Here is a 56664-nt window from a genome sequence, read left to right as displayed (position 1 = left end):
GAGTGTCCGCAAGCCAAGCGGTGCAGTCTCCCAGAAACGCTTCAGCCCGAGCGCCACGAGCGTTCGGTTGATACCGACCAAGGGAACGACGTCGGCAACGGTGCCGAGCGCGACCAAGGGAAGCCAACGGGTCGCAGCTTCGTCCCCGAGCAGCAGTCGGGCGAACTGGTACGCGACACCGACTGCCGACAACGTTCCGAAGACTGGCGGGGCATCCGGCCGCGCGACCGAGACGAATGCCAGCTCAGCCGGCCAGGTTTCGTCATGGACAGCGTGGTGGTCGAGCACGATGACCGGAACCCCCGCTCGAAGGACACTACGCAAGGCATCCCAGTCGCCGGTTCCGCAATCCACCGTGACGAGAAGCGCAGGCCGATGCTCGAGCACGCATGGCACATGATGACGCTGGAAACCATATCCATCGCGAAGGCGATGGGGCACCATCGGGATGACCGTCAGCTCGAGTTCCCGAAAGAGCTGAGCCAGGAGCGTCGTTGCGGTCAAACCATCCACATCGTAGTCGCCGAAGACGACCACCGGCCCTGACCGGCACCGCACTTCTTCGACGAGAGCTCGCGCTCGCTCGCTGTCGGGCAAGCCGCCAGGATCAGGCAAGTCACCGAGGTCAGGCTGGAGAAAGCGCCGTACCTCCTCATGGTTCCGAATACCCCGACGGTAGAGGATAGCGGCCAGCAGCGGATGATCCGCGAGTTCCCGAGCCATTTCTGGAACTCGTTCCGGTTCCCGCCACCGGTACCGTGGCATTCGCCTCTCTCCTCGGTAGGACTATCTGACCATAGCGATCAGCGAACGGCAGGACAACGATCGCCTGCCCGCATCCGAACAAGCAAGCGCAAGATTTACCTCGTCGCGTCCTGCTCGCTCTCCACTGCTGCCGCCGTCACGTAAATTCCGCGTGCCAGTCGTTCCCCGACAAACTGTTCGCGATCACCGATCCGGACCCGCAGCGGCCCCTCGAATGGCAAGCGCTCGAGCACCTCCAGGCGAGTGCCCGGGCGAATACCCAGTTCGGCGAGATAGCGGAGCTGTGCGCGATCGTGATCGGCAACGTGGAGAACTTCCACTTGCTGCCCCGGCAGAACATCGTGCAACCGCTGACAGGGTCGCTCGGGGAGCGAGCCATCGCTGCGCGGGATGGGATGTCCATGTGGATCTTCGGTCGGGAAACCGAGTCGTGCGTCGATCCAGGACTCGAGTTCCTCGGAAAGGCCGTGCTCGAGGCGATCCGCCTCTTCGTGCAGAGCATCCCACGGATACTCCAAAACCTCAGCGAGAAACCGCTCCAGAAGGCGATGGTGACGGATCACTTCGAGCGCAACGCTCCTCCCCCGGTCCGTCAGTCGTACACCCCGATAGGGTTGGTGATCGACGAGGTCGAGCGCAGCCATCCGCTTCAACATGTTGGTGACCGAAGGGCTCTGCACCCGTAAACGCTCGGCGATCGCTTGGGTCGTGACCCGTCCCTCGTCTCGCTCGAGCGCGAAGATGACTTTCAGATAATCCTCCATCGCCTGCGTGATCGGTACTCGCCCTGTCGCTCGCCTCGACTGTCTCACTGGTACACTCCTTGCGACTAACCGACCCCGAGTGGAGGGGGTTCGCTGTTGCGCCAAGTATACGTTGAACACCTGTTCGAAGGGTGAGACAGTGCGAGGAGCTGCACGACAGCTCGGAGCGATCGCTGGATCGGTCGGATGGATCAGCGCGACACTCCTCCTGCTCCTGGCGGCCCGGGAGCCGCGTCAACTTCTCGTGCGTCGAGCGCGGGTCTCCCTACCCCGGCCCCGGCAGCGCGCTGCCGGCCTCCGGCTGGCCTTTCTCACTGACTTCCACGCGGGAGGGCCGGGAACGAGCACGGAACTTGCGCGGACCGCTCTCTACCTCCTGGAGAGCTGGCGTCCCGATCTCGTCTTGCTCGGCGGTGATTACTTCGATCAGGGCAACATGGTGGAAACCACTCTGTTCGATGTCCTGGCACGCTACGAGCACGTGTATGGAGTGCTCGGCAACCATGATTACCGACGCGGAACGGCCAACGCTGAAGGGATCGCTCGTTTCCTGGAAGCACGCAACGTGCACATCTTGCGCAACGAATCGGTCACCATCACCGTCGAACGGCAGCAGGGAGCGACCGGCACGATCGAATTGGTGGGTCTCGACGACCCCTATACCGGCTTCGCTCGCCCGGAGATGCTGAAGAGGCCGCTCCCGCCGCACCCGCGTCTCCTGCTCGCCCATGCTCCCTCGGTCGTCGAGCGATTACCTGTCGGATGCGCTGATCTTGCGCTCTTCGGACATACTCATTGGGGGCAGGTTCGGCTCTCCCCCTCCCAGACGATCGGGTTTCTGGATGCTGCGTGGTATCTCGATCGCTGGCGCCGCAAACCCCATGCACGGCTGCAGCGCGGCTGGTTCTGGGAAAAAGGGATGCTCGTGTACGTGAGTGCTGGTATCGGTCTGACGCAGCTTCCATTTCGGCTCTTCGCTTCACCCGAGATCCTCTGCCTGGAACTCGATCCTGCTGCGCACGATCCGCAACGAGCCTGCGATGACCCTCTGCGGTACGTTCGTTCCTCGACCGTGCGTCAGACCCTCCAGCGGGAGGAGAGACGATGAAACCACCGATCCGCATTCTGGCTCTCGATGCCGGAGCAGGCACGCAGGATATCGTGCTCTACGAGTCCGATCGTGAGCCGGAAAACTGCATCAAACTCGTCTTGCCCTCGCAAACCCAGGTCGTTGCCGCACGCATTCGCCGAATCACCAGTCGCAGGAGTCCGCTGCATTTGGCTGGCTTTCTGATGGGGGGTGGTGCGAGCAGCGACGCTATCCGTGCGCATCTGGCCGCTGGCTTGCCAGTTTCCGCACAGCCGGACGCCGCGCGGACACTCCATAACGACCTGGATCGCGTCCAGCGCATGGGCATCGAGTTGACCGAACTCCCGCCGCTCGGCGCCGAAGTCGTCTGGTTGGCCGATGTCGATGTCCCTGCCCTTACCCAGGCCTTGCGCGCCTTCGAAGTCGAACTACCGGCACTCTGGGCGATCGCCGTGCAGGATCACGGGTACGATCCCTCGACGGACGCCCATGAGCATCGGTACCGGTTCCTGGCGGAGCTTCTCGAGCAGGCGGACGATCTGCGCGCTCTGGCCTTCCGCACACCGCCGGCTTATCTCCTGCGTATGCAAGCTGTTCGGCGGCAAGTTCCCGGCTGCGTGCTCATGGACACCGGCCCGGCTGCCGTTCTCGGCGCGCTGTGCGACCCAGTGGTCTGGCGCGCAGCCTGTTCTGATGGCGCGATCGTCGTGAATGTGGGGAACATGCATACGTTCGGCGTCGCGATACGACGAACGCGCATCTATGGACTCTTCGAGCACCATACCAGCGGGGTGACGCCGGCCATCCTCGCGGATCTCGTCTCCGCGCTGCAGAGCGGACGACTGACGCACTCGGACGTCGTGCGACTGGGTGGTCACGGAGCAGTTCTGACACCCGCCTACGCTGCGGCCGCGCCGTTTCCGTTCGTTGCCATCACTGGTCCCAATCGATCCCTCGTCCGCTCACTGGGTTGGTACGAGGCAGCACCCTTCGGAGACATGATGGTGACCGGCTGTTACGGCTTGATCGAGGCGACGCTCCGGCTGCTCGAGCGTGAGACGGGAGACCGACTACCGTCACTGTTGCCCGAAGAGGGTTAGGCTTCGCGCAAGGGTAATCCGGCGACGAGTCCCAGTAAAGAAGTAACCCCTTCGGGTACGAGCGACAGCGCTTCGAGCTCTGCCAGCGCTTCGCGATGGAACTGTTCGACTGCGTCCTGCAGAGCAGTACGCACCGCGTAGCGTTCCAGTAATGCGATGACCGCAGCCACCTCCTCCGCGCTCAGCTCAGTCCGTCGACGCCAGAGATCCAGTAACCAGGCCCGCTCATCGGTTGCAGCGCGTTCGAGGACGAGAAGGATCGGGAAACTCTTCTTGCGTTGTCGGAGGTCATCGCCGCGGGGCTTCCCGGTAACCGCCGGATCTCCCCAGATCCCGAGGTAGTCATCGCGGATCTGAAAACCGAGTCCCAACGCGCGCCCGAAGCGTTCCAGCCGTGCCGCGACCTCCGCCGGCGCACCAGCTACCAGAGCCCCAGCCCAGGCGGAAAAGGCGATCAGCGCAGCCGTCTTGCGTTCGATCATGGTGAGGTACTCGTTGACCGATACGTCGGGACGTTGTTCGAAACTGAGATCGAGAACCTGCCCCTCGACGATCGAGAGCGCCGTCTCGTTGAAGCGGCGTACGAGTTCCTCACCGCGACCGGGCTCGAGTGCTCGTGCTGCTTCCAGCGCGGCGATCTGGCTCAACACGAAAAGAGCATCACCAGCATTGATCGCTTGAGCATCACCCCACAGGGCCCAAATCGTGGGGCGGTGCCGTCGTACTCGACTGCGATCCTGGATATCATCGTGGATCAAAGTGAAGTTGTGGAGCAGCTCGATCGCTGCCGCGATCCCAACGGCACGAGCAGCATCACCGCAGACAGCAAGAGCGACAGCCAGACAGAGCGCAGGGCGAAACCGCTTGCCGCTGACTCCGCTCGCTGGCTGCAACCGCTCGTCGCGCCAGCCGAGATGATAGGCGAGCACCTCGTACACAGGAAGCGTACCCGGTAGCGCCGGAAATCGCGCACCGTATCGATCCAACAACTCCTGCATCGTCCGTTCCACGTCGCCGATCGCTGCGTTCACGGCCCTGCCTTTCGATCGAACCATTCTTCATCCACTCGACAGTCGACGACTGGACATGCGGAGCAGAGAACGCCCATACTTGTATTGATCGTCGCACAGCGGAGCCGTTCCGGCCAAGTGCGAGCGGCTCCCCTGTGGGACGACCGTGAAGGGAGGTTGACCATGTTCTACTTCGATCCGCTCTACTTCGTGTTTTTGGCGCCAGCGCTTCTGCTCATGCTCTATGCGCAATGGCGCGTACGCTCAGCCATCGGAAAGTACGGTGAGATGCCGAATCGGCTCGGCTTGACCGGTGCGCAAGTCGCCCGCGCCATCCTCGACCGCAACGGTCTCTTCGACGTACCCGTCGAACTCACCCCTGGCGAGCTGACCGATCACTACGATCCGCTGCGGCGTGTCGTTCGCCTCTCCGAGCCCATCTATTACGGTCGATCTGTCGCCGCGCTCGGCGTTGCCGCTCACGAGACGGGACACGCCATCCAGCACAAGGTCGGGTACGTACCACTGCAGTTGCGCACCGCGATCGTTCCGGCGGTGAATATCGGCACGAACATCGGGTGGATCTTGATGATTTTGGGTATCGTCATTGGGATCTCCGGGCTCGCCTGGGTGGGTGTGGTCTTGTTCTCGCTCGGCACGTTGTTCGCCCTGCTGACCTTGCCGGTCGAGTTCGATGCCTCTCGCCGAGCGCTCGCGCTTTTGACCACCATGGGTATCGTCGATCGGACCGAGGAGAGGCAAGCGCGGGAGGTTCTCAACGCCGCTGCGCTGACCTATGTCGCTGGACTCGTCATGGCGGTCGTCAACCTGCTCTATTGGATCAGTCTCGTGAGCGGAATGCGCCGGAGCGAGTGATTCTCCAGCCCGCCAGAGACGAAATCGAGGCGCCCGGAGCGTGAGCGTCCGCCGGGCGCCTCGTCGTCTCGAACGCTCGATGTCGTCGTGATCCGAGACGTGGTAGTCTCCAAGGAACGGTGACCGGTGCTGAGTCGGCGCCGAACGCGAGGGAGGGAGAAGCACGATGACCATCGACCTTCATGAGCGACGAGCGATCCTCCAGGAGATCCAATCGGCCTGGGTCGAGCTGCGGAATGCACTCCGCAACTTGACCGAGCACGAAATCGTCGAGACCGGTTCGTGGGGCGCGTACTCCTTCAAGGACATGATGGCGCACATCGCGACGTGGGAACGTCTGCTCATGCAACGCATCCAGGCATTGGAAGAAGGTCGCGAGCCCCCCACCATCGACGACATCGACGCCTTCAACGAGGAAGATATCCAACGAAACCAGAGTCTCTCGCTGCGCGAAGTGTGGGATCGTTTTCTCGAGACACACGAGAAGCTCGTCGAACTCTTGGAGCGCACACCAGTACTCACTCGTGAGTTGGTTGCAGCCGATACCTACGAGCACTACAGAGAGCACTTGCAGGATATTCTCGAGTACGAAAAGCGGCGCTCCCCCAGCCGGCGACTCAAGAAGGAATGACGCACCTGGATCGATCACAGTGCGCGAGGGCACGAATGCCGCGAGGCCCGGGTGGAAAACCGGTCTCGCGGCATCCCTCTAGCCGCGTTCAGGCGCTTTGCTCGTAGGTGAACTCGATCGGTTCGTCGTTCGCCGTCAAGAGGAGCGGTGGGCGACGTCGGTAGATCACGTCCGCGGTCACGACGCACTTGCGAACCCCCTGGAGCGAGGGAAGCTCGTACATGACATCGAGCAACACCTCCTCCAGCGTCGTCCGCAAGCCACGAGCGCCCGTACCACGTCGCTCGGCGAGGTCGGCCGTCGCATGGAGCGCATCAGGAGTGAAGATCAGCTCCACGTTGTCCATCGCGAAGATCTTCTGATACTGCTTGACGATCGCATTCTTCGGCTCCACCAAGATCCGTACCAAGTCGTCGTGAGTCAAAGGATCGAGCGCCGCGACGACTGGCAGGCGACCGATGAACTCGGGAATCAATCCGAACTTCAAGAGATCATCGGGGATGACCTGGTGTAACACATTCTCCTCGCGTCCATCGTGCCGAGCGCTCTTGCCGAACCCGATCGTCGAGTCCTTACCGATTCGCCGGCGGACGATCTCGTCGAGCCCCTCGAATGCTCCGCCGCAGATGAAGAGGATATTGCGAGTATCGATCTGAATGTATTCCTGATGGGGATGTTTGCGCCCCCCGTGCGGCGGCACGTTGGCGATGGTCCCCTCGAGAATCTTGAGGAGCGCCTGCTGCACCCCCTCTCCGGAAACATCGCGAGTGATCGATGGGCTATCGCTCTTGCGAGCGATCTTGTCGATCTCGTCGATGTAGATGATTCCGGTTTGCGCGCGCTGGATATCGCCTCCAGCCGCCTGGATGAGACGGAGAAGGATATTTTCGACGTCCTCCCCCACGTACCCAGCCTCGGTGAGCGTCGTGGCGTCGGAAATGGAGAACGGGACATCGAGCAATTTGGCCAGCGTTTGGGCCAAGAGCGTCTTTCCGCTTCCAGTCGGGCCGATGAGCAGGATATTGCTCTTCTGCAGCTCAACGTCGCTGGCCTCGCCGAAGAAAATCCGCTTGTAATGGTTGTAGACAGCGACCGACAGGACCTTCTTGGCCCGTTCTTGGCCGACGACATACTGGCTCAGCTGCTCGTACAGCTGCTTGGGAGTCGGGATCTGCGTGGGAGCGGGAGCTGGACGCCGAGGTGTTACCTCTTCTTGGATGATCTCCTGGCAGAGCTGAACACATTCATCGCAGATGTAGACCCCGTTCGGGCCAGCGATGAGTCGTCGTACCTCCTCCTGGCTCTTGCCACAGAAGGAACAGCGATAAAAGACCCGTCCCCCACGCGTCGTCATCCCCTTCGCCCCTTCTCCACCCGTTGGCTCACCTACGCCCGCTGGAGCTTGACCGGCTCCAGCACGTGATCCACGATCCCGTAGTCCTTCGCCTCATACGCGCTCATGAAATAATCTCGCTCGGTATCCCGCTTCACACGCTCGAACGGCTGACCAGTGTGGAACGCCAAGAGCTCGGTCAGCATCGTGGTCAGATTCAAGGTCTCCCGTGCCTGGATCTCGATGTCCGGCACCGAACCGCGGAATCCGGAAGTACCTTGGTGAATCAGAACCCGCGAATGAGGCAGTGCGAAGCGCTTCCCCTTGGTTCCCGCTGCGAGGAGCACCGCCGCCATGCTGGCGCCCAGCCCTACACAGTAGGTCGCAACGTCCGGCTCGATCATCTGCATCGTGTCGTAGATCGCCAAGCCAGCGTACACCAAGCCGCCCGGACTATTGATATAGAGCTTGATATCCGCCTCAGGGTTCTCGTGCGCCAGGAACAGCATTTGGGCGATGACGGCATTCGCCACCTGATCGTCGATCGGCGTTCCGAGAAAGATGATCCGATCGCGGAGCAGGCGCGAGTAGATATCGTACGCACGCTCACCACGACTGGTCGTTTCGATCACCATCGGGATGACGAGTTCGGGTCGGATGTCTCGCTCCATCGTATCGCCTCCTCAGCGTCGTCAGGATGCCTGGTCATCGTCCGCTCGCGATCCGACCTCCGTTGCTGCCAGCGATTCCGCTGGCTCGGCAGCCGGCGTCGTTTCGCGATCCGCTGACTCCACAGCCGCCGCTTCTGCGCCCGCAGCTGGCTCACTCCCCTCGGCTGGTTCGGCTCCAGCCAGAACACGAGCCGCCTCGCCGGTGACAGCACCTCGTCCTTCCGTGACGAGCTCGAGGAGCCGCTCGCTCACCTTGCGCTCGTGCAGTTCGTCAGCGAGATAGCTGCGCACCGAGGGAACATTGTAGAATGCTCGGAACTGCTCGGGACTTCCGCTGGCGAGAGCCAGTCGCTCGATCTCGCTAGCCAGTTCCTCCTCACTGACCGCGATTCCTTCAGCCTCGGCAAAGGCTTCCAGCACCAAATACCGGCGTAGGCGCACTTCGGCCTGGGGGCGCAGATCCTGCCTGAACTCTTCCGGGGTTTTACCCTGAAATCGCAGGTACTCTTCCAGGCTGCTTCCACGCTGCCGCAGTTGTTCACGCAGCCGATCGATGTCCGCCGCGACCTGACGCTCGACCAGTGCTGGCGGAAGCTCGACCGTCGCCACCTCGAGGAGGCGCTGGACTGCCTGTTCCAGTACTTCCGCACGCGCTGCCTGTGCCTTCTCGCGCAAGAGATCACGCCGCACGCGAGCACGCAATTCGCTCGATGTTGCTATCCCGAGCGACTGCGCGAACTCGTCATTCACTTCCGGAAGCTCAGCTTCCTTCAACTCGTGCAAGGTCACGCGGTAATGCAGCGTCTTCCCACGGAGTTCCGGACTGACGCGCTCGTCTTCCTCCGCGAAAGAAATATCGAACTCAGCCGATTCTCCAGGCCGCAGGGAGCGGATAGCCTGATCGATCTCCGCAAAAAGGTTGCTCTCGCCCAAGACGAAAGTCGCCTGGCGAAGCGGCTCCTGGAACGGTTGCTCGCCTTCGTACGCTTCGATATCGACGATCACCTGATCACCGTCGCGAGGTAGGCGCGGCTCGTCCGGCGTCTTCCAGACCGCGCGACTGCGCCGCAGCCCCTCGATCACCTGATCGATTTCCTCTTCGGTCACCTCGACCTCGCGCGGTTCGACGCGGATATCTCGATAGCCGTCGAGATCGACTTGCGGATAGACCTGTACGTCGACGCGGAAGGCGAGCGGTTCGTCCTGATAGACCTCCACCTCTGGTTCGGCGACAGGGGTCAGCCGGTGTTGCTGAAGCGCCTCACGATACAACCGATCCATGAGTTCACGCTGCGCTTCCGCGACGATCAGCTCCCGCCCCACTCGTCGCTCGACGAGCGCCCGAGGTGCGCGCCCAGGCCGAAAACCAGGTACTTGGACCTGCTGGCCGATACGCCGGAACGCTCGTTCGAGTGCAGCGTCGAATTCGTCAGGATCCGCCGCGATATCCAGGCGCACCGTGCTTTGCGGCAGGCGTTCGACGGTGATCTTCACGAACTCCCCTCCCTAATCAGGACACACCACGATCGAATCTCGGCTCATCTCGCTGCACCCAATTCTCGCCCGAATCGAGAGAGAACTGCTCGACGCAGACGTTCCGCGGCCTCCAGCATTGCCGAGGGCCGGCTTGCATCGCTAATCCTACCCCGCCAGCCATTCCGGTCGCTAGGAGCCCTGTGCTAAAGTTATCAGGCGGAGGTACCCGCACCACTAGGTACCCACCAGGTGACGAGCATGACGACCGAGTTGACCCGCCGGCCTCGACGACATCGTCTCCTCACCGCACGCGGATTGCAGCACATTCGTCCACTCCGGCGTGCCCTCGCCTGCGGGACGATCGCCGACTGGCAACTCGTTCCGTGGGGCACCAACGGGACGTTCGTCGTGCTGCTGGAGCAGGAGATCGTTCCCGACCTCCTGGCTATCTATAAGCCTGCCCGCGGCGAGGCGCCACTCTGGGATTTTCCTGCAGGAACGCTCTATCGCCGCGAATATGCCAGCTATCTTTTGAGCCGCCTGCTCGGCTGGTCGTTCGTTCCCCCGACGGTCATCCGCGATGGTCCCTACGGGATCGGGACGGTCCAGCTGTATATCGAAGCGGACGATCAGCCACTGCGCGGCAAATCGGTGCGATCCGAACTTGCACGCATCGCCCTCTTCGACCTTCTCACGAACAATGCCGACCGCAAAGCGAGCCACCTCTTCCGGGGGAAGTTCGACCAGCGGATTTGGGGGATCGACCACGGGCTGACCTTCCATGTCGATCCCAAGCTACGGACCATCCTCTGGGAATTTTGCGGAGAGCCTATCCCGAGCGAGTTGCTCTCCGATCTCGCGCGTCTCCTGCGACACCGCCGAATCGTCCAGCGGCTCCTCCGACCGTTCTTGGCCGAGAACGAACTCGCCGTTTTCTGGAAGCGCTGCGCGACCCTCGTGGAGCACCCGATCTATCCACTGCTCAACCCTCGACGCAACATTCCGTTCGGCTGGTGACGGGGCGAATCGTTTGCTTCCGGACGAACTATGATTCCGGGCTATATTCGGACAACTCGTCGATCGCTGCCCGAATCAGCTCGATCTGTGGAGGATAGCGCGTGCCTTGGAGATCGCGACGTCAGAATCGCTGACCGAGCAGGAGGCGATGGCGCGCGGGATTCCCCGGATCACGTTCCCGCGTTTCCCTCTTGACCGGTCCCAAGATTGGCTGTATGATAAAGATGGAAGCCAAAGAACCCGAAGGGTCGTTCTCGATCAGGCAGCGGGAAGGGTTGCCCAGAGTACTCGCCTTATCACGAAAAGTGCAAGGCTCTGTGGACTGGCGTCGATCAAGGGGTAGCAGGGAAGGGAGCAAGGGTGAAAATCTCAGGATCGCACACCATACGAGCGGCTCGCGATGTCGTCTTTGCGCGACTGACCGATCCACAGTTGATCGCGAGTTGTCTGCCTGGAGTGGAAAATCTCAATCAGGTCGCCCCTGATCAGTACGAAATGGCGATGACGGTCGCCATCGGTCCTGTGAAGGGAACGTTCCAGGGGAAAATACAACTCTCCGATGTCGATCCACCCGCCTCGTACCGCATGGCGGTGGAGGGACAGGGGAAACCCGGCTTTGCTCGCGGCGTGGGCTCGGTCCAGTTACGAGCGGTCGACGACCAAACCACGGAGATCACTTACGAGGGTGATGTGGAACTGGGCGGACCATTCGCCGGCGTCGCCCAACGGATGCTGGGTGGCGTAGCCAAACGCATGATCGAACAGTTCTTCTCGTGTATCGAGCGCCAGATGAGTGCGAGTGCCTGATCGTGTCGGCAGGTCGTTGGTCGGAAGGGAAAGGAGTGGTCGAATGCAGATCACGATGACCGTCAACGGTGTGACGTGCACCCATGACGTCGAGCCTCGCCTGCTGCTCGTACACTACTTGCGGGATGTCCTCAACCTCACCGGAACGCACATCGGCTGCGACACGAGCCAATGCGGCGCTTGTACCGTCCTCATGAACGGCAAGGCGGTCAAGTCTTGCACGATTTTCGCCGTGCAAGCGGATGGTGCGGAGATTACCACGATCGAGGGACTGGCTCGCGATGGCCAACTCCACCCGGTGCAGGAAGGATTTTGGGAAAAGCACGGGCTGCAGTGCGGTTACTGCACGCCGGGGATGATCATGACTGCTGTCGACTTCCTGCAGCGCAACCCCGATCCGACGGAAGAGGAGATCCGTCACGCCATCGAAGGGAACCTGTGTCGCTGCACAGGCTATCAGAATATTGTCCGCGCTATTCAGTACGCGGCCGAGAAGATGCGCAGCGGTAGCTAGGCACGTGCTCGTTCGGCCGGGTCGGACCCGGGCATCTCGCAGCGAAGGAGGGAGCCATGGCTGTCACCAAGATGTTCGGAGCAGCTGTCAAGCGGCGCGAAGATCCGCGACTCATCGCCGGTCGCGGCAATTTCACGGATCACATCCGGCTTCCAGGCACATTGGTCATGGCGATCAAGCGGAGTCCCCACGCGCACGCGCGGATCGTCCGCATCGATACCAGCAAGGCACGGGCGATGCGAGGCGTTGTCGCCGTTTACACCGGTCAGGATCTCGTCGACAAGCTGGCCCCGGTGCCCTGCGCCTGGCTGATCCCTGACAGTGACTTGAAGGTTCCACCCTACCGAGCAGTCGCTGTGGACAAGGTGCGCTACGTCGGTGACGCAGTCGCCGTGGTCGTCGCGACCGATCGCTACGTTGCGCAGGACGCGGTCGAAGCCATCGAGGTGGAGTACGAACCGCTCCCGGCAGTCATCGACCAGGAGAAAGCGCTCGAGCCCGGTGCACCGCAGCTCTACGACGAGGTCCCCAACAACCTTGCCTTCCACTGGAAGCTGCATGCGGGTGACTTCGACGCAGCCTGGAATGCTGCCGAGGTGCGCATCTCGCGCCGGTTGGTCAATCACCGGCTGATCCCGACGGCAATGGAACCGCGCGGTGCGCTCGCGGCCTACAATCCGGGCACGGGTGAACTGACCATATGGTGCACCAGCCAGAACCCGCACGTGCACCGTTTGTTGCTTTCCGGGGTCACTGGTCTACCGGAGACGCAAATCCGCGTCATCGCCACCGATGTGGGCGGCGGTTTCGGTAGCAAGATTCCGATGTACGCTGGCGAGATGATCGCGGCAGCCATCAGCAAGGATCTCGGACAGCCGATCAAGTGGATCGAGACGCGGCAAGAGAATTATGTCGCGACGATTCACGGCCGCGACCACATCCAATACGTCGATATCGCGGCGCGGCGGGACGGCACGATCACTGGTGTCCGCGTGCGCGCTTATGCCAGCATGGGAGCCTATCTCTCGACGGCTGCACCCGGCGTCCCGACTTGGTTGTTCGGCCTCATGCTGCAGGGTCCCTATGCGATTCCGGTCGTGCATTGCGACGTCTACGGCGTCCTCACCAACACCACACCGACAGACGCGTATCGGGGCGCTGGGCGACCCGAAGCGACCTATCTCTTGGAGCGGATGATCGATCTCCTTGCCCGCGAGCTGGGGATGGATCCAGCGGAGATCCGCCGCAAGAACTTCATTCCCAAGGACAAGTTCCCGTACACGACGCCCACCGGTTTACAGTACGATAGCGGTGATTACGAGGCGACACTGAATCGGGCACTGGAACTGGTCGATTATCAGAACCTGCGGCGTGAGCAAGAGGAGCTGCGCAAGCAGGGACGTTACATCGGGATCGGCTTCTCCACCTATGTCGAGGTCTGCGGCCTGGCTCCTTCCCAGGCTGCGGGAGCGATGGGCTTCCAAGGTGGTCTGTGGGAGAGCGCGACCGTACGGGTGCATCCCACCGGCAAGGTGACGGTCTTCACCGGCTCCAACCCGCACGGGCAGGGCGAGGAGACGACCTTTGCTCAGCTGGTCGCTGACGAACTCGGTGTGCCCTTCGAGGACGTAGAGATCGTCCACGGTGACACCGAAATGGTCCCCTTCGGCATGGGGACGTATGGAAGCCGGAGCACCGCGGTAGGTGGCGCAGCGTTGGTCCTCGCGTGCCGCAAGGTCAAGGAAAAGGCACAGCGAATCGCGGCCCATCTCCTCGAAGTCTCGCCCGATGACCTGGTCTTCGAGAACGGTCGCTTCTTCGTCAAGGGTGCTCCGGATCGCGGTATGACCTTCCAAGAGGTGGCCCTGCAAGCCTATCTCGCCTGGAAGCTGCCGCGGGACATCGAACCAGGGCTCGAGGCGACGCACTTCTTCGATCCAGTGAACAATACGTTCCCGTTCGGGTGCCACATTTGCGTCGTGGAGGTCGACCCGGAAACTGGGAAAGTGCACTTCCGTCAGTATGTTGCCGTCGACGATGTCGGCAACGTGATCAACCCGATGATCGTCGATGGGCAGGTTCACGGCGGCATCACGCAGGGACTCGCGCAGGCGGTGTACGAATTCGCCGCCTACGACGAGAATGGCCAGCTCCTCACCGGTTCGCTCATGGACTACGCAGTGCCCAAGGCGAGCATGCTCCCCTCCTTTACGGTCGATCGGACGGTCACCCCCACTCCGGTCAACCCGATGGGAGTCAAGGGAGCAGGCGAAACCGGTACGATCGCCTCGACGCCCGCCGTGGTCAATGCTGTGATCGATGCACTCGCACCGTTCGGCATCGATCATATCGACATGCCGCTGACACCGCAGAGGATCTGGCGAGCGATCCGCGAACGATCGCGCTGAGGGCACATCCGGGGGACGGTACCTCTGGAAGAACGGAAGGGGAGCAGACGATGTATTCGAGCACGTTCACCTATTACCGAGCGGGGTCGGTGCAAGAGGCGCTGAAGCTTCTGCTCGAGAACCCTGACGCAAAGCTCCTCGCTGGGGGGCACAGCTTGATCCCGGCGATGAAGCTCCGCCTCGCCTCGCCGTCCGCGCTCATCGACATTTCGCGCATCAGCGAACTTGCTGGTATCCGGGATGCCGCTGACCGAATCGTCCTCGGTGCCATGACGCGGTACGACGATATTCAACGATCCGATCTCGTTCGCCGAGTGCTGCCCATTCTCCCTGAGGCGATCGACGCGATCGGCGATCTCCAGGTGCGGAACATGGGCACGATCGGCGGATCACTCGCTCACGCCGACCCGGCAGCTGATCTTCCCGCTGTCGTGCTCGCACTCGGTGCGGAGATCAAGGCTGTGGGCCCCAACGGCGATCGTACCATCCCTGCAGACCAGTTCTTCGTCGATCTCTTCACGACTGCCCTGCAACCGAACGAGATCCTCACCGAGATCGCTTGCCCCAAGCCACCAGCGCGCACCGGCATGTCCTACCAGAAGTTCGCCAATCCAGCATCGGGTTATGCCGTCGTCGGGGCAGCAGCGGTCGTGACGCTGGCCGAGGACGGTACGGTCGCCGCGGCACGCGTCGGGGTGACCGGTGCAGGCCCCTATGCAGTTCGGCGCCAGAACGTCGAGCAAGCGCTGGTCGGCAAGCAGCCCACTGCTGAGACCATCGAAGCAGCCAGCCAGTTGGCCAGCGAGGGTATGACGTTCAACAGCGATATCTTCGCCAGCGAGGAGTATCGAGCACATCTCACGCGCGTGTTCGTCAAGCGAGCCCTGACCCGCGCTGTAGAGCGAGCACGCGGCTGACCGACCATTTCTATGTGTCGCAGCACGCCCGGGGTCAACGACCCCGGGCGCATCGCTGTCCATCGATACCGTACTTTGGTATACTATCTGACCGGCACGTCTGATGAGTCGAGGTGAACCGTGACGACGATCGAGCTGCATTCAGTCGAGGCTGTACAGCGCGCACTCGCAGCCTATCGATACGTGTGCGACACCAGCCTGGCGACCGCTATTTTCCTCGCTCTCAAGCTACCCAAGCCGCTCCTCTTGGAGGGCGAAGCAGGGGTCGGCAAGACGGAAGTCGCCAAAGTGCTGTCGCAGGTACTGGATACGGAGTTGATCCGTCTCCAGTGCTACGAAGGGCTGGACGTCAACCACGCGGTTTACGAGTGGAACTACCCACGCCAGATGCTGGCCATCCGCTTGCTGGAAGACCAGCAGGTCGGATGGGATACCGCGATGCACGAAATTTTCAGCGAGGAGTTCCTGATCGAGCGACCGCTCCTCAAGGCGATCCGACATCGCGGGAAAGCTCCCGTTCTCCTCATCGATGAGATCGACCGGGCGGATGAGGAATTCGAAGCGTTCTTGCTCGAATTGCTCTCCGACTTCCAGATCACCATCCCGGAGATCGGAACGATCAAGGCCGAGCATCCGCCATACGTCATCATCACGTCCAACCGCACGCGGGAGCTGCATGACGCGCTCAAGCGACGCTGCCTGTACCACTGGATCGACTACCCGAGCTTGGAGAAGGAGTTCGAGATTCTGCGCGTCAAGCTACCGGGGATCCCGGAGCGGCTGGCGCTCCAGGTCGCTCGCTTCATCCAGGCGCTTCGGCGGGAAGATCTGTACAAGCTGCCCGGCGTTGCCGAGACGCTGGACTGGGCCGCTGCACTGCTCGCACTCAATCAGAGTCAACTCAGCGTCGAGATCGCCTCGGCGACACTCGGCGCGATTCTCAAACACCAGGAGGATCTGCAGCATATCCGCAAGAAGCGGCTGGAAGAATTGGTCATGGCAGCGACGCAAGAATGAGACCGAACCGGCCCCACTCGGGCTTCACCGTGGATGAGTGAGCCATGACGGCAACGATGAACTTCGCACAACGTGCCCTCGCATTCGCTCGCTTGCTCCGGCGTGCTGGCGTCAAGACGACGACCGGTCAGGCGATGGACTTCGTGCGCGCGATCGAACACATCGATATCAGCCGCCGCGAAGAGTTTCGCGAAGCGGCGCGCGCTTGCCTGGTCACGCACAAGGACGACCTGCCGGTGTTCGACCGGCTCTTCGATCTGTACTGGCGAGCCAAGCCGGAATACACCGATGGTCTTCTCCAGCAACCTGATCCGGATGATGTCATCGAACTCACCCCCGAAGAAGGCGAGGAAGCGGAGGAGACCGAGGGAAGCAGCGTCGAGGGTGCACGGGGTCGACGACTGGAAGCGATCGAAGCGATCGAGGAAGCAGAGGAAGGCGAGGGGAGCGAGGCAGAATCGTTGGCGGACGCCTTCAGCTACAGTCCGGCCGAGATCTTGCGCGAAAAGGACTTTGCCGATTTCACCGAGGATGAACTCGCCCAGATCCGACGATTCATGCAGCAATTGACGTGGCAGATCGGCCGTCGGCGCTCGCGCCGCAAGGTCGCCTCCCCGAAAGGGCGCTTCATCGATCCGCGACGGACCATGCGACGGTCGCTCCAGAGCGGCGGCGTCCCGCTCACTCTCGCTCGCCGGCAAACCAAGACCAAGCCGCGCCAACTCGTCGTCATCTGCGATGTGAGCGGCTCGATGGACCGCTACAGCCGGATTCTGCTCCAGTTCATCTACGCTGTCGAAAACGGCATGGCCAAGGTGGAAGCCTTCGTGTTCGGAACACGCCTCACGCGCGTCACACGCCTCCTCAAACATCAGGACATCGATGAAGCGATGCGGCGCGTCGCGCGCGAGGTGCAGGATTGGTCCGGCGGAACGCGGATCGGGCAATCGCTCCAGACTTTCAACCAGGAGTGGGCCCGCCGGGTGCTCCGCAACGGGGCTGTCGTTCTCATCATCAGCGATGGCTGGGATCGCGGTGATCCGCAGCTGCTGGCACAGGAGATGGCTCGTCTCCAACGCAGCTGTTACCGCCTCATCTGGCTCAACCCCTTGTTGGGTTCGCCTCGTTACGAACCGCTGACGCGCGGTATGCAAGCGGCGCTGCCGTACATCGACGATTTCATGCCGATTCATAACTTTGCCAGCTTGGAAGCCTTAGCGAAGCACCTGAGCCAGATCGACGACAAGCGGCCGGTGCGCCGTCAGCATGCTGTGCTGCCCGAAGCACCTGCTGCCTAAGGGTGGGAGGACCGATGCGTGACATACTACCAGACATCGAACGTTGGATCGCCGAAGGTGAAGAGATCGCGCTCGCCACGGTCGTTCGCGCCATCGGCTCGTCACCGCGTCCTGTCGGTGCGAAGATGGCTGTCACGCGATCCGGACGCATGACAGGATCGGTGAGCGGCGGTTGCGTGGAAGGTGCAGTCTTCGAGGTCGCGCTCGAGGTACTCGAGACCGGTCGACCACGGCTCGTCCGTTACGGTATCAGCGACGAGCAGGCTTGGGACGTCGGTCTGAGTTGCGGTGGAATTATCGACGTCTTCGTGGAACCCCTGGTGAAGCAGTCATGAATGCCACTGTTTTCACAGCACTGCGTGAAGCACTCAAAAACGAAGAAGCGGTCGTCAGCGCAACGCTCGTCTCCGGCGAACCGTTGGGAGCGAAGCTGCTCGTGTTCGAGGACGGTCGAACCATTGGCTCGCTCGGTTCGACCGAACTCGACGCGATCGTCAACGAGGATGCGCGTTCGCTCTTCGAAACCGGTGAGCCGATCATCCGCACATATCGCATCAGCGAGGGTCGGGAGATCGAGGTCTTCCTGGAGCCGCATCTGCCCCCGCGCCACCTGATCGTCGTCGGCGCTGTCCACATCGCGGTGCCGCTCGTCGCGATGGCCAAAGAGCTCGGGTATCGCACGACGGTGATCGACGCGCGCGAGTTTTTCGCCACCCGGGAGCGCTTCCCCCACGCTGACCAGCTCATCGTCGCTTGGCCAGATGAAGCGCTGCTCGGCTCGAACATCACGCCGCAGACCGACATCGTCATTCTGGCACACGACGAGAAGTTCGAGGATCCAGCGTTGCAGGTCGCCCTGCAGTCGAGAGCTGGTTATATCGGCGCGATCGGCAGTCGGAAAACGAGCCAGCAACGATTGGAACGACTGCGCCGTGCGGGGTTCAGCCAGGAGCAGCTCGCTCGGATCCATGCGCCGATCGGCATCGATATCGGTGCGAAGACACCCGGCGAGATTGCTGTGAGCATTCTGGCCGAGATCATCGCTGTCCGACGCGGGCGAATCGGTCAACCGCTCCGACCGGCCAAATCCGCTGCTCCGGTCGCGCGCGAAAGCGCCTGATGCTCAGTTCGGATGGTTCGTATGCACCGGATCGCCGCCATCGTTCTCGCCGGCGGCCTTTCGCGAAGGCTGGGATATCCGAAGCAACTCGTCGACCTCTGCGGCAAGCCGGTCCTGCAGTGGGTGCTCGACACGGTCCAGCGCACCAGCTTGGAACCGCGCGTCGTGGTGCTCAATCCGGACATCGCGGGAGCTCGCGCGTTGGATACAGAAGGATTCCGCGTCGTGGTCAATGAACGAGCCAGCGAAGGGCAGAGCACCGCGATCCGAGCCGGGCTCGCTGTCTTACCTGACGACGTCGATGCAGTCGTGTTCTTCTTGGGTGACCAACCGTTTATCGATCAAGAAGTCGTCGCGCTCCTGATCGATCGGTTCCGCTCGACCCAAGCAGCGATCGTGCGACCGCGCTACGCTGATGGGCCGGGGCACCCGATCTTGATCGCCCGCCGGTTGTTCCCCGAACTCGTCTCACTGGAAGGCGATACCGGTGCACGACCAGTGCTCGCTCGGCACCGCGATGCGATCGTTACTTGTGATGTACCGGATCGCTCCATTCCACTCGACCTCGATACACCGGAAGACGTCGAACGAGCGCGCCAGCTTTGCCGCGATCAGCGCCGCGAGCCATGAGCATCAATTTTGCCGACGACATCCGTTATTGCCCGTATTGTCGTCATGAACTCGAAAGCCGGATGGTAGCTGGCCGACTCCGCCCCTATTGCCCGGCATGCGATCGGCCGTTCTTCGCTGACCCCAAACTCGCAGTGGCGGTGATCGTACGGCACGGCGATCGGATCGTGCTCCAAAAGCGCGCGATCGAACCAGGTCTCGGTCTCTGGAGCTTTCCTTCCGGCTTCGTCGAGCGCGGCGAGCCGGTCGAGGAGGCAGCCTGGCGCGAGGTGTTGGAGGAAACGGGTCTGCACGTCGAAGTCGGGCAGCTCGTCGGACTCTACTCACGGCAGGGCCAGCCGGTCGTTCTCGCTGTCTACGAAGGACGCGTCGTCAGCGGTGAACTCAGGACGAGCGACGAAAGCACCGCAGTCGAGTGGTTCCCGCTCGACGCATTGCCTCCGCTTGCCTTTCCGCACGATGCGGAAATCTTGCGCGATTGGCTCCGGCAGCGCTCGCAGTCCTGACTTCTTTCTCCTATCCCGAACGAAACCCTGTCCATTCGTCCGAGGATACCGAGAATCGAGATTGGCGATTCGAGAGGGGGACAGCATGAGCGAATCTCGTTACCTCGGACGCCCGGTCCGCCGCCTCGAAGATGAGCGGTTTCTACGAGGTCGCGCGATCTTTACCGACGACATCGATTTGCCTGGAGCACTCGACCTCGCGCTCGTACGGAGTCCTTATCCACACGCTGAGATAGCGACCGTGGACTGGAGCCGGGCGACACGGGTTCGCGGATTCGTGACGGCGCTGAGCGGTCGCGATCTCGCGGATTGGCTCTCACCCTTCCCTGTTCCTCCGCAATCGGCCGGCGTGCGTCCTCAGCGCCGCTACCCGCTGGCAGTCGATCGCGTCCGTTTTGTTGGAGAGGGTGTGGTCGCCGTTCTCGCGACGGGTCGTCCCGCAGCTGAAGAGGCGGCAGCCGAAGTACTCGTCGAGTACCGGGAACTCCCGGCGGTGGTTGACCCGAAAGAGACCCTCGCCCCCGATGCGCCGCGACTTCATCCCGATTGGCCGGATAACGAGGCATTCCGTTGGGATCTCACGGTCGGCGATGTTGACGCTGCCTGTCGCAGCGCGGACGCGATCATCGAGCTCCAGCTCGTGAACCAGCGCGTCTACGCTGCATTCTTGGAACCCCGAGCGGCGACAGACTGTCGATCCTGCTCATCGCCAGCTGACCGTTTGGGCCTCGACGCAAACGCCCCACACCTTGCGTGCTGGTATCGCCAGCGTACTCGGTATCCCCGAACATTCGATCCGCGTCGTGACACCCGATGTCGGCGGTGCATTCGGTGCCAAAGGTGGGCTCTACCCCGAGTACGTCCTGGTCGCCGCGCTGGCGTGGCGATTCCAGCGGCCGATCAAGTGGACCGAGTCGCGGACCGAGAGTGTCCACGCCACGAATCACGGCCGCGATCAACAGCAATTCGTGCGGGCAGCCTTTCGACACGATGGGACTCTGCTCGCTCTCGATGTTCACCTCCTCAGTAATCTCGGTGCATGGAACGCCTCTCCAACTCGTCCGACCGCGGTTTTGACTGGTCTGGCTATCGCAGGCCCCTATCGGGTTCCCAATCTGCGGCTCTCCCTCCGCTGTGTCGTCACCAATACGACGCCACAAGCAGCGTACCGCGGGGCTGGTCGGCCAGAAGCATCGTACTTGCTGGAACGGCTGATGGACGCGGCAGCAAGTCGCCTCGGGCTCGATCCGGTGGTTATCCGACAACGCAATCTCCTCCACCCAGAGGACTTCCCGTACCGTTCGCCGACCGGCGTGCCGTACGACAGTGGCAACTACCCAGCTGTTTTGGCAGAAGCGCTGCGCCGGTTCGACTACGCTGCTGCTCGAAGAGAACGAGCGCGCCTGCGATCCGCTGGCCGACTGATCGGAATCGGCATCGCTGCTTTCTGTGAACTTTCGGGTCCGGGTTGGGAGTCAGCCACGGTCCGCGCGCACCCCGATGGCACCGTGACGGTTCTTTGCGGCATCGCCCCGAGTGGGCAAGGGCATACCACAATGCTCGCTCAAGTCGTCGGCGAGGTTCTCCAGCTCCCGTTCGAGCGTATCCGTGTGGTCACGGGCGACACGGCTGCCATTCAGCAGGGGATCGGTACCTTCGGTAGCCGCAGCACAGCACTAGGCGGCTCAGCCGCGTACTTGGCCGCTGGGGACGTTTTGGAGAAGGCTCTTCACATCGCTGCGCACCTCCTCGAAGTCGCTCCGGAGGACCTCGAGTACCGCGACGCCCGCTTCTCGGTGCGAGGCAGCCCCGATCGCACAATATCCTGGCAACAGATCGCCCGCCTGGCGTACGTCATGGAGGGTCCCCCGGGCGGAATCGCACCGGGGCTGGAGGCGACACGCTTCTTCGATCCTGGTCGTCGCAACGTCCCTTTTGGCGTGCACCTCGCGATGGTAGAAGTCGATCCAGAGACCGGGCTCGTCACGATTCTTCGCTATCTTGCTGTCGATGACAGTGGACGTCTGTTGAATCCGCTCCTAGCTGAGGGACAAATTCACGGGAGCGTCGCGCAGGGGATCGGACAGGCGTTGTACGAGGGGATCGTCTACTCGGAGAACGGACAGCTCTTGACCCAAAACTTCCTCGAATACGTGGTTCCACGTGCCGCACAGGTGCCCTCCATCGAGACGGCACATCTGGAAACACCGAGTCCGATCAACCCGCTCGGCGTCAAGGGGATCGGTGAAGCAGGCACCACAGCTGCCCCACCAGCCATCGTCAATGCCGTGCTGGAAGGCCTGCGGCCATTGGGTATGCATCACCTCGACATGCCCTTGAGACCGGAAATGGTCTGGCGGGGCATCCAACGCACTGAGCAGCGAGCAGCTGCCCGATGACGAGTCATCATGATTCAGCTGCGTGGGAGGAGCAGCCGACAATACCGGCACGTGACCCGAGCGACTCCCCAAAGATCGCACGGGTCACTCCGCGTGCTCACACGAGGTGTGTCAGTTCAAAAAGAGGCGACGCACCATGCCGAGCCGAAAACTTACGAAACGTTCGGCTCGCTGGCAGCAGCTGACTCAGCGGACCGCTGCCGTTCCGACGCGCGCGCCTCCCCGCGCAGACTGGCCAACTCGTTGCGGAGCACTTCGATTTGGCGCCGCAACGAGAACAGGTAGATGCCGAGAATCAACCAGGTCACGAAGAAACCCGCGAACAAGTACCACACGTTCTCCATCGTTCCGCTTCCTCCCTTTCTCGCTCAGCCGTGCTGTTCGAGCGCCCCGCGGAGCTCCATCACTTCATCACGAGTCGTTTCGATCCGGTATTTCACTGCGAGCAAGAACACGTAGAAGATGCAGAAGGCGACCAATGTGACGATCATCGTCACCAGCATCTCCGGCGGCATGGCCGGTCCCTCGCTCCTCACGACGATCGGTTCAGGATGCAGCGTGCGCCACCAGCGGACCGACATGTGAATGATCGGAATATCCACGAAGCCGACGATCCCCAGAACAGCGGCATACCGTGCTCCACGCTCTGGATCAGCAACATACGCCCGCAACAGGAAGTAACCGAGGTAAATGAACCAGAGGATCAAGGTCGTCGTGAGTCGCGCATCCCATGTCCACCATGTTCCCCAAATGGGGCGCCCCCAGATCGAACCGGTCAACAGCACCAGCGTCGTAAAAATGAAACCGATTTCAGCCGCCGAGCGAGCCAGTCGATCCCAACGGGCTTGCCTCCGTACGAGGTACAGGATGCTGCTGACGAAGATGATGAAGAACGAGATATAAGCCAACCAGGCAGCTGGCAGATGGAGGTAGAACAAGCGTTGCACCTCACCCTGGTCGACGTCACGCGGCGCATACAGGAAGATCAGCACGACCGATAGGGCAACCGACAACACCGAAAGCGCCGCGAGGACCGACAACCACGCAGCGGTCGCTGGTCGCCTGACTGAATTCGTGACCGTCGCCATGCTCACCCTCCTTTCGAGCCGATCCGTTCACTCTTCGGTCACGCTACCGAAGGTCAGTGCACCGAGCGCAAAGAACAACACGGCAAAGCCTCCGAGCAGCCTCTTCCACGGCGCGGCGTCCGCCGTAAAGCCGTTCAACTCGAGCGTGGTTGCCCGCACCGCACCGATGACGACCGGCACGGCCAGCGGGAATAACAGGGCTGGAAGAAGCACATCGCGGGAGCGGACATTGGCGGTCATCGCAGCGAACAGCGTCCCGAGCGTGCAAAGCCCAAGCGTGCCCAGTCCAACCACCACGAGCACCCCAGGCCGCAAAACCGGTAGTGCGAAGAGGACAGCCAAAACCACGAGCGCGACCAACTCGACGGCCGAGACGAAGAACAGCATACTGACGAGCTTCGCGATGAAAATGACCGGTCGCTCGACTGGGCTCAAGAGCAGCCCCTCCCAGGCACCTTCCTGTCGCTCCAAGGCAACAGCGCGTCCCAACCCGAGGAGCGTCGTGAAGACGATCGCGACCCACAAGGCCCCCGAGCCGCTCGCAGCACGCTGGGCGCCACTCAGATCGAAAGCGAAATTGAAAATCAGCAAAGTCAAGAGTGCCATCACGAGCATCCCGATGACGAGTTCGCGTGCTCGCCACTCGAGGAGCAGGTCACGCTTCACGATCGCGATGAACTGGCTCCAGGCACTCATACGGTCATGAGCCTCGGCTGGGTCCGCAGGTAGAAGCCGACCTCGTCTCGCCCGCAGGCCGACCAGACGATTCGCCCGCGCTCGAGATAGATGGCTCGCTGGGCGAGTTGAATGGCCAGTTCCGATGCATGCGTCGTCATCAGCACTGTGCCTCCATCGGAGCAAAACCGCTCCAAAAGTTCGACCAGACGGATGCGCGCGGCTGTATCCAAACCCGTATCCGGTTCATCCAAGAGGAGCACTCGTGGTCGATGGAGGAGTGCTCGAGCCAGTGCCACACGCTGCTGCAAGCCGCGCGACAAGGACCGCACTCGATCACCGAGTCGGTCGGTCAGCCCCAGTTCCTCCCCCAACGCCTGAATCCGTTCAGCGGCATCAGCTACTCCGTAGAGGCGAGCATAGTAGCGCAGATTTTCGGCTACCGTCAGATCCGGATCGAGCATGATGCGATGCATGACCACGCCCAGCTGTGAGCGCACGGCCGGACCGAAGTCTCCGGCTGGTCGACCGAACCACTCGATCGATCCAGATGTGGGGCGCACGAGACCGACGAGTAGACGGAGCAACGTCGTCTTCCCGGCACCGTTCGGACCGAGGATCGCTACGCACTCCCCTGCGTGGACTGTCAAGTCGATGCTGTTCAGAACCGTTCTCCAGCTATAACGCTTCGTGAGGGCGCGGACAACGAGAAGAGTGGCATTCCTCAGTCGAGTCACATCGTCCCGATCCCCCGGCTTTGTCATGGCGATGCGCCGACCGTTCTCCGCGTCGAGCCAGTATCGAGTTGCCGTGCCAGTTCGCGCAGCTGCTCGATCTCGCGATCGATATCCTCCTCTTCCGACGATTCGGCCCGTTCGATCGCTCGCAAGAGCCGAGCCGCGTGTGCCAGCAGCGATTGCCGCATGGCGCGATAATCGCTCTCACTTACTTTTCCGGTCTCGTAGTCGAGCTGAAGATCACGAAGCATCGCCAAAATCGCGTCTCGTTCGGCGAAAAGGTCGAGGAGTTTAGCTGACCAAGCGGGTGCCTTTGCTCCGCGACTGGCAATCCACAAAGGATGCAGGACGAAAGCGACAACGACGATCGCTAGGAGGAGCAAGAGGATCGCGTCGAGCAGCATCAGCGGACTCTCCCTTCCGGTTCGAGGAACTGTTCGACGCGTCGAAGTTCTTCAGGTGCAACCGGTTCCCCGAGACCACCCACCGCTGCGTCTCGCTGTCGGAGGTACAGCACGAGCAACAGTGTACCTCCCACGAGCCCAACGACCGGCCCCAACCAGAGAGCCCAGAAGTAGCCCTTACGGGGCGGTTCGCGGAGGACGCTCACACCGTAGCGATCGACGAAATACTGGAGAATTTCCTCGCGCGATTCGCCGGCATCGAGCTTTTGCTGGATGAGTTGACGCATCTGACGCGCAAGTTCGGAGTTGGAGTCGCGAACGCTCTGTCCTTGACAGACGGGACAATTGAGCTGATTGGCGATCTGCAGGGCCTCAGGCGAGAGCGCTTCTTCCGCCCGGACTGGCCCGGTAGCGAAGAAGCCCACCAGTGCCAGGATGACGAGCCCCGGAACGAGCTGACTCACCCGTGCACTCGACCGGGTCACTCGCCACCAGCGACCTCGCGCTCGCCACCCTCGCTCGGTCATACTACGCCTCGCGTGCCATACCGGGAACAGTGCGCGGCAGTCGAGCCGGCGCGGGAACCGGCTGCGGCCAGAACAGCGTGAGCGTTCCTAGGACGAAAACTGCGCCACCGATCCAGATCCAGATCACCAGCGGATTCACGTAAACCCGGATGCTCGCCGTTCCGTCGTCCTGCCAGCGGTCGAGTACCACGTACACGTCATCGTGGCCAACGAGCGCGATTCCCATGCGGGCAGTCGGTTGATCCTCGTAGTTGCGATAAAAGAACCGATAACTTTCGACCGTCGCAGCGTACCGCTCACCACGATAGACATCGACTTTGGCAGCGACGACCTCCGCGTCTCGTGTCCGGCGATCATCCAAGCCACGGTACACGATCGTGTAAGGCCCGACGGAGCCCTGCTCACCGGGACGCAGAACGAATTGACGCTCAAGCTGGAACGCGTTGGAGGCAATGATTCCCACCGCCATGAGGAGCATCGCCAGATGAACGAGATACCCGCCGTAGCGACGGTTGTTCCGTCGCAGCAGCTCCCACACAGCGACGGGAAGAGCCTCACGGACATTGCGGCGGCGTGCACGAATACCGCGCCAGTACTCCTGGAGCGTGGCGGCAAAGGCGAACACTGTGACGGCGTAGGCGACCACCGCCCACCAGCGGTCGAGCAGGACGACACCGAGCCCGGCGACGACTCCCGCTGCGACGAGCGGCCAGCGCAGATTGCGGAGCAACAAAGGAATTTCGGTGCGCCGCCAGGCCAAGAGCGGTCCTAGGCCCATCAGGGCGAGCAAAACGAGAAGCAGCGGCCCGACGACGCGGTTATAAAAGGGCGGCCCGACAGTGATGCGGGTTCCCCAAAAGAGTTCGCTGAACAATGGGAAAGTCGTTCCCCAGAACACCGCGAAGGCCATCGCAGTCAGCAGCAAATTGTTCAGGAGGAAGCCGCCCTCGCGCGACGTTACCGATTCGATGTGCCGCTCGCTTTGCAACCCTGGTAGCCGATAGAGCAGCAATCCGATCCCGACGATGAGAACGAGGACCAAATACGCCAAGAACCAGTGACCGATCGTCGAGACGGCAAAAGCATGGACGGAGGACAACATCCCACTGCGCACGATGAACGTGCCGAAGACAGACAGCGCGAAGGTAGCGAGCAACAGGGCGAGATTCCACACTTTGAGCATTCCCCGCCGTTCTTGCACGATCACGGAGTGCAAGAACGCCGTTGCGGTCAACCACGGCAACAGCGCCAGATTCTCGACCGGATCCCAACCCCAGTAGCCTCCCCAACCGAGCACGTGGTAGGCCCACCACGCACCAATCAGGAGCCCCATACCGAGGAGCGCCCAAGCGAGGAGCGTCCAGCGCCGAATGGCCCGCAGCCAGTCGCTGCCGAGCCGTCCAGTCAACAATGCCGCCATGGCGAACGCGAAGGGCACGGTGAAGCTCGCATACCCTGCGAGCAGGAACGGCGGGTGCGCCATCATTCCTGGATCGCGGAGCAGCGGGTTGAGTCCCGCCCCATCGGGTGGAGTGACGGGGAGCAGCCGGAAGGGGCTAGCAACGATCGTCAAGACGAGAAGGAAAAAGGTAACGATCGCCAGAAGGGTCATCGTCACGTACGGAAGCAGTGCACGATCGGAATGGCGGTGCAGATAGAGCGCGAGCGCCCCCAAGCTACTCGCGACTGCCGCCCAATAGAGGAGACTACCCTCTTGTCCCCCATAGAACGCTGCGATGACGTACTGGATCGGCATGTCGCGGCTGGAGCGTGCTGCCACATAAGCGAGACGAAAATCATGCCGCACGAACGAGATCACCAAAGCGATGAGTGCGACGAGAATCAGGAAGGCAACGCCGTAGGTCGCTCGGTAAGCGCTCGCCAGGAGCTCCGGCACGCGCCGTCGCACTCCGAGAAAACTCGCCCCGATGCCATACACCGCCAAGAGGAGAGCGAGAATCAGTGCTCCCGAACCCAGCTGTGCCACGAGAAAGCCCCCGTCCTCAACTCGAAGAGGCAGTCGGAGCTGCCTCGAAACGAGACGGGCACTGCGTCAGGACACTGTCTGCCTGCACGGGTTGCCCGTTCCGATACAACCCCTCGACGATGACATGGCGACCCTCGGCGAAGATGTCAGGAAGCACACCACTGTACACGACCTCGAGCTCGCTAGTCCCATCGCCGATACGAAAATGGATCGGCTCACCAGGACCACCGCGCACGATGCTCCCCGCAACGACATCGCCGCCGACCCGCACGCGCCGTCCTTCGACCTCGCTCGCTCGCGCTTGCAATTCGCTCACCGTGACGAAGTAGGAAGCCGCCGTGCCTTGTAAGCCGGTGTACATGAGATACCCGACCGCACCGGCCATGAGGAGTGCGAGCACGAGCAGACGAACGTCCATGCGAATCCGACTCACCCCACTTTGGGTCGCGACAGCCGTACTCATCGATCAGCCCCCGCTCGCCTCGGTACCGTCCGTTACCGCCAGCCCGCGGTCGGGTCCGGCGGATAGATCACTGATAAGAGTACACCGAGCAGATAGGCGAGTGTCCCGAGCAGAAGCACCGTTCGACCGCTCAGCCACGCCCGCGTCGCACTCCCTCGCTCCCAGGAACCGCCGCGGGGCAGAAGCCCGCCGGTCGCGGCGAGCGCGATGACCCCAGCCATAATCTTGACCAGCAAGAGGATCACGTACAGCGCGGTACCCCGACCATCGGCCAGCCGGTCGAACATGAGCGCGACACCGGATCCGAGCAACAGCGCACTGGACACGACCCACCATCGGCGAAAGCGCAGTTGCGCGGCTCGCAACGTGTCCGGGGCACTAGGTACGACGCGTCGCAACGGAGTCAGTGCGAAGACGAGATACGCTCCGCTCCCGAGCCAGATGGCACTGGCCAGAGCATGCACGAGCCGCAGCAAGATCCGCACGAAGACCGCGATATCGATCTGCTCCATTCGGTTCATCCTTCAGCGCATTGGGCTGAGGGCGATACCGAGTTCCGCAAGGATCATCAGTAGTTGATCGGCCGACTTGAGTGGACCAGTGTATTTCCCGAGCAACTGACCCTCTGGGCCGATGAAGAACGTCTCCGGGACACCGGAAACACCGTAGTCGATGGTGACACGACCGCGGGCATCGTAAACGTTCGGGAAGTCAATACGCAACTCCTCGAGAAAGGCTCGTCCGTCGTTCCAATCCCTTTCCCAGACGTCGATCCCGAGCACGGTCACGCCGTCGTCTGCATACTCTCGAGCGAAGGCAACCAGCACGGGCGCCTCTTCTCGGCATGGTGGGCACCAGGATCCCCAGAAGTTGACGATGACCACCTGACCACGCAGGTCAGCGAGTGCGATGTCTTTCCCGCTGCGGAGATCGGGCAGGGTGAAGTCGGGCGCTGTCCGATTCGTGAAGCGGATGAAGGTCCCGACCGTGTTGATGCGGCCACCTGCGCCGAGTTCGCTCGTCCCACGTTGCCGTTCGAATGCGACGGCAACCAGCGTGACGAAGGCGAGCACAAAAATCCCGACGATCAGGACCGGCAACCGTGCACGCCACAACCCCTGTCTCGTCGTCATGAGGTATCGAGCTCCCTCGGCGCGCATCGACTCACGCGTAGTGGATGTCCGCACCCAGTGCGGCCAGCTTGCCCACCAAGTCCTCGTAGCCACGTCGCAAATGCTGGGCTTCGAGGACGAGCGTTTCCCCTTCGGCGACGAGACCTGCCAAGACGAGACAGGCTCCGCTCCGGATATCGAGAGCACGCACTGCTGTACCCTGCAGCTTGACCGGTCCTTCGATGATCGCCTGCTGGCGATCCATCAGTTCGATCCGCGCTCCCATCCGCTGCAACTCAGTCGTGTAACGGAGACGATCGTTGAACACGCGCTCGAAGATACGGCTCCGCCCCTGTGCCTGCGTCATGAGGACGGCGAACGCGGCCTGGAGATCGGTCGGGAACCCTGGGAAGGGCAACGCCTGAATTTCCGTCGCGTAGAGCGGTCCTGGAGCGCGCACCAGCATCGAGGATTCGCTCCACCAGACTTCTGCCCCCGCTTCCCGCAACTTGTGCGTCAGCGGTGCCATGTCCGCTTCTCGTACATGATCCAGGATCACCTCGCCGTGGGTGATCGCGGCAGCGATGGCCAGGGTCCCCGCCTCGAGGCGATCAGGCAACACAGAGGCACGATACCCACGCAAGCGATCGACTCCCTGGACGACGATGCGCGAAGTTCCGAGTCCGCTGATGCGCGCTCCCATGTCCTGAAGGATTTGGCCGAGATTGACGATTTCCGGCTCGGCCGCAGCATTCAGGATCGTCGTCGTCCCCTGCGCCAGACAGGCTGCCATCAAAAGATTTTCCGTGCCGGTATGGCTCGGATAATCCATATAGATCTCGCAGCCACGAAGCCGCCCACTCCGGAGCTCGAAGCCGCTTGCCGTTACTTCGACCTGTGCCCCGAACTTGCGGAATCCGCGGAGATCGACGTCGACCGGACGACTACCGAGCTGACAGCCACCGGGAGGAATCGAGCGCGCCCTTCCGAAGCGAGCCAGCAATGGACCGGTCACGAGAAAGGACGCTCTCATGCGCACGACGAGTTCAGGGGGCGGCTCGAACGACGTGATATCGGCGGCACGAATGCGGACGCGGTGACGCTCGGTGTCGAGATCGACCTCGGCACCGAGCGCCCGCAACAGCTCCGTCATGACCACGACATCCTCGAGGAGCGGCACGTTCTCGAGGACACATTCCTCCTCGGTCAGGAGCGCCGCAGCCATCGCCGGCAAAGCCGCATTTTTTGCGCCGCCGATCGCGACGCGTCCTCGCAGGACGCGACCGCCGATCGTCCGGATTCGCTCAGTGGCTGTCGCGATGGCCACGGCCACCTCCTTCAGAGTTGCGCCTCGGGCAGCGGTGGCCCACCAGCTCCCGCTCGCGCTCGCCGCTTGCGGGCAACAGCCAATCGAATGGTCGAGCGCCGCAGTGCCATTTCAGCCCGTCGGCGATCGATGTCCGCCCGGCGCTCGCGCAAACGCGCCAATGCCCGCTGTCTCGCCTCCTCCGCCCGTGCGAGGTCGATCTCTTCGGCTCGCTCCGCGACGTCAGCCAGGACACGCACGACGTTATTGGCGACCTCCAGGAAACCGCCGAAAATCGTCAGGCTGTCCTCTTCGCGCCCGCGCTTGACGCGCATTTCCCCCATACTCAGTAACGAGACGAGCGGGGCATGACGCGGCAAGATTCCGAGTGTCCCCTCGGCTCCGGGAGCGATCACCATGTCGGCGTCCTCGACCTGGTAGACGACCCGTTCGGCGGTTACCACTTCCACCCGGAGTTTCCCGGCCATCGTTCGCCCCCGGTCACGCTTCGCGTGCCATCTGTTCGGCCTTCTCTACCGCCTCATCGATCGTCCCTACCATGTAGAAGGCCTGCTCTGGCAGGTGATCGTGCTTCCCCTCGAGAATCTCCTTGAAGCCGCGGACCGTCTCATGCCGCGGGACGTACCGGCCGGGTCGGCCAGTGAACGCCTCTGCCACGAACATCGGCTGGGAGAGGAAGCGCTGGATCTTCCGCGCACGCGCGACGATCAGCTTGTCCTCTTCGCTCAGTTCCTCGACACCGAGAATCGCGATGATGTCCTGAAGATCACGATACCGTTGGAGGACCCGCTGAACTTCGCGCGCGACCGTGTAGTGTTCGACTCCCACGATGTTCGGATCGAGGATACGCGAGGTAGACGCCAGGGGATCGACCGCCGGGTACAGACCTTGCTCGGCGATCGACCGCTCCAGCGCGATCGTCGCGTCCAGGTGCGCGAAGGTCGTCGCTGGGGCCGGGTCAGTGTAATCATCGGCCGGCACGTAGATCGCCTGCACCGAGGTGATCGAACCACGCTTGGTGGAGGTGATCCGCTCCTGCAGCTGTCCCATGTCGGTCCCGAGCGTCGGCTGGTATCCCACCGCACTGGGCATTCGGCCGAGCAGCACCGACACTTCCGAGCCAGCCTGCACGAACCGGAAGATGTTATCGATGAACAGGAGCACGTCACGACCTTCGTCGCGGAAGTACTCGGCCATCGTCAGGCCGGTCAACCCGACCCTCAGCCGTGCCCCCGGCGGCTCGTTCATCTGACCGAACACCAGCACCGTCTTGTCGATCACGCCTGACTCGCGCATCTCGCGCCAGAGCTGCGTTCCCTCTCGCGTGCGCTCCCCGACGCCGCAGAAAACTGAGTATCCCCCGTGCTCAGCAGCGATGTTCCGGATCAGTTCCATGATGATGACGGTCTTACCGACACCGGCACCACCGAAGACGCCGACCTTCCCTCCCTTAGTGAAGGGAGCCACCAGATCGATGACCTTGAGGCCAGTCTCGAAGACTTCGACTTGCGTCGATTGCTCCTCGAAAGAGGGTGCCGGGCGATGGATCGGCCAGCGCGGAGCATCCGCCGGCACGGGCCCCTGCTCGTCGATCGGTTCACCGACCACGTTGAAAATCCGGCCCAACGTCGCTGGACCGACTGGTACCTTGATCGGTTCACCCGTATCGATCACCGGCATGCCACGCTTCAGGCCATCAGTGGTCGACATCGCGACGGCGCGCACCCAGTCGTTACCGAGGTGCTGTTGCACTTCCAGCACCAACCGACCACCTTCGGGCCGCTCGACGATCAGCGCGTTGTAGATATCGGGCAGTTGCCCAGGCGGGAACTCGACGTCGACCACGACACCTTGAATCTGCACGATCCGACCAGTCGCCACCTGCGTAGCCATCTTCGTCACCTCACTCGTCGACTCACGGCGATCATTGCAGTGCACCCAGTGCATTGGCACCGGCAGCGATTTCACTGACCTCACGCGTGATCTGCGCTTGCCGTGCCTTGTTGTACGTCAGGGTCAACTCTGCCACGAGATCCAAAGCATTCTGCGTCGCGTTGCGCATCGCCACCATCCGCGCACTGTGCTCCGATGCGGAGGCCTCCAGCAAGATGCGATAGAGCTGCATCTCCAGGAAACGTGGGAGCAGCGCCTCCAGCACCGTTGCGGGATCGGGCTCGAAGATGTAGTCGCTGATCGCGCCCGACTCGTGCGGTGGCTCGATCGGCAGCAACTGGAAGACTCGTGGCTCCTGACGCAGCGTGTTGATGAAATGGGTGTAGACGACGAACACCGCGTCGACACGGCCGCTGATGAAGTCTTGCGTCGCGAGTTCGACGATCGGCCTGATCGCCTCTACCGAGGGTCGATCGGTGATGCGCGTGAACTCCGCGATCATCGGCCAGCCGTATCGCACGAGGAAATCGCGACCCTTTCGTCCGACAGCGACGATATCGAAGTTCTCGATCGGCTCGCTCCGCTCCCGAGTCATGAAGTCGACAGCGCGGCGAATCACGTTGGTATTGAGCGAGCCAGCCAGACCACGATCGGAAGTCACCAGGATGAGTTGGATCCGCTTGATCGGCCTTCGCTGGAGCAATGGGAAAGCACGCACTTCCTCGGTCGGGCTCGTCATGGCGGCCAGATCACCGAGCATCGCGCGGATCCGATCCGCATAGGGTCGCGCAGCCAGCACTGCTTGCTGCGCTCGCCGCATCTTGGAGGCAGCGACCATCTCCATCGCTCGGGTGATCTGTGCCGTATTCTTGATACTCCGGATCCGGCGCCTGATCTCGCGCGGTGTGACTGCTTGTGGCACGGCCTTCGCCCCCTCCAGGTGGTCAGATGATCACCCGCTCCTGCGGTGGCGCCCAAATGCTCTGCTTGAAGGCACGCGTAACCTCGTGCAGCTGCTGGATGAGATCGTCCTTCAGCTCCCGCTCACTGGCGATCCGTTGCAGAATCTGCGGATGACTCGTCCGCAGGTAGTCGAGATACTGCTTCTCGAACTCGCGCACATGCTCGACCAGGATGTCATCCAGGTAGCCGTTCGTCGCGACCCAGATGATCGCCACCTGCTCCTCGACCGGCATCGGTTGGTACTGCGGCTGCTTCAGCACCTCGGTCAGACGCAAACCGCGATCGATCTGGCGCTTCGTCGCTGGATCCAGTTCGGCCGCGAATTGCGCGAACGCTGCCAATTCTCGGAACTGTGCCAATTCCAGACGCAAGCGCCCGGCCACCTGTCGCATCGCGCGGATCTGTGCTGCACCACCGACGCGCGAAACAGAGAGACCCACGTTGATCGCCGGCCGGATACCGGCATAGAAGAGATCCGGCTCGAGATAGATCTGACCATCCGTGATGGAGATGACGTTCGTCGGAATGTAAGCCGAGACATCGTTGGCCTGCGTCTCGACGATCGGCAGAGCGGTCAGTGTTCCACCCCCGAGATCGTCCCGAAGTCGGGCCGCGCGCTCCAGCAGGCGCGAATGGAGGTAGAAGATATCGCCGGGGTACGCTTCTCGGCCCGGTGGCCGCCGCATCAGCAGGGAAACTTGCCGATACGCCCAGGCATGCTTGGAGAGGTCGTCGTAGACGATCAGGGCATGGCCACCGCTTTCCATGATCTCTTCGCCCATCGCACAACCGGCGTACGGGGCGATGTACTGCAGTGCTGCTGGATCGGATGCGGTCGCGGCCACGACGATCGTATGCTCCATCGCGCCGTACCGCTCCAGCGTCGCCACCGTCTGCGCGACTTGTGCACGCTTCTGACCGATCGCCACGTAGATACAAATGACACCTTTCCCCTTTTGATTGATGATCGTATCGATGGCGATCGCCGTCTTCCCTGTCTGCCGGTCACCGATGATCAGCTCGCGCTGCCCCCGCCCGATCGGGATCATCGAGTCGATGGCCTTGATGCCGGTCTGCAGTGCCGTGTCCACGTCCTGACGCATCACCACGCCGGGAGCGATCCGCTCGATCGGGCGAAACTTATCGGTGTCGATCGGCCCCTTCCCGTCGATCGGTTCACCGAGCGCATTGACCACCCGGCCGACCAGTGCTGGCCCCACTGGGACCGACGCGATGCGGCCGGTCGCTCGCACCTCGTCACCTTCCTCGATCCCCGTGTAGTCGCCGAGAATGATGACACCGACCGAGTCCTCTTGGAGGTTGAAGGCGATGCCGAGTACACCGTTCTCGAACTCGACGAGCTCGCTGGCCATCACATCACGCAGACCATGGACAGTCGCGATCCCGTCGCCTACTTGGACCACGTAGCCGACATTGGTCACGACCATCCGACTACCGTATTGCTCGATCTGTTGCTTGAGGATCTCCGTGATTTCGGTCGGACGCACTGACATGTTGCCTCCCTCACGCGCTCAGGCTGCTGCTCCGACGAGTTGCCGCCGGAGATTCGTCAACTGCGTGCGCACACTGGCATCGAAGACTTCGTCCCCGATCTTGAGCACCGCACCACCGAGGAGTTCGGGATCGACCGTCGTGTGCAGTTCCACCGGACGACTCAGTCGCTGCTCGAGTTCGCGACGCACCCGTTCCACCTCGCTCGGCTCCAGTGCCACCGCCGTGACCAGCTCGACATCGATCACCCCACGGTGCTCGCGGAGAAGATCTCGGAAAGCCAGAACGACATCGCGCAGCTGGTGCCAGCGTCCTCGCTCCAAGAGCAGCACGAGGAGATTCCGCACGTACCGGTTCTCGTCGCCTGGGAAAAGCCGATCGACCACTTGGACCTTGGCTTCGAGCGGGATCGCTGGATTCTGGACGAACTCTTCGACAGCGCTGTCTCGTGCCAAGGCCTCCAAATCAGCCAATCGCTGCTCCCACAAGTCCAACTGGCCGTGCTCCTGGGCGACGGCAAACGCAGCCTGGGCATACCGCTTGGCGACTCCCGCGACCGCCACGCTCGCACCCCCTACCGCCGCGCGCCATCGAGTTCAGCCAGCGCCTGCTCGATCAAGGCCAGGTGTCGATTGCGATCCAACTCCTGGCGGATGATACGAGTGGCAGCCAGAATCGCGAGATCCGCTACTTCACGGCGCAATTCAGACCACACCCGCTGGCGTTCGGCCTCGATCGCCTCTTGCGCTTGCTGGATCAGCTGCTGTGCTTGCTGCTGCGCCTCCTCGCGCGCCCGCGCGATCAACTGTTCAGCACTCTCGCGGGCACTCGCCACGATCCGCTGTGCTTCGCGCCGCGCCTCGGCCAGAATCTCCTCGTTGCGGGCCTGCGTCTCAGCTAACTCGCGCTTCATCCGCTCGGCCGCTTCCAGACCCTCGCGAATCCGTTCCTGGCGTTGGTCGATCATGCGGGTGATCGGCCCCAGCGCAAATCGCCAGAAGACCGCGAGGAAGAGCAGGAAGGCGATGAGCTGGACGATCAGATTTTCACCGGAGATTCCCAGCTGCTCCATGCTCCTGCCTAGCCCCTTCTCGAACGTTTCTCGGAAGCATCGTCTCGGGGGAACCCGCGCCAGCAGCCCCAACAGGAAGCCGCTGGCGCGTCCGCCATCTGCCTCGGAATCGACAACGATCTAGAGCACGAAGGCGATGATCACCGCGACGACGAAGGCGTAGATCGCCACTGCCTCGGCCAGCGCCGCACCGATGATCATGGTCAGGCGGACCGCTCCCTCAGCCTCCGGATTGCGGCCGATCGCCTCCATCGCGCCCTTTACCGCAAGCCCGATACCGATTCCAGGCCCGAGTGCTCCGAGCCCGATCGCAAGGGCTGCCGCCATCGGCACGACGACACCCGGCTCAGTGACATTCGCGAACACGATCCTGTCCTCCCTTCACCAACCGTCCGCTCCGCTCAGAGACAAAGCGTTCCGCAAACCAACCGTCAATCGCCGCTGGTCCCCAGCGGGACCGTTCGCGAGTCATGCGCGGTACCCCGCTGCTCCTCGGCCTCATGCCCTTCCTCGTGCTCATGCGCCGAGGCCAACGCGATGTAGATCAAGGTCAGCACCGCGAAGATCAAGGCCTGAATGAAACCGAACAGCACCTCGAGATAGAGGAAAATGACGGGAATGACCAAGCCGACCACCGTGATCTTGATCGCATTGGCGATACCGTACATGACGGTCAGCAGCGTCTCGCCAGCGAAGATATTCCCGAAAAGACGGAAGGAGAGCGACACGATACGCGAGAGTTCACTGATGATCTCGATCGGCAAGAGAAACGGCGGATTCGCCATGTGCTTGATGCGACCCCAGACGCCATGCGCCGAAATGCCAGCCACCTGAAACGCGACGTAGCTGATCAGTGCCATGGCCAGCGTCATGTTGAGATCGGCGCTCGGCGGGCGGAAGAGCGGCACCAGCGTTCGACCACCGTGCTCGGCACCAGTCGCCCCCTCGCTCGCGGCCACCAGTGCATGCTTCCCCTCATGCCAGATGCCGATCGTCCCGATCCCGGGGAGCAAACCGGTGTAGTTCGCGACGATGATGAAGATGAAGAGACCACCGATCAGCGGAAAGATCCGCCGCCCCAGCTTCTTGCCCGCAGTTCCCTCCACCAGGCTGAGCAAGAACTCGACCACCATCTCGACGACCGACTGCAAGCGGCCAGGAACGAGTTGCGCTCGTCGAGCCACGATCGAGCCGAGGATGATGAGGAAGAGCATCACGAGGAGCATCGTCAGGAAGGAGTTGGTAATGCGCAGGGTCAACCCACCGAAAAGCGGGAGACTCCAAAGTGTCTCCGGCTTGACCGAGATGTGGAGTTCCACTCCCTACCTCCTGCCCCGCCGCTGCCCACCAATCACGGCGAGCTGATACAGGGAATACCCAGCCGTTATCAATCCCAACACCAACCCCACCAACGTGAGATATGGCGTCGTCCCGAGCCAGCGATCCAACAGCACTCCTCCGCCGATGCAGAGGACAAGACTAGACACGACCGAGAAGCCGAGACCCAGGGCTGTCCCGATCGCTTGCCAATCTCGTACTCGCGGCGGGCGACTCTGCGGCCCGCTCACGCTTGCGCATCCTATCACAAACCCAGCCGCACCAGCAACACAGATCAGTCATCGGCAGCAGGCATCGCCACCGGCTCAGCCAGCGGCAGGGGTCGCTGCTCACCCTCTCGCAGCACATGCTTGGCCACACCGATGAACGCCACGAAGAGCGGGTGCGGCCGGTTCGGTCGCGACTTGAATTCAGGATGGAACTGCACCCCGACGAACCACGGGTGATCGCGCAGCTCCATGATCTCGACGTACCGGCCGTCGGGAGATTGTCCACTCACGAGAAAACCTGCTGCCTCGAAGGCCTCCCGATAGGCATTGTTCACTTCCCAGCGATGGCGGTGTCGCTCGTAGACCAGCGGTTCCCCGTACGCGCGCCCTGCTTTGCTCTCCGGTACGAGCTGGCACGGATATCGTCCCAAACGCATCGTGCCCCCCATTTCGACCCCCCGCTGGTCGGGCATGAGGTCGATCACCGGGTGAGGCGTTTCCGGATCGATTTCCGTGCTGTTCGCTCCGCACAGTCCGAGGACGTTTCGGGCAAACTCGATCACTGCCATGTGTAGGCCATAGCACAGCCCGAGATAGGGGATCTCACGCTCCCTCGCGTAACGCGCCGCCAGCATCTTTCCTTCGACCCCGCGCGGGCCGAACCCTCCAGGCACCACGATGCCGTTCACATGGCGCAGTGCCGCCTCGATCTCGCGTCGTTCGGCCGTCGAGTTGACCCAAACGATCTCCACCGCCACATCATGCGCCAATCCTGCATGGCGCAAGGCCTCGACCACGCTCAAGTAGGCGTCGTGCAATTCGACATACTTCCCAACCAGCCCGATGCGGATACGCCGGCGCGGTGATTTCAACCGTTCCACCATCCGCTCCCAGTCGGCCAAATCAGGATCGCGATCTTCCCAACCGAGATGCTCCATGACGTATCGACCTAGCCCTGCTCGCTCCAGCATCAAGGGCACTTCGTAAATCGTCTCGGCCGTCGGCAACAAGATGACGGCATCCTCGTCCACATCGCCGAAGAGTGCGACTTTCGCCCGCACGTCGTCACCGACCGGATGATCAGTCCGGCAGATGATCACGTCCGGTTGGATCCCGATCGCGCGCAATTCCTTCACGCTGTGTTGGGTCGGCTTGGTCTTCACTTCGCCGGTACTCCCGATGTACGGCAAAAACGTGACATGGATATACAGCACGTTGCGGCGGCCTTCTTCGCGCCGCATCTGGCGAATCGCCTCCAAGAAGGGCTGTCCTTCGATATCGCCGACTGTGCCACCGACCTCCACGACGATGACATCCGGTCGGTGCAGCTCAGCTACTTGGCGGATGCGTGCCTTGATCTCGTTGGTGATGTGCGGAATCACCTGAACCGTGCCACCCAAATAATCGCCACGACGTTCCTTGGCGATCACCGCCGAATAGACCTGACCGGTCGTTACGTTGGATGCCCGACTCAAATTCTCGTCCGTGAACCGCTCGTAATGGCCAAGGTCGAGATCGGTCTCTGCGCCATCTTCAGTGACGAAGACTTCGCCATGCTGGTACGGCGACATCGTGCCCGGATCCACGTTCAAGTAGGGATCCAGCTTCATCAATGCCACCCGCAAGCCGCGGCTCTTGAGTAATCTCCCGATCGCAGCGGTGGTGATCCCCTTCCCGACCGATGAGACGACACCCCCCGTCACGAAGACGTACTTCGGCATCCGCACACCTCCCGCCAGCACTCTCCACCGTCAGGGATCGGGGACGAGCACCACCACTTCCACCGCCTCCCCGAACTCGCCCTTGCGCACGCTCAAGCTCTCTTGGGCCTTCCACTCGGTCATTCCCATCGCCCGCATGAACCGTTCCAGTGGGTCACGCTCCAAATCACCCTTCTCCGTCCGGTATTGGAGTGGCACGACGATGTGCGGCTCGATCTGTCCGACCACTTCGACCGCACGATCAGCATCCAGGGTGGTTCCCCCACCGACAGGAAGCAGCAAAACATCCACGTCGCTCAAGAGCTCAGCCTGCTCCTCGCTCAGCGGATGGCCGAGATCCCCGAGGTGACAGACCTGAACTCCATCCAAGTCCACAACGTAGACGGTATTCTTGCCGAATCGCTTCCCTCGCTCAGTATCGTGGTAGGTACGGATACCCGTGATGAAGGTCCCTTTGATCTCGTATTCTCCCGGCCCCTCGACCAACCGGTAACCGGGTCGGACCAATTCCAAATGGCGATGACCGGGATGAGGATGGCTCACGGTGACGATATCAGCGCGCTGCTTGGCTGGCACGTACCCGGTCTCCGGCCCGACCGGGTCCATGATCACCGTCACATCGCGTCCCCGCAGCCGGACACACGCATGCCCCAGCCACTTGATCTCAGCCATCGAGAACCGTCCGTTCGCACTGATACCGGCACAGGACGGAACTGCACGCGAGGGTTCCGCATCCACATCGGGACCCCAGTATACCGCGTGTCCGTTCACCCTCGCAACCGGTGCTCGGCTGCGGCTACCCAACCAGCGAGTGTCCGTCACGAGTCGAGCTCGCTCCACCACCAAAGCACTCGCTGTTGGCACGCTCGGAGGAAAGTGTCGCGCACGCGATGGCTCGACTCAGAGTGCTGGACGGGAAATCGAACGGAGAGAAGGACTCGTGCGCGAACCCGCTCCCTAGTCAATCAGCGAGCGGAAAATCGTCATCTCCCGCTTTTCCGGAAAACACTTTCCGCACCACGCGCCGGATAACAGACCAGGAAAATCCGCGGCGCTGCAGCAAGCCGATGACGCGGCGCTCCTGCGTCACCTGGTCATGGTGCTGCAAACGCCTCAGATGCTTCTGGGCCAGCGCCAGCGCCGCGCTGAACTCTTCCTCCGCATCCTGGGTCACGACCGCTTCGATCACGTCGTCAGAGATTCCCTTGGCGCGGAGTTCCTGACGCAGAGCTGCGATGCCTCGTGGACGACTCGTTCGCCGTTGCGCGACCCAGAACGCGACGAATGCACGATCGTCCAAGTAGCCGAGCGCTCGGAGTTTGGTCACCACCTCTTGGACGACGTCGTCCGAGAAGCGTTTCTGTCGCAGTCGGCGGGCAAGTTCCGCCTCACTCCGCGGGCGCGCTGCGAGCAATCGCAGTGCAGCCTCCATCGCTTCCTCGACGGCCGCCGCATGTTCCAAACGTGCTCGTCGCTCCGCCGTGAGAACTTCACCGGTTCGAACATCGAGTTCGCTGATCCGCAGGGCACTGAGCCGCAGCCACGGCACACCGTTCCGCTCGATGAGCAGCCGATCGGGTCGGCGACGGTCCGGTACGATCCGCGTTATCGCGTCTGTTTGCTCGCTCATCCGGTCCTCCACTCGGCAACGAGTCATCTGGCAGAGTTAGGCACGGGAGAATGTATCGGATGGGTACCTCGACGAACGTCTCGCGCCGTTCCCTGATTCGTGCCCGCTGGTTCGTCGCCGGTTTTCTCGGTTTGACTGCTTTGACGGCAGGGACGACTGTACTCGTGCTCGGTCTCGCTATCGCTGAACACGCTCGCAACGACGAGCGTGCACCCGCCGACGCGATCCTCGTCCTCGGTGCTGCCCAGTACAATGGTCGGCCGACCCGCGCCTTTCGCGCTCGTCTCGACCATGCTGCCGCACTCTTCCGTCAAGGATACGCCCCCACGATCGTCCTCGTCGGTGGGAAAGCCGACCGGGACTTCGAGAGCGAGGCTGAAGTGGGCGCCCGCTATCTCCGAGAGCAGAGCATTCCCGATGATGCTCTGCTCGTCGTTCCGGTAGGCCGCAATACCTGGCAAAGCATCGAGGCAGCAGCTCAGCCGCTTCGCGAGCGAGGAGTCCAGCGCCTTCTCGTCGTGAGCGATGGGTTCCACCTCTTCCGGAGCAAGCTCATGGCACGTTCCTTCGGTTTCCAGGTATACGGCAGCCCCGCGCCAGGCAGTCCGATCCGCCCTGGCTCGCCGCTCGAGCGCTGGTACATCGCACGCGAGGCGATCGCGACGCTGGCTTTCCTGCTGGGGCGCCGCTGACGAACGCTCAGTCCGCAGCGTCACTGACGACGAAGTTCACGAGCCGTCCGGGCACGTAGACCACTCGCTCGATGCGCTTCCCTGCCAAGTAGGCCTGCACGCGCTCGAGTTCGCGGGCTCGGGCCACCGCCTCGTCCTCACCGATCGCAGCCGGAACCAGCAGGCGATCGCGCACCCGTCCATTCACCTGAATCACCAGTTCGACTGTCTCCTCCGCCGCCAGTGCTGGATCGTACGCCGGCCAGGATTGCTGGTGCACGCTGTACGGCTTGCCGAGCCGCTGCCAAAGTTCTTCCGCCAGGTGCGGCGCTCCCGGCGCGAGCAGGAGGACGAGCGTCTCCAAGGCCTCCCGCCAGACCGGCATCCGCACGACTGTGGTCTCTCGCAAGCGCGACAACTCGTTCACGAGTTCCATCATCCGCGCGATTGCCGTATTGAAGCTGAACGTCTCGAAGTCGTCGGTCACCTGCTTGATCGTCCGGTGCACGAGCCGGCGCAAGGCGCGAGCTTGCTCGTCCTCCGCAGTGTCGACCGGCATATCGAGCGTTTCCGTCACGAGCGCCCATACACGCTGCAAGAAGCGCTGCACACCCGCGACCCCGCGCGAACTCCACGGGCCGCCCTGCGACCAAGGTCCGATGAACATGAGGTACAGTCGAACGGTATCTGCTCCCAACCGGGCCACGAGGTCATCGGGATCGACGACATTGCCACGGCTCTTGGACATCTTCTCGCCATCTTCGCCCAGAATGACACCGTGATTGAAGAGCCGGAGAAACGGCTCGCGATGATTCACCAATCCGAGGTCAGCGAGCGCCTTGGTCCAGAAGCGGCTGTAAAGCAGGTGCAGGATCGCGTGCTCGATCCCACCGGTATACTGATCGACTGGCGTCCAGTAGGCGACCTTATCAGGATCGAACGGCCGCTCGTTCTCGTGTGGACTCAGGTAGCGGTACCAGTACCATGACGAGTCCACGAAGGTATCCATCGTATCGGTTTCGCGCCGTGCCGGCGCACCACACTGTGGACAGGTTGTGTTCACGAAGGCCTCGTGGGTGATCAAGGGCGATTGCCCGGTAGGCATGAACGCTGCATCCTCCGGCAATAGCACAGGAAGCTGGTCCTCTGGGACCGGAACGATGCCGCAGTGATCACAATAGACGATCGGGATGGGCGTTCCCCAATAGCGCTGGCGCGAGATGAGCCAGTCACGCAACCGGTACGTCACCTCGCGTCGGCCCACTCCTCGCTCCTCGAGCCATGCGATGACGCGGCGGATCGCCTCGCCCCCCTCTGTCGGTGTACCGTCGAAGGGGCCAGAATTGACCATCACGCCCTCGCCGTCGTATGCCTCTTCCATGGTCGCCGGATCCAGTGTCCGGTCGCGCGGCTGGATCACGACCACGATCGGGAGGCCGAAGGCGCGTGCGAACTCGAAGTCACGCTGATCGTGCGCTGGCACCGCCATGATGGCCCCGGTGCCGTACTGCATGAGAACGTAATCGGCAATCCAGATGGGGATCCGCTGCTCGTTCACCGGATTGATCGCGTACGCACCGATGAAGACACCCGTCTTTTCACGTTCAGTCGAGGTTCGCTCGATATCGCTCCGCCGCCGCGCCTGATCGATGTACGCCTCGACTTCGGCTCGGCGCTCAGGGGTCGTCAGCTTTTGCACGAGTGGATGTTCTGGCGCCAACACCAGGAAGGTCGCTCCCCAGAGGGTGTCCGGGCGGGTCGTGAACACTTCGATCGGGTCCCCCTGCTCGGAGCGAAAGACGATCCGCGCACCCTCCGACCGGCCGATCCAGTTGCGCTGCATCGTGATGACGCGCTCAGGCCAGTCGATACCATCGAAACGCAGAAGCTCCTCAGCATACGCGGTGATGCGCAAGAACCACTGTTCGAGATCTCGCCGGTATACCTCGCTACTGCAGCGCTCGCAGCGTCCATCGATGACTTGCTCGTTGGCCAGCACCGTCTGGCATGTCGGGCACCACCAGACTGGCGCTTTGGCACGGTAGGCCAGACCACGCTTGTAGAACTGGAGGAAGAACCACTGGTTCCAGCGGTAATACTCGGGAAGACACGTGATCACTTCCTTGGACCAATCGAACATCCCGCCGAGCGAGCGCAGCTGCTTTTTCATGTGCGCGATGTTCTGCATGGTCCACACGCGGGGATGGATACCGTGTTTGATCGCCGCGTTCTCTGCCGGCAATCCGAAGGCGTCGAACCCGAATGGGAAGAGGACATTGTAACCACGCATTCGCTTGTAGCGAGCAGCTGCATCAGCAGGTGCGTAGGAGAACCAGTGGCCGATGTGCAAGTTTCCCGATGGATAGGGGAACATGACGAGGTGATACCACTTGGGACGAGTGGGATCCTCCTGCACGTTGGAGTAGATACCGGTTTCCTCCCAGATTTGCTGCCATTTGGGCTCGATCACTTGCGGTTCGTACCGCTCGGCCTGCCGGACCTCCTGCGTCGTTGCCATCGCTGCTCCTCCCGCGCCTCGGTCTCCTCGAACGGACAGCGGCCCGTCCACGAAGGGACGGGCCAGCCCGCGGTACCACCCTCCTTGACGCCACACCTGTGGCGTCCTCTCGTCCGTGCGCTAACGGGCACGACCCGGCGCTCGCTACCGCTTCTCGCGAACGCAGCTCGGAGGCGAGTTCGCGTGCCGCACACCGGTCGGGCTCACACTCTCCCCGACTCGCTCGTCGGCCGCTGCACGCTACTACTCCTCGTCGTCGCCTCTTTCGCGTCCATGACGACGACCGGTCTCACCTCGCGGTGGACCGGCCGATCCGCTCTCGTGGAGCTGAGGGGACTCGAACCCCTGACCCCAACGCTGCCAGCGTTGTGCTCTCCCACTGAGCTACAGCCCCGCGCCTTGGCTGGCGCACCCTGTAGTCTAGCATAGCCAGGGATCGCCCTGCAACGGGAGTGCGGTGCTCGGCCCTGTGCTCGTTTCTCTCCCCGACCAACGTTCACCCACGCTGGCTCGACTCCGACCCGATCACCCGGCACGCCGCTCCGTCTCAGCTCCTGCACTTTCGATGTGCGATGCTTGCTAGGAATCGCTCGACCATCACCCGTGCACCCGACGACCCTCTGTCACAGCGACAGGGGTAGCCTGACCTAGGCTCCACGTACCTGAGCGAGGCATACTTCCCGGGACAACGGGGGATCGGCGAGGAGACGAGATGGATCGACCGCTCCGCTTTCACATCGTGACGCTCGGGTGCTCGAAAAATCAGGTCGATTCCGAGGGCATGGCGCAGCGATTGATCGCGCGCGGGCTGCAGCCGACGGATGATCCGGACGAGGCCGCTGTGCTCGTCGTCAACACGTGCGGCTTCCTGGCAGCAGCTCGCGCCGAATCACGCGCGGCGATCGAGGAACTGACCGCACGCCGTCGTCCAGGCCAAGTCATCATCGCGGCCGGGTGCATGGTCTCGCTCGATCACCACCGGACAGAGCTGCCGCCCGATCTCGACGCGTACGTCTCTACACACGACTGGAACCGTATCGACACGGTGGTCGCTGACCTCCTCGGTCTACCGATCCCCAGCGTGCGCGAGAGCACGCGGGATCTGCCGTCCTTTCCGCGCCTGCCCGTGAGACGGCCGAGCGCGTACGTCAAGATCGCCGATGGGTGCGATCACCGATGTTCGTTTTGTGCCATTCCGCTTATCAAAGGGAACCAGCGGAGCAAGCGTCCCTCCGAGATCGTCCGAGAGATCCAGGAACTCGTGAACGCGGGTACCAAGGAGGTCATCCTCGTTGCCCAAGACACGATCCGTTATGGGGCAGACTTGGGTCTCCGGAACGCGCTGCCGGACCTGCTTCGCTCGATCGCAGAGCACGTCCCCGAACTGCCCTGGCTCCGCCTCTTGTACCTCTATCCGAGTCCACTCCTCTTCCGGCTCATCGACACCATGGCTGAACTGCAGCCGTGTGTACCGTATCTCGATATTCCGCTCCAACACGCCGATCCCGCGATTCTCCGCCGCATGATGCGACCGAGCGACCCCGATTTCTATCGCCGGCTCGTCGCCTACGCGCGGGAACGCCTGCCGGACGTCGCTCTCCGGACGACCTTCATCGTCGGCTTTCCCGGTGAAACTGACGAGCAGTTCCAGCGACTCTATGATTTCGTCGCCGAGATGGAGTTCGACCACGTCGGTGTCTTCGTCTATTCCCGCGAGCAACCGACGCCGAGTGCCCGCTTGGAGGACCCGGTTCCACCAGAGGTCGCCGAAGAGCGACGGGCCGCACTCATGGAACTCCAGCAGCGCATCTCGTGGGCCAAGAACAAGGCGCTCGTCGGGAAGATCCTCCCCATCCTCGTCGAAGGCGCTGGCGAAGTCGAAGACGAGAGGGGAAACCGCGCTCCCCTCTCGGCTGGTCGGGCCGCGCGCCACGCTCCCGAGGTCGACGGGCTCGTCTTCGTTCCTGACGAACTGCCAGTGGGTGAGTTCGTGACTGTCCGCATTACCCAGGCTGAGCCGTATGACCTCTGGGCTGAACCACTCGCTCAGGCGAGGAGACGTCGGGCAACGAGCCGCGGGCGTCCACGCTTTCCTCGCCAGACGGGACTGAAAACGAGCCATTGATCGGGCGCTTCCCGAATGGCCCCCTCCAGTTGCCGAACGAGTGCCTCGAGAGCGACGGTTAGATCCTGTTCGCGATTCGCCGTGCGTGCGACGCGGAGCGGCTCTCCCCAGCGGATCCGGTATCCATTCGCGGCACGATAACAGAAGACGGGCGCGATGGGACAGTTCAGGCGACGAGCGAGCCGCAGCGGAGCATCCGGCAAGGTCGTCGGCCTCCCGAAGAAGTGAACTTGCTGTCCGTTTCCCGTCACATCGCGATCGACCAGAAAGACGACCGGTCTGCCGGCGAGGAGTGCTCGCCGCACGCGGAAGAGTCCGGCAGGCGTCGGCGGCACCAGTTCGATGCCCGAGACACCGCGCAACCAGCGCATCAGCCGGTCGACCCACCACGGACGCATCGGAGCAGCCATACTGACCAGGCGGAGACCATGAGCGGAGACGAGCGTGGCGGCCACGACGTCGAACGGGCCCAGATGCGCCGAGACGAAGATGACTGGTGAATTGGAAAGCGCGGCCGGAACCTCTTCCAGTACGGTCACCGGTCGCCACCGAGCGCCTGTCAGGCGGAGAACGAGGAGCGCGGCGATGTTCCGGGCACTCGCCTGGAAGGCTCGCCGTGCTGCCGACCGCACACTACCACTGTCCGCTGGCAACCCGAGCACATGGGCCAAGTTCGCACAGAGATCCTCGCAGCGCGAGCGCCACAGCAGGTACGCAGCTTCTCCGATGCGATCGACCACCCAACAGGCCGCACGCTCCAAGAGAGGAAGACACGACGCATGGCCGAAACGATCGCCCGGCATGCGTTCACCGCTCAGCCCCATCGTCGGTCACGAGCGAATTCTTCCCGCGTCCAGCCGAGGTAGGGCCACGCATCGACGATGACCGGCAGTCCTCGGACGACTGTCAACGCCAGTGTGAGATACACGCTCAGCCACCCACCGACCAGAAAGACCGGTTCGACGAAGAGTCGGTCGATGATCGGGAACTCCGCACGTCCCGACGCGACTGCACCAGCGAGAAACAGGAATGCCACCAACTTGGCCGTACCGTACAGCGCCCGCATGAACCGCGAAGCAGTCAGGAAACGAGTGATCGACGTGCGTGCCATGGAGCGCTCACCAAAAGGCGTGCGCCCGGCTTGCAGCGCGACACTGCGCAGTCCATCGACGAGGAAACCGCGCGTCAGCACGAGAAGCGGTGCCCAAACGCCGATCACGCCGAGATCGGCGAAGACCACCCACAGCGCGTTTTCCACCACGCGATCGCCAGCGATATCGAAGACCGCGCCGAATACCGTCTCTCGCCCACGCCGGCGCGCGACGATCCCATCCAGTGCATCCGCCACGAAGACGACGAGCAAGATGACGACGGCGAGACCGAGCGTCCACACCCGCTGTGTATAGAGCATGCCGATGCCGAGGAAGAGGAGAGCGATGCGCCCAGCGGTGATCGCGTTCGCCACGATCCAGCCCCTGTCCCTTGTCTTCAGAACGTGATCACCAGGAGAGCGATCCAGACGAGGATCAGCACGACGATCGTCCCCCCGAGCAGCAGCCAGGCCGCGAATCGTTCGAGCGACCCAGCCAGGACGGCGAGTGTCACATTGGCGAAGACCACGATGGTCGCGACGATCGGCAAAACCCACACGTCCCGGCGAGTTCCGATGCGATCCGGCAGGCCGGCAGCGTTCCAATGCAGAACGAGCATCTCCGGTAACCGCGAGGACTGCACGAGTAGGAAGACGAACTGACTCGCGAGCAAGAGGAGCACGAGGCCGAGCAAAACGAGCGAGAGCGGATCCCGACCCAAGCTCGGCACCAACGCCCCGAGAGCTCGGCCGCGTGCCTCCTTTCTGGCCTCGCTCAGCGTCGGAAAGGCAGCAGTCCAGCCAGCAGCAGCGAGGTCATCGCGACCAGCGATCGCGGCACTGTCGATTTCCGAACCATGTCGACGACGCGCCAGTGCGAGCTGATCGAGGAACGCGACTGGCTGGGCGGGCGAAATCGCCCAATGACCAGAATCCGTCGAAAGGAGCAGCTGGCGACTGACCGGCTGCGTGGCCACGACTCGTACAGGTCCCAACGGTGTCCGCAGGCGTCCCACATAATAGCCGGGCCAGAAGGGCTGCCAGTTCGGGATCGAGCTGCCGAGCACCGCCGCTGCTGGCCCGGCATAGGTGAGACGATCGATGCGAACCTCATCGACTCGACCACCCCAACGAATGCGAACCGTTTCGCCCGTCACGTCATACCCGATCGAGAAATACCCGATGACCAAGTAAACGAGCAAAACGGTTGTCGCCCCGCTGATCAAGAAAACCAGCCAGAGGACCTGGTGGCTTAGAGTCGACGGTGTCACACCGAGCAGGCCAAGGAGAGCAAGGACGGTCGTGGCGGCGAAGAAGATCACCAGAGCGAGCCCGATCATCCCACCTGCTGATGGAGCAGCCCGCGCGCGGTACCTCACCGATGCTCGCCCCTGCATTCCGCGGGCCTCCTCGCGTCCCATGTCGAGCAGCCAGCCAGACGATGCTCGCTCAGCCATTATGGCAGTGGCGTCGCGGTCGGCGATACCTCCACGGTCGGTGTTTCCGGCACGGTCGTTGGGGTGGGAGTCGGGGTCGGAGTCGGCGGCGCGTCCGGTGGAGCCACGAACGGCTGGACAGCTGGCGTCGGTAGCGGAGTCAACCCGAGATGCCAGCGAATCGTCGAGGTTCGGCGTTGCTCGTCGAGCCAGCGGCTCAAGGCTTGCCCACGCATCGCCTGCAGCATGCGGGCGCTCACGGGTCGATCAGGATCGCGCTCCAGCACCTTGACGACGTGCCACCCATACTCGGTCTGCACCGGGCCGCCGATCTCTCCGGGCACGAGAGCAAAGGCCACCTCGTCGAACGCGCTCGGCATATAGCCGCGCGGCAACCATCCCAGGTCTCCGCCATTCGGTGCAGTCTCGCTGTCGATCGATCGCTCGCGAGCCATCGTCGCGAAGTCAGCGCCACCCCGGATATCGGCCAGCGCCTGCTCTGCCGCCTCGCGCGTCGCCAGCAAAATGTGTGCAGCGTGGATCTGCTCGGCTCGCAGAGGAATCCGCTCTTCCAGGACACGCTGCACTTTCTCCCGTGCCAGCATCGGCCGCACGACCAATCGCTGGAAGTCGGACAGCGAGAGGCCAGCTCGCTCGAGCACGTTCTTCTGATACTCCCCCATGAGCGCTGTCGCTGTCGCGCGCGCCTCCTCGGGCGAGACCGTCGGCGTCGGTGTCGGCGTTTCACTCGGTGTCGGGGTCGCGGTCGCCGGCGGCGTCGGAGTGTCCGCGGGCTCCGGGGTCGATGCCGGAAGCGGGGTCGGCGTGACAGCGGCTGTCGCCGTAGCCCAGACCGCAGCGGTCGGATCGATCCCGAGCGTCGGCGTCGGCGTGAGCAAGGGAACACTGCTGAACAGGCTGACCGTATACTCCTCGACCTCTCGCTCGTCGAGCACAACCCCGAGTTGACTCATGCGCTGGAGTACCAGACGGTCACCGATCATCTGCTCGACCGTTGCCTGATTGATCGGATCGCTCTCCACGGTCTGCAGCTGCTCGCGAGCCTGGTCAGCGAGCTGTTGGTACTGGACACTCTGCTGACCGCTCATGAGATCAGCGAGCTGCTGGTATTGACTGATCTGATTCAGGAGTTCCAGGCGCCGCATCTTCCAGTAGTCGGCGCGGGTGATCGGCTCACCGTTGACTTCGACAACGACTTGGCGCGGCAGGTACCAATACTGGTAGATCGCTCCGCCGCCGAGCAACCCAGCGACGAGCAGCAGCACGACCGACACACCGATGACCGCGGCCCGCTCCTGTACCCGTTCCCGCTCGCGACGAGGAACCCGCCGACGCGTTCGCTCCCGGCGATCCCCCCATCGGCGGGGAAAGAGCCGCCTCACCCGCTCGAGCATCTCGCACCTCGCAGCGTTCCTGCCTCGACGCGACCCTCGAAGAGGAGTCAGCTGACCAACGTTATCGTTCCGGTACGAAGGGCAGGAGCGCAAGATGCCGTGCTCGCTTGATGGCACGCGCCAGCTGCCGCTGATGCTTGGCACATGTTCCCGTTGCGCGACGCGGCTCGATCTTCGCCTGCGGGGACAGGTACCGGCGGAGACGACCAAAGTCCTTGTAGTCTATCTTCTTGATACCATCCATGCAGAAGGAGCAGACCTTTTTGCGCGGATAGTAGCGAGTCGCTGCCGAGCGAGCGGGGCGCGCGGGCTCTCCGCTCACTTCCGCAGCTTGCTCCGTCGCACCATTATCCGCCGTCATCGCTTCGAGTTCTTCGGCCATCGTTCCCTCACTCCTCGAACGGTCTCAAAACGGAACCTGATCGTTCCACGGATCATCATCCAGTGGGAAGTCCGCATTCACATCGGGAAGTACCGGTTCTTCTTCGACCATACCTGGCGACACCGCGGCTGGTGCCTCCGGCGCACGCGGGCTCAGCAGCAGCAGATCGCGGGCGATCACCTCGACGACGGTCCGCTCGACCCCGTCGTTCCCAGTGTAGCGCCGGATGCGGAGCCGGCCAGCAACATACACCTTGGTGCCCTTGCGGATGTACTGGTCAGCGATCTCCGCCAACCGGTTCCAACAGATCACCCGAAACCAATCGGTTTCCTCGACCGGCTGTCCGCCTTCGCCACTGCGGCGCATTGAGTTGACTGCAAGCGAAAACTCCGTGACCGGAGCCCCTGCCGGTGTATACCGCATCTCGGGGTCGCGGCCGACATTCCCGATGAGTTCGATTCGATTGAGTCCGCGAGACATCGCACACCCCCGGGCTCCGGTCCAGGCCGGACCACTCATTCGTCCAGACGAACTATCAGATGCCGTAGAACTTGCTCGTTCAACCGCAGCTCCCGCTCGATCTCCCGAACCATGCGCGGTGGGCAGATGAGCTGGAAGAGGACATAGAACGCTTCCTGAAACTTCCGAATCGGGTACGCCAGCCGACGGCGTCCCCACGGCGTATCGCGCTTCTCGAACGTGATCGTCCCACCTTGCTCGACAACCGTGTTTCGAATCCGCTCGAGAGCTGCTTCCAACCGATCGTCAGCCAGATCGGGCCGAAGAAGCACCATCAGCTCGTACGGGCGAGGTTCAGGCTCATAGCGCGGCAACGTTCCTCTCCTTTCCTCGGGTTCGCGCTGGACGCAACGACCGGACCGTTGCCGTATCCGGATGGTCGCAGCGCGGAAAGGACGACATCCAACACGACGCGGCCCCAGGACCGCGAGCAAGGCGAGTATACCAGACGAGCCCTGGAGCGATGCTCCAGGGCCCATGCCACGAGAAAGCCCGGCTCACTCCGCGCTCACGCCGCTCGTGTCTCGAACTGCTGCACGACAGCTGGTCGCCGTGCTTGATTGATCACCCAGTCGACGAGGACTGCGACCAGCGAACCGACCGCCGCATGAATCAAGTGGATACCGCCGAAAGCCGGTCCGAACGCCGGGAGCTGTTCGGCGATCCAGATCCCGAGAAACGGATAGGCCGCAACGCGCCACACCCGCTCCGGCAAACGACCGGGCAGAAGATCGTACCAGAGGACACCGAACCCATAGCTCAGCGCCAGCATCAGCAAGAAGGTCCCGATCTCCATGGCTCACCTCCGTTTCCCCTCGTCGGAGGCCGGGCTCTCTCGTTATGCTTTGACAAGAAAGAGTATAGTCCGGGCTGCGATGTCGCGCAACGCGACTCCACTGCTGCCGATTGCTGAACACGCACCGCAGGACCGCAGTCGAGCGCGTCGAGCACCGAGCGCTATGGCTCCGGACGGGGGATCGCTCCCGTTCACCGACACCGAAGGCAAGTAGAAACACAGGAAATCGTGCGGTTCCTCACTCGTGATGGCTAGAAATCGCTTCGGACGCGGTCACCGGACCGCGTTCGTCGGTGCGGAGAATTTGTGCTCCTCGCCGATCGATCGGTAGCACGAGTGCTTCCCCACCCATCGCGCGTCGCGCCATGAGGTCAGCGAACGCCCTCTGCACCACCGGCGCTCGCTCCGGAGAGCAGAACGCGAGTACCGATGGTCCCGCCCCTGACAGCGCTGCACCGTAGGCGCCAGCCACCAGTGCCTGATCGATCGCCTCCTCGAGATGCGGGTACAAGACCGCGCGATAGGGTTGATGCAGCTCGTCAGCCATCGCTGTCCGCAAAAGATCCGGCTGTCCGGTCGCCAGAGCCAAGACCAATAAAGCGGTACGCGCTGCTGTCCGCACAGCAGTGACTCGGCGCACCCGTCGCGGCAGGACGGCACGCGCATCGCTCGTGTAGCCGAGAGCATCCGGTATCAAGACGACCGCCACGAGCGGAAAATCCACCGGTACCGCAACGGCCCGCGGCCCTTCCTCGTCATCGACCGCGAGCACGACCCCGCCGAAGAGCGCTGCACCGACGTTGTCGCCATGACCTTCGAGCTCGCACGCCATGCGGAACAATGCCGAGCGCCCGAGTGGCTCCCCGCACAGGTGATTGGCGAGCACCAATCCAGCCACGATCGCGGCCGCCGAACTCCCCAAACCCCGAGCCACGGGAATGTCAGATTCGACAGTGAGTGTGCCGCCAGGGAGCGAACGAGCAGTACATGACGCGTAATAGCGCATCGCCTCGGCGACGAGGTTGCGCCCGCCGCGGAGTTCTGGTCGAACGATCACCCGAAGCTCGCCGCTCGTCTCGTCTGGCTCGTAGCGAGCCCAGAGATAGCGGCCGAGGGCCACCGCCAGCACGTCGAAACCGGGGCCGAGATTAGCACTCGAAGCAGGGACACGCACTTCACAACGCACGAGCCAATACTCCTGCCAATGCGTCGAGAGTAGGCTCGATCGTCACCGGCCGGTTCGCGAGAGATCGTGGAGGATCCCCGAGATGATAAGCCAACACCGCATCCGGATCCTTCAAGACATGACCAGTGAGAATGGCCACCACCCGATCACCCGGCCGAATGACCCCACGTGCCACGAGCTTGCGGACGCCGGCGACCGAGGCAGCTGACGCCGGTTCGCAACCGATCCCCGTTCGATCGACGCGTGCCTTCGCTTCCAGGATCTCCTCGTCGCTGACCGTGTCCACGAGACCGTCGGTCAGCTCGATCGCGCGGCGAGCGCGTTCGTAACTCACCGGGTTTCCGATCCGGATCGCCGTCGCGACCGTCTCAGCGGCAACGGGACGAAACTCCCGGAATCCGCTCCGGTATGCTGCGTAAAACGGCGCCGCTCCCGCCGCTTGGATCACTGCCAGACGCGGCAGCCGCTCGATCCATCCCCAGTCGCGCAACTGAGCCAGTGCCGCTCCAAAGGCCGCCGTGTTGCCGAGATTTCCACCAGGCAGCACGATCCAGTCCGGGACACTCCACCCGAGCTGATGCAACAGCTCGAACACGATCGTCTTTTGCCCCTCCAAGCGGAACGGGTTCACCGAATTGAGGAGGTAGAGCCCCAGTTCCCGACTCGCCTCCTCGACCAGGCGCATGGCGGCATCGAAGTCGCCCTCCACCTGGACGATCCGTGCTCCATACGCGATCGCCTGGCCCAACTTCCCCGCCGCGATCTTTCCCGCAGGGAGGAATACCACGCTGGGAAGACCGGCCAGAGCTGCATAGGCCGCAACCGAGGCGGCCGTGTTGCCAGTCGAGGCACAGGCCACTGCCTGAGCACCGATCCACCGCGCATGGGAAATCGCGACCGTCATCCCCCGGTCCTTGAACGAGCCGGTCGGATTTTCCCCCTCGTGCTTGAGCAACAGCTCGTTACACCCCGTCCAGTCCGTGAGCTGGGGATGCCGGTACAGAGCCGTATTGCCTTCCGGACGCGTCACGATGGCGGCAGCTGGCAGGGGCGGCAGCAACTCCCGATACCGCCAGACGCCGCTCCGATCGAGCGCCTGCCAACTCGCCAAGCGGACATCGAAGATGGCTCGCTCGAGCGCCTCCGGGCGAGGGAATTCCACATGGAGGAGCCCACCACATGAGCAGCGCCCCGGTGATCCGGCAGGCTCCAAGCTCGCACCACAGCGATCACAGACGAGAGTCATCTGAGCGAGCGCACCCACCGTTTCGCTCCGGGCGCTCGCCTGACCACGCGTCGTCATGCTACCCCTCAGATCGCGAACATGCGCCGTGGATCGAGCGCGTCCCGGAGTCCATCACCGACGTAGTTGATGCTCAGCACGGTCAGGAAAATCGCCGCACCGGGGAAGAGAACCATCCATGGCGCGAACTCGATCCAATTGATTCCATCGTACAGCATGCGGCCCCACGTCGGGATGTCAGGCGGGAAACCGAGTCCGAGGAAGGAGAGGGCCGACTCGGTGATGATCGCTTGTGCGACGCCGAGCGTCGCCGCCACGATCACTGGGCTGAGCGTGTTCGGCAAGATATGGCGGAAGATGATGCCGCCAGTTCCGACACCGATGCAGTGAGCGGCCTCGACGAATTCCTTCTGCTTGAGTGAGAGGAACGAGGCACGCACCAGTCGGGCCACCGGCATCCAGTTCAACCCGCCGATCACGAGAACGATCAGCAGAAACATACCGAGCTCGACGCCGAAGAGCGCCTTCATCCGATCCTGAAAGAGATACGTGATCAAGAGGAGAAGTGGCAAGGTCGGAATCGAGATGAACATATCGGTCATCCGCATCAAGAAAGAATCGAGGATTCCGCCGAAATATCCTGCGATCGCACCGATGAGAGTTCCCAGCGTCACCGCGACCAGCATGGCGACGATCCCGACGGCGATCGAGATCCGTCCGCCCCACAGGATACGCGCGAAGATATCATGCCCGAGATCGGTCGTACCGAAGGGATGTCGGAGCGAGGGCCCCTGGAGAGCTTCAGCCATATCGAACGTGTTCCAGGGTATGGGCCAGAGGAACGGGCCGATGATCGTGGCAACCACCATGAAGATCAGTACAATGCTACCAGCGAGCGCCAGCCGGTGGTGCCGAAACTGTCGCCACGCATCGCTCCAAAGCGAGCGCGGCTTGCGCGTCGGTAGTACCACGGGGGGCCCGACCGTGCGTGCCGCGGTCTCCAGCCTGTGCTGCTCGGTCACTTCGGACATCGCTTTACCCTCCGTCGCGGCCACTCACTCGTACTTGATTCGCGGATCGAGCACCCCGTACAAAATATCGGCGATCAGGTTGAACAAGACGACGAGCGCGGAGAAGATGATCGTGATCGCCATGATCACCGGTGTGTCGTTGTCGCGAATCGCGCTGATCAGGAGCGAGCCCATACCGGGAACACGGAAGATCTGTTCCGTGATGACCGCTCCAGTGAAGATGCCGGGAATGCTCAACGCAACGATCGTGACCACGGGAATCAGCGCATTGCGCATCGCATGTCGCATGATCACGACGCGTTCGCTCAACCCCTTGGCACGCGCCGTGCGCACGTAGTCTTGATGGATCGTCTCGAGCATGGCCGCTCGGGTATAACGCGTCAGCGCCGCAGTCTCGAACAGTCCCAGCACCGCGATCGGCATCAGTGCCTGCTTGATCCTCATCCATAACCCGGCCAGACCTTCGACCTCGATGGTCGTGCGATAGATCATCGGTAACCAACCCAGTTTCACGCTGAAGACGAGAATGAACAGGATACCGGTCACGAAGGTGGGAAGCGAAAAGCCGATGAACGCTAAAGTCGTCGCGATGTTGTCGAAGATCGAGTACTGCCGGACGGCCGAGAGGACCCCGACCGGTATCGCGATGAGAACCGACACCAGGTAGGCCGTGCCGATCACGTAGAGCGTGGTCGGCAGACGCTGGCGAATGAGATCGCTCACCGGCGACTTGGAGCGGAACGAATATCCGAAGTCGCCGCGCAGCATCGACGACGCCCATTTGACGTAGCGAACCGGTATGGGGTCGTCCAAGCCCATGCTCTGCCGGATCCGTTGGCGCACCTCGGGCGGCACCGCCGGGTTCATCGCCAACTCGGAGAGTGGATCACCGGGCGCCAGCGCCAGAATCGTGAAGATGACGATGCTGATCGCGACGAGGGTCGGAATCGAGATCAAGATCCGCCGGATCAGATACTGCGTCATCCTGCGCTCCTCACCCCTGCCAGAGAAAAAGGGGACGGGGCACGCTCATCCCGTCCCCACCGCCCTCGCTAGCTCGACCGTCGCCAGTTCGCGATGTTCCAGGTCTCGTCGGTCCAGCGGGAGAGTTCCAAGCCGGTCAAATCCTTCTTGCGACCGCTCACGCTGTTCCGGTGCACCAACGGTATGACCACCACGTTGTTCACCACCAGATCGTTCATCTTGATGAAAAGCTCTTCCTGTTTCTTCGGATCGAGCTCGACC

60 protein-coding genes, 1 tRNA gene, 2 pseudogenes and 1 other annotated feature (1 of these 64 only partly in view) are annotated in these 56664 nt (G+C 62.5%); of the genes and pseudogenes, 19 read left to right on the top strand and 44 right to left on the bottom strand.

The features are described from left to right. Positions 1-765: the start of a single-stranded-DNA-specific exonuclease RecJ gene (recJ, locus tag ACWIVK_RS03370; RefSeq protein ID WP_448575144.1), read on the bottom strand. It extends 921 nt beyond the left edge of the window; only the first 765 of its 1686 coding nucleotides appear in the window; its start codon is at positions 763-765; the stop codon falls past the left edge of the window. A 95-nt stretch (positions 766-860) separates the two neighbouring features. Next, positions 861-1577, bottom strand: coding sequence for a metal-dependent transcriptional regulator (locus tag ACWIVK_RS03365; RefSeq protein WP_448575143.1), 717 nt, complete (start codon positions 1575-1577; stop codon positions 861-863). A gap of 91 nt (positions 1578-1668) precedes the next feature. Between ACWIVK_RS03365 and ACWIVK_RS03360 the strand changes: the two genes are divergently transcribed. After that, positions 1669-2637 carry a metallophosphoesterase gene (locus tag ACWIVK_RS03360; protein WP_448575142.1) on the top strand — a complete coding sequence of 323 codons (969 nt, stop codon included), beginning with the start codon at positions 1669-1671 and terminating at the stop codon, positions 2635-2637. After that, entirely contained in the window at positions 2634-3719 is a 1086-nt protein-coding gene (locus tag ACWIVK_RS03355; protein WP_448575141.1) for a DUF1786 domain-containing protein, read from the top strand. The genes ACWIVK_RS03360 and ACWIVK_RS03355 overlap by 4 nt, the downstream gene beginning before the upstream one ends. Here the strand turns inward: ACWIVK_RS03355 and ACWIVK_RS03350 are convergent. Beyond that, positions 3716-4729 (bottom strand): polyprenyl synthetase family protein, encoded by a 1014-nt coding sequence (locus ACWIVK_RS03350; RefSeq protein WP_448575140.1) that lies wholly within the window; start codon positions 4727-4729, stop codon positions 3716-3718. The genes ACWIVK_RS03355 and ACWIVK_RS03350 overlap by 4 nt on opposite strands. 183 nt (positions 4730-4912) lie before the next feature. On the opposite strand from ACWIVK_RS03350, the gene ACWIVK_RS03345 reads away from it, so the two are divergent. Both ACWIVK_RS03345 and ACWIVK_RS03340 read left to right on the top strand, forming a co-directional pair. After that, positions 4913-5605, top strand: a complete 693-nt coding sequence (locus tag ACWIVK_RS03345) for a zinc metallopeptidase (protein WP_448575139.1) — start codon at positions 4913-4915, stop codon at positions 5603-5605. A gap of 166 nt (positions 5606-5771) precedes the next feature. Then, complete coding sequence (locus ACWIVK_RS03340; RefSeq protein ID WP_448575138.1) at positions 5772-6236, top strand: ClbS/DfsB family four-helix bundle protein; 465 nt, start codon at positions 5772-5774, stop codon at positions 6234-6236. Between the two features lie 88 nt (positions 6237-6324). Here the strand turns inward: ACWIVK_RS03340 and clpX are convergent, their stop codons facing one another. Genes clpX through tig form a run of 3 tightly spaced genes read right to left on the bottom strand, consistent with a single transcriptional unit; the run spans position 6325 to position 9734 of the window. Then, the gene (clpX, locus tag ACWIVK_RS03335; protein WP_448575137.1) at positions 6325-7590 is read right to left on the bottom strand and encodes an ATP-dependent Clp protease ATP-binding subunit ClpX; all 1266 of its coding nucleotides are present in this window, start codon (positions 7588-7590) and stop codon (positions 6325-6327) included. Between the two features lie 32 nt (positions 7591-7622). Beyond that, the gene (locus tag ACWIVK_RS03330) at positions 7623-8240 is read right to left on the bottom strand and encodes an ATP-dependent Clp protease proteolytic subunit (RefSeq protein WP_015922154.1); all 618 of its coding nucleotides are present in this window, start codon (positions 8238-8240) and stop codon (positions 7623-7625) included. Positions 8241-8261: 21 nt separating this feature from the next. Then, the gene (gene tig / locus ACWIVK_RS03325; protein ID WP_448575136.1) at positions 8262-9734 is read right to left on the bottom strand and encodes a trigger factor; all 1473 of its coding nucleotides are present in this window, start codon (positions 9732-9734) and stop codon (positions 8262-8264) included. 240 nt (positions 9735-9974) lie between these two features. On the opposite strand from tig, the gene ACWIVK_RS03320 reads away from it, so the two are divergent. From ACWIVK_RS03320 to ACWIVK_RS03260, 13 genes and pseudogenes are all read left to right on the top strand, one after another. Then, on the top strand, positions 9975-10733 hold the full coding sequence (locus ACWIVK_RS03320; RefSeq protein ID WP_448575135.1) for an SCO1664 family protein: 759 nt from the start codon (positions 9975-9977) through the stop codon (positions 10731-10733). 360 nt (positions 10734-11093) lie between these two features. Next, a complete protein-coding gene (locus ACWIVK_RS03315; RefSeq protein WP_448575133.1) occupies positions 11094-11540 on the top strand; it encodes an SRPBCC family protein in 447 nt (148 codons plus the stop codon). A 43-nt stretch (positions 11541-11583) separates the two neighbouring features. Beyond that, a complete protein-coding gene (locus ACWIVK_RS03310; protein WP_448575132.1) occupies positions 11584-12054 on the top strand; it encodes a (2Fe-2S)-binding protein in 471 nt (156 codons plus the stop codon). Positions 12055-12110: 56 nt separating this feature from the next. Then, entirely contained in the window at positions 12111-14462 is a 2352-nt protein-coding gene (locus ACWIVK_RS03305) for a xanthine dehydrogenase family protein molybdopterin-binding subunit (protein WP_448575131.1), read from the top strand. A 50-nt stretch (positions 14463-14512) separates the two neighbouring features. Then, complete coding sequence (locus tag ACWIVK_RS03300) at positions 14513-15379, top strand: FAD binding domain-containing protein (protein ID WP_448575130.1); 867 nt, start codon at positions 14513-14515, stop codon at positions 15377-15379. A gap of 120 nt (positions 15380-15499) precedes the next feature. Then, positions 15500-16396 (top strand): AAA family ATPase, encoded by an 897-nt coding sequence (locus tag ACWIVK_RS03295; RefSeq protein WP_448575129.1) that lies wholly within the window; start codon positions 15500-15502, stop codon positions 16394-16396. 44 nt (positions 16397-16440) lie between these two features. Continuing rightward, positions 16441-17694, top strand: coding sequence for a vWA domain-containing protein (locus tag ACWIVK_RS03290; protein WP_448575128.1), 1254 nt, complete (start codon positions 16441-16443; stop codon positions 17692-17694). 14 nt (positions 17695-17708) lie between these two features. After that, positions 17709-18029 (top strand): XdhC family protein, encoded by a 321-nt coding sequence (locus tag ACWIVK_RS03285; protein WP_448575127.1) that lies wholly within the window; start codon positions 17709-17711, stop codon positions 18027-18029. Continuing rightward, on the top strand, positions 18026-18814 hold the full coding sequence (locus ACWIVK_RS03280; protein ID WP_448575126.1) for an XdhC family protein: 789 nt from the start codon (positions 18026-18028) through the stop codon (positions 18812-18814). The genes ACWIVK_RS03285 and ACWIVK_RS03280 overlap by 4 nt, the downstream gene beginning before the upstream one ends. Before the next feature lie 21 nt (positions 18815-18835). Next, positions 18836-19444 (top strand): nucleotidyltransferase family protein, encoded by a 609-nt coding sequence (locus tag ACWIVK_RS03275; RefSeq protein ID WP_448575125.1) that lies wholly within the window; start codon positions 18836-18838, stop codon positions 19442-19444. Next, a complete protein-coding gene (locus ACWIVK_RS03270; protein WP_448575124.1) occupies positions 19417-19950 on the top strand; it encodes an NUDIX hydrolase in 534 nt (177 codons plus the stop codon). Before ACWIVK_RS03275 ends, ACWIVK_RS03270 begins: the two co-directional genes overlap by 28 nt. Next, positions 19904-20380: pseudogene (locus ACWIVK_RS03265) on the top strand (hypothetical protein); the annotation flags it as partial. The gene ACWIVK_RS03270 and the pseudogene ACWIVK_RS03265, both read left to right, overlap by 47 nt. Before the next feature lie 319 nt (positions 20381-20699). Next, positions 20700-22349 (top strand): xanthine dehydrogenase family protein molybdopterin-binding subunit, encoded by a 1650-nt coding sequence (locus ACWIVK_RS03260; RefSeq protein WP_448575123.1) that lies wholly within the window; start codon positions 20700-20702, stop codon positions 22347-22349. 152 nt (positions 22350-22501) lie between these two features. On the opposite strand, the gene ACWIVK_RS03255 is transcribed toward ACWIVK_RS03260, so the two are convergent. The 23 genes from ACWIVK_RS03255 to ACWIVK_RS03145 all read right to left on the bottom strand — a co-directional run bounded on the left by ACWIVK_RS03255 (position 22502) and on the right by ACWIVK_RS03145 (position 41007). Further along, positions 22502-22693 carry a CcmD family protein gene (locus ACWIVK_RS03255; protein WP_448575122.1) on the bottom strand — a complete coding sequence of 64 codons (192 nt, stop codon included), beginning with the start codon at positions 22691-22693 and terminating at the stop codon, positions 22502-22504. A gap of 24 nt (positions 22694-22717) precedes the next feature. After that, entirely contained in the window at positions 22718-23437 is a 720-nt protein-coding gene (gene ccmC / locus ACWIVK_RS03250; protein ID WP_448575121.1) for a heme ABC transporter permease CcmC, read from the bottom strand. A 27-nt stretch (positions 23438-23464) separates the two neighbouring features. Further along, a complete protein-coding gene (locus tag ACWIVK_RS03245; protein ID WP_448575120.1) occupies positions 23465-24133 on the bottom strand; it encodes a heme exporter protein CcmB in 669 nt (222 codons plus the stop codon). Then, positions 24130-24849 (bottom strand): heme ABC exporter ATP-binding protein CcmA, encoded by a 720-nt coding sequence (ccmA, locus tag ACWIVK_RS03240; RefSeq protein WP_448575119.1) that lies wholly within the window; start codon positions 24847-24849, stop codon positions 24130-24132. Before ccmA ends, ACWIVK_RS03245 begins: the two co-directional genes overlap by 4 nt. Before the next feature lie 23 nt (positions 24850-24872). Then, positions 24873-25253: a hypothetical protein gene (locus ACWIVK_RS03235; RefSeq protein ID WP_448575118.1), complete on the bottom strand. Its 381-nt coding sequence runs from the start codon at positions 25251-25253 to the stop codon at positions 24873-24875. Then, positions 25253-25717: a cytochrome c-type biogenesis protein gene (locus tag ACWIVK_RS03230; RefSeq protein ID WP_448575117.1), complete on the bottom strand. Its 465-nt coding sequence runs from the start codon at positions 25715-25717 to the stop codon at positions 25253-25255. Before ACWIVK_RS03230 ends, ACWIVK_RS03235 begins: the two co-directional genes overlap by 1 nt. A 64-nt stretch (positions 25718-25781) precedes the next feature. Next, on the bottom strand, positions 25782-27767 hold the full coding sequence (locus ACWIVK_RS03225) for a heme lyase CcmF/NrfE family subunit (protein WP_448575116.1): 1986 nt from the start codon (positions 27765-27767) through the stop codon (positions 25782-25784). A 16-nt stretch (positions 27768-27783) separates the two neighbouring features. After that, entirely contained in the window at positions 27784-28230 is a 447-nt protein-coding gene (locus tag ACWIVK_RS03220; RefSeq protein WP_448575115.1) for a cytochrome c maturation protein CcmE, read from the bottom strand. Positions 28231-28262: 32 nt separating this feature from the next. After that, positions 28263-28742, bottom strand: coding sequence for a copper resistance protein CopD (locus ACWIVK_RS03215; protein WP_448575114.1), 480 nt, complete (start codon positions 28740-28742; stop codon positions 28263-28265). A 12-nt stretch (positions 28743-28754) separates the two neighbouring features. Further along, positions 28755-29363, bottom strand: a complete 609-nt coding sequence (locus tag ACWIVK_RS03210; RefSeq protein ID WP_448575113.1) for a TlpA disulfide reductase family protein — start codon at positions 29361-29363, stop codon at positions 28755-28757. A gap of 31 nt (positions 29364-29394) precedes the next feature. Then, positions 29395-30669 carry a UDP-N-acetylglucosamine 1-carboxyvinyltransferase gene (murA, locus tag ACWIVK_RS03205; RefSeq protein ID WP_448575112.1) on the bottom strand — a complete coding sequence of 425 codons (1275 nt, stop codon included), beginning with the start codon at positions 30667-30669 and terminating at the stop codon, positions 29395-29397. Positions 30670-30680: 11 nt separating this feature from the next. Then, on the bottom strand, positions 30681-31136 hold the full coding sequence (locus tag ACWIVK_RS03200) for a F0F1 ATP synthase subunit epsilon (RefSeq protein ID WP_448575111.1): 456 nt from the start codon (positions 31134-31136) through the stop codon (positions 30681-30683). 13 nt (positions 31137-31149) lie between these two features. After that, positions 31150-32562, bottom strand: coding sequence for a F0F1 ATP synthase subunit beta (gene atpD, locus ACWIVK_RS03195; RefSeq protein WP_448575110.1), 1413 nt, complete (start codon positions 32560-32562; stop codon positions 31150-31152). 31 nt (positions 32563-32593) lie between these two features. Next, on the bottom strand, positions 32594-33484 hold the full coding sequence (locus ACWIVK_RS03190; protein WP_448575109.1) for a F0F1 ATP synthase subunit gamma: 891 nt from the start codon (positions 33482-33484) through the stop codon (positions 32594-32596). Positions 33485-33506: 22 nt separating this feature from the next. Further along, entirely contained in the window at positions 33507-35039 is a 1533-nt protein-coding gene (gene atpA, locus ACWIVK_RS03185; RefSeq protein ID WP_448575107.1) for a F0F1 ATP synthase subunit alpha, read from the bottom strand. 18 nt (positions 35040-35057) lie between these two features. Beyond that, on the bottom strand, positions 35058-35600 hold the full coding sequence (locus tag ACWIVK_RS03180; protein WP_448575106.1) for a F0F1 ATP synthase subunit delta: 543 nt from the start codon (positions 35598-35600) through the stop codon (positions 35058-35060). A gap of 11 nt (positions 35601-35611) precedes the next feature. Further along, positions 35612-36109, bottom strand: a complete 498-nt coding sequence (gene atpF, locus ACWIVK_RS03175; protein WP_448575105.1) for a F0F1 ATP synthase subunit B — start codon at positions 36107-36109, stop codon at positions 35612-35614. A gap of 120 nt (positions 36110-36229) precedes the next feature. After that, a complete protein-coding gene (atpE, locus tag ACWIVK_RS03170) occupies positions 36230-36436 on the bottom strand; it encodes an ATP synthase F0 subunit C (protein ID WP_041436708.1) in 207 nt (68 codons plus the stop codon). A 104-nt stretch (positions 36437-36540) separates the two neighbouring features. Then, a complete protein-coding gene (gene atpB, locus ACWIVK_RS03165; protein WP_448575104.1) occupies positions 36541-37428 on the bottom strand; it encodes a F0F1 ATP synthase subunit A in 888 nt (295 codons plus the stop codon). A gap of 3 nt (positions 37429-37431) precedes the next feature. Next, positions 37432-37677: an AtpZ/AtpI family protein gene (locus ACWIVK_RS03160; RefSeq protein WP_448575103.1), complete on the bottom strand. Its 246-nt coding sequence runs from the start codon at positions 37675-37677 to the stop codon at positions 37432-37434. Positions 37678-37721: 44 nt separating this feature from the next. Next, positions 37722-39377 (bottom strand): CTP synthase, encoded by a 1656-nt coding sequence (locus ACWIVK_RS03155; RefSeq protein ID WP_448575102.1) that lies wholly within the window; start codon positions 39375-39377, stop codon positions 37722-37724. Positions 39378-39407: 30 nt separating this feature from the next. Then, positions 39408-40049, bottom strand: a complete 642-nt coding sequence (locus ACWIVK_RS03150; protein ID WP_448575101.1) for an MBL fold metallo-hydrolase — start codon at positions 40047-40049, stop codon at positions 39408-39410. A gap of 289 nt (positions 40050-40338) precedes the next feature. Beyond that, positions 40339-41007, bottom strand: coding sequence for a regulatory protein RecX (locus ACWIVK_RS03145; protein ID WP_448575100.1), 669 nt, complete (start codon positions 41005-41007; stop codon positions 40339-40341). Positions 41008-41066: 59 nt separating this feature from the next. Between ACWIVK_RS03145 and ACWIVK_RS03140 the strand changes: the two genes are divergently transcribed. After that, the gene (locus ACWIVK_RS03140) at positions 41067-41699 is read left to right on the top strand and encodes a YdcF family protein (protein WP_448575099.1); all 633 of its coding nucleotides are present in this window, start codon (positions 41067-41069) and stop codon (positions 41697-41699) included. A 7-nt stretch (positions 41700-41706) separates the two neighbouring features. Here the strand turns inward: ACWIVK_RS03140 and leuS are convergent, their stop codons facing one another. Together leuS and ACWIVK_RS03130 are read right to left on the bottom strand one after the other, a co-directional pair. Next, positions 41707-44196, bottom strand: coding sequence for a leucine--tRNA ligase (gene leuS / locus ACWIVK_RS03135; RefSeq protein ID WP_448575098.1), 2490 nt, complete (start codon positions 44194-44196; stop codon positions 41707-41709). Positions 44197-44246: 50 nt separating this feature from the next. Further along, positions 44247-44462: a binding site (T-box leader), on the bottom strand. A 56-nt stretch (positions 44463-44518) separates the two neighbouring features. After that, positions 44519-44590, bottom strand: a tRNA-Ala gene (locus tag ACWIVK_RS03130). Between the two features lie 318 nt (positions 44591-44908). Between ACWIVK_RS03130 and rimO the strand changes: the two genes are divergently transcribed. After that, the gene (gene rimO, locus ACWIVK_RS03125) at positions 44909-46321 is read left to right on the top strand and encodes a 30S ribosomal protein S12 methylthiotransferase RimO (protein WP_448575097.1); all 1413 of its coding nucleotides are present in this window, start codon (positions 44909-44911) and stop codon (positions 46319-46321) included. Here rimO and ACWIVK_RS03120 read toward each other — a convergent pair. The 13 genes and pseudogenes from ACWIVK_RS03120 to ACWIVK_RS03060 all read right to left on the bottom strand — a co-directional run. Then, a complete protein-coding gene (locus ACWIVK_RS03120) occupies positions 46243-47124 on the bottom strand; it encodes a lysophospholipid acyltransferase family protein (RefSeq protein WP_448575095.1) in 882 nt (293 codons plus the stop codon). The genes rimO and ACWIVK_RS03120 overlap by 79 nt on opposite strands. An 11-nt stretch (positions 47125-47135) precedes the next feature. Further along, a complete protein-coding gene (locus ACWIVK_RS03115) occupies positions 47136-47786 on the bottom strand; it encodes a CDP-alcohol phosphatidyltransferase family protein (protein ID WP_448575094.1) in 651 nt (216 codons plus the stop codon). Positions 47787-47809: 23 nt separating this feature from the next. After that, the gene (locus ACWIVK_RS03110) at positions 47810-48808 is read right to left on the bottom strand and encodes a DUF1648 domain-containing protein (RefSeq protein WP_448575092.1); all 999 of its coding nucleotides are present in this window, start codon (positions 48806-48808) and stop codon (positions 47810-47812) included. 59 nt (positions 48809-48867) lie between these two features. Next, positions 48868-50262, bottom strand: a complete 1395-nt coding sequence (locus ACWIVK_RS03105; protein WP_448575091.1) for a peptidylprolyl isomerase — start codon at positions 50260-50262, stop codon at positions 48868-48870. Positions 50263-50323: 61 nt separating this feature from the next. Further along, the gene (gene rpsR, locus ACWIVK_RS03100; RefSeq protein WP_448575090.1) at positions 50324-50644 is read right to left on the bottom strand and encodes a 30S ribosomal protein S18; all 321 of its coding nucleotides are present in this window, start codon (positions 50642-50644) and stop codon (positions 50324-50326) included. Positions 50645-50668: 24 nt separating this feature from the next. Then, positions 50669-51124 (bottom strand): single-stranded DNA-binding protein, encoded by a 456-nt coding sequence (locus ACWIVK_RS03095; RefSeq protein ID WP_448575089.1) that lies wholly within the window; start codon positions 51122-51124, stop codon positions 50669-50671. A gap of 35 nt (positions 51125-51159) precedes the next feature. Then, complete coding sequence (rpsF, locus tag ACWIVK_RS03090) at positions 51160-51477, bottom strand: 30S ribosomal protein S6 (RefSeq protein WP_448575088.1); 318 nt, start codon at positions 51475-51477, stop codon at positions 51160-51162. Positions 51478-51671: 194 nt separating this feature from the next. Continuing rightward, a complete protein-coding gene (locus ACWIVK_RS03085) occupies positions 51672-51959 on the bottom strand; it encodes a hypothetical protein (RefSeq protein WP_448575087.1) in 288 nt (95 codons plus the stop codon). A gap of 238 nt (positions 51960-52197) precedes the next feature. Next, on the bottom strand, positions 52198-53145 hold the full coding sequence (gene thrB / locus ACWIVK_RS03080; protein WP_448575086.1) for a homoserine kinase: 948 nt from the start codon (positions 53143-53145) through the stop codon (positions 52198-52200). Continuing rightward, positions 53135-54448, bottom strand: a complete 1314-nt coding sequence (gene thrC / locus ACWIVK_RS03075) for a threonine synthase (protein WP_448575085.1) — start codon at positions 54446-54448, stop codon at positions 53135-53137. The genes thrB and thrC overlap by 11 nt, the downstream gene beginning before the upstream one ends. A gap of 8 nt (positions 54449-54456) precedes the next feature. Continuing rightward, positions 54457-55419, bottom strand: coding sequence for an ABC transporter permease (locus ACWIVK_RS03070; protein WP_448575084.1), 963 nt, complete (start codon positions 55417-55419; stop codon positions 54457-54459). A 24-nt stretch (positions 55420-55443) separates the two neighbouring features. Further along, positions 55444-56403, bottom strand: coding sequence for an ABC transporter permease (locus tag ACWIVK_RS03065; RefSeq protein WP_448575083.1), 960 nt, complete (start codon positions 56401-56403; stop codon positions 55444-55446). A gap of 68 nt (positions 56404-56471) precedes the next feature. Further along, positions 56472-56664: pseudogene (locus ACWIVK_RS03060) on the bottom strand (peptide ABC transporter substrate-binding protein); the annotation flags it as partial.

The sequence above is a fragment of the Thermomicrobium sp. genome, from assembly GCF_053493975.1.
This window is presented reverse-complemented; position numbering and strand designations above follow the sequence as displayed.

Coding starts and splice junctions, on each gene's coding strand:
- ACWIVK_RS03355 (WP_448575141.1), top strand. CDS start 2,634: ATGAAACCACCGATCCGCATTCTGGCTCTCGATGCCGGAGCAGGCACG.
- ACWIVK_RS03345 (WP_448575139.1), top strand. CDS start 4,913: ATGTTCTACTTCGATCCGCTCTACTTCGTGTTTTTGGCGCCAGCGCTT.
- ACWIVK_RS03340 (WP_448575138.1), top strand. CDS start 5,772: ATGACCATCGACCTTCATGAGCGACGAGCGATCCTCCAGGAGATCCAA.
- clpX (WP_448575137.1), bottom strand. CDS start 7,590: ATGACGACGCGTGGGGGACGGGTCTTTTATCGCTGTTCCTTCTGTGGC.
- ACWIVK_RS03330 (WP_015922154.1), bottom strand. CDS start 8,240: ATGGAGCGAGACATCCGACCCGAACTCGTCATCCCGATGGTGATCGAA.
- ACWIVK_RS03320 (WP_448575135.1), top strand. CDS start 9,975: ATGACGACCGAGTTGACCCGCCGGCCTCGACGACATCGTCTCCTCACC.
- ACWIVK_RS03310 (WP_448575132.1), top strand. CDS start 11,584: ATGCAGATCACGATGACCGTCAACGGTGTGACGTGCACCCATGACGTC.
- ACWIVK_RS03305 (WP_448575131.1), top strand. CDS start 12,111: ATGGCTGTCACCAAGATGTTCGGAGCAGCTGTCAAGCGGCGCGAAGAT.
- ACWIVK_RS03300 (WP_448575130.1), top strand. CDS start 14,513: ATGTATTCGAGCACGTTCACCTATTACCGAGCGGGGTCGGTGCAAGAG.
- ACWIVK_RS03290 (WP_448575128.1), top strand. CDS start 16,441: ATGACGGCAACGATGAACTTCGCACAACGTGCCCTCGCATTCGCTCGC.
- ACWIVK_RS03285 (WP_448575127.1), top strand. CDS start 17,709: ATGCGTGACATACTACCAGACATCGAACGTTGGATCGCCGAAGGTGAA.
- ACWIVK_RS03280 (WP_448575126.1), top strand. CDS start 18,026: ATGAATGCCACTGTTTTCACAGCACTGCGTGAAGCACTCAAAAACGAA.
- ACWIVK_RS03275 (WP_448575125.1), top strand. CDS start 18,836: ATGCACCGGATCGCCGCCATCGTTCTCGCCGGCGGCCTTTCGCGAAGG.
- ACWIVK_RS03255 (WP_448575122.1), bottom strand. CDS start 22,693: ATGGAGAACGTGTGGTACTTGTTCGCGGGTTTCTTCGTGACCTGGTTG.
- ccmC (WP_448575121.1), bottom strand. CDS start 23,437: ATGGCGACGGTCACGAATTCAGTCAGGCGACCAGCGACCGCTGCGTGG.
- ACWIVK_RS03245 (WP_448575120.1), bottom strand. CDS start 24,133: ATGAGTGCCTGGAGCCAGTTCATCGCGATCGTGAAGCGTGACCTGCTC.
- ACWIVK_RS03235 (WP_448575118.1), bottom strand. CDS start 25,253: ATGCTGCTCGACGCGATCCTCTTGCTCCTCCTAGCGATCGTCGTTGTC.
- ACWIVK_RS03220 (WP_448575115.1), bottom strand. CDS start 28,230: ATGAGTACGGCTGTCGCGACCCAAAGTGGGGTGAGTCGGATTCGCATG.
- ACWIVK_RS03215 (WP_448575114.1), bottom strand. CDS start 28,742: ATGGAGCAGATCGATATCGCGGTCTTCGTGCGGATCTTGCTGCGGCTC.
- ACWIVK_RS03210 (WP_448575113.1), bottom strand. CDS start 29,363: ATGACGACGAGACAGGGGTTGTGGCGTGCACGGTTGCCGGTCCTGATC.
- ACWIVK_RS03200 (WP_448575111.1), bottom strand. CDS start 31,136: ATGGCCGGGAAACTCCGGGTGGAAGTGGTAACCGCCGAACGGGTCGTC.
- atpD (WP_448575110.1), bottom strand. CDS start 32,562: ATGGCTACGCAGGTGGCGACTGGTCGGATCGTGCAGATTCAAGGTGTC.
- atpA (WP_448575107.1), bottom strand. CDS start 35,039: ATGTCAGTGCGTCCGACCGAAATCACGGAGATCCTCAAGCAACAGATC.
- atpF (WP_448575105.1), bottom strand. CDS start 36,109: ATGGAGCAGCTGGGAATCTCCGGTGAAAATCTGATCGTCCAGCTCATC.
- atpE (WP_041436708.1), bottom strand. CDS start 36,436: ATGGCGGCAGCCCTTGCGATCGGGCTCGGAGCACTCGGGCCTGGAATC.
- ACWIVK_RS03155 (WP_448575102.1), bottom strand. CDS start 39,377: ATGCCGAAGTACGTCTTCGTGACGGGGGGTGTCGTCTCATCGGTCGGG.
- ACWIVK_RS03150 (WP_448575101.1), bottom strand. CDS start 40,049: ATGGCTGAGATCAAGTGGCTGGGGCATGCGTGTGTCCGGCTGCGGGGA.
- ACWIVK_RS03145 (WP_448575100.1), bottom strand. CDS start 41,007: ATGAGCGAGCAAACAGACGCGATAACGCGGATCGTACCGGACCGTCGC.
- ACWIVK_RS03140 (WP_448575099.1), top strand. CDS start 41,067: ATGGGTACCTCGACGAACGTCTCGCGCCGTTCCCTGATTCGTGCCCGC.
- leuS (WP_448575098.1), bottom strand. CDS start 44,196: ATGGCAACGACGCAGGAGGTCCGGCAGGCCGAGCGGTACGAACCGCAA.
- rimO (WP_448575097.1), top strand. CDS start 44,909: ATGGATCGACCGCTCCGCTTTCACATCGTGACGCTCGGGTGCTCGAAA.
- ACWIVK_RS03120 (WP_448575095.1), bottom strand. CDS start 47,124: ATGCCGGGCGATCGTTTCGGCCATGCGTCGTGTCTTCCTCTCTTGGAG.
- ACWIVK_RS03110 (WP_448575092.1), bottom strand. CDS start 48,808: ATGCAGGGGCGAGCATCGGTGAGGTACCGCGCGCGGGCTGCTCCATCA.
- ACWIVK_RS03105 (WP_448575091.1), bottom strand. CDS start 50,262: ATGCTCGAGCGGGTGAGGCGGCTCTTTCCCCGCCGATGGGGGGATCGC.
- rpsR (WP_448575090.1), bottom strand. CDS start 50,644: ATGGCCGAAGAACTCGAAGCGATGACGGCGGATAATGGTGCGACGGAG.
- ACWIVK_RS03095 (WP_448575089.1), bottom strand. CDS start 51,124: ATGTCTCGCGGACTCAATCGAATCGAACTCATCGGGAATGTCGGCCGC.
- ACWIVK_RS03085 (WP_448575087.1), bottom strand. CDS start 51,959: ATGGAGATCGGGACCTTCTTGCTGATGCTGGCGCTGAGCTATGGGTTC.
- thrC (WP_448575085.1), bottom strand. CDS start 54,448: ATGACGACGCGTGGTCAGGCGAGCGCCCGGAGCGAAACGGTGGGTGCG.
- ACWIVK_RS03070 (WP_448575084.1), bottom strand. CDS start 55,419: ATGTCCGAAGTGACCGAGCAGCACAGGCTGGAGACCGCGGCACGCACG.
- ACWIVK_RS03065 (WP_448575083.1), bottom strand. CDS start 56,403: ATGACGCAGTATCTGATCCGGCGGATCTTGATCTCGATTCCGACCCTC.